Below are 56,948 nucleotides of genomic sequence, written 5' to 3' on the forward strand. Positions count from 1 at the left end.
AACCGTTGACGACCCTGACCGCCGGCCTCAGCTCCTGGAGCTTGTGCACGTGCGCCGCAGAGGCCGCCTCGCCGCCCGTGAAGGCGACCGTCACCGTCTCGAACGCCTCCGGGTGCTCGTCGACCAGGAAGTTGAACAGACTCGCCGACAGCTGCAGCATCGTCACCCCGTGCCGGCGGGACAACTCGGCGATCAACACCGGCTCCGGCCGCTGACCCGGCTGCAACACCGACACACCGCCGTGCAGCAGAGCACCCCAGAACTCCAGGCTGAACGCGTCCCACGACACCGGCGAGCACTGCAGGAACACCTCACCCGCACCGAACCCGCCGTACGACTGCCCCGACACCGTCGACACCAGATTCCGGTGCGACGACAGGATCGCCTTCGGCCGACCCGTCGAACCCGACGTGAACATCAGGCACGCCACGTCGTCGGCGCTCAGTTCCGTGCCGAGGTTCTCGCCGCCGAGGTCCGCCAACTGCTCGGAGGAGCAAGCGGCCGTGTCCCAGGGGCCGGAGAGGCGCTCGGCGAGACCGGGCTCCGCGACCAGGACGGCGATGCCGGCGTCAGTGGCGGCCGAGCGGAGCCGCTCGTCCGGGAAGTCCGGGTCGAGCAGCGTGTACCCCGCCCCCGTCTTGAGGACCCCGATCACCACCGACGCGAACTCCGCCCCGCGCCGCCGGAGCACGCCCGCCATGTCGCCGCGGCCGAGCCCCCGGGAGCGCAGGTGGCGGGCCCAGCGGTTGGCGGCGGCGTTGAGCTCGGCGTACGAGACCTCGCGGTCTCCGTCGATCAGGGCCGTCGCCTCCGGCCGCCGGGCCGCCTGCTCCTCGAACCGCTCCACCAGCGTCGTCTCCACGACGCCCGCCACCGGCTCGGCCCACCGCCCCGTCAACAGCTCGCGCTCCGCCCCCGACAGGACCTCCAGGTCCGACAGGCGCCGGTCCGGCTCGTCGAGGGCCTGGGTCAGCACCTCGCCCAGGACCGTCACCGTCCTTCGTACCGTGACCTCGTCGAACAGTTCCGTCGCGAAGAGCACGGTGGCCCGCAGCTCCTTCTCGTCGCCGGAGCGGAGGAAGAACTCCAGGTCGAACTTGGCGGAGCCGCTGGAGATCTTCTCCACCGGGCCCGTCCGGACTCCGCTCGGTTCGAAGGCCGAGCCCTCGCCGGTCTCCAGGCCGAGGCTGATCTGGAAGAGGGGGTGCCGCGAGAGGCTCCGGGTCGGGTTGACCGCTTCGAGGACCAGGTCGAACGGGGCCTCCTGGTGCGCGAACGCGTCCAGGTCCGCCGTACGCACCCGGCCCAGCAGCTCGCGGAAGCTCGGATCACCGGCACTGTCCGTCCGCAGGACCAGCATGTTCACGAAGAACCCGACCAGATCCTGCAGTTCCGGCTCTCCGCGGCCCGCCGCCGGTGAGCCGATCGCCAGGTCCGTCCCCGCGCCGAGCCTCGTCAGTGCCGCGACCAGGGCGGCGTGCACCACCATGAAGGGCGTGCACCCCTCGGCCCGGGCGAACGCGGCCACCCGCTCGAAGAGGTCCTCCCCGAAGCCGACCTCGACCTGTCCGCCCCGGTGGGAGGCCCTGGCCGGCCTCGGGCGGTCCAGGTTCAGCCCGTGCTCCTCCGGGAGACCCTCCAGCGCCCCGCGCCAGAACTCCAGCTCCCGGCCCAGCACGCTCCCCGGATCGTCCGCCGAACCCAACACCCGCCGCTGCCAGACCGCGTAATCCGCGTACTGGACGCTCAGCGGCTCAAGGACGGAGTCCTCCGTCCCCGCGACCCGGGCTTCGTAGGCCCGCTGGAGGTCCCCGAAGAAGACGGCGTTCGAGAGACCGTCCGTCGCGATGTGGTGCACCACCAGTGACAGCACCGCCGAACCGTCACCCGGCTCGAACACCACCGCCCGCAGCGGGAGATCCACGGCCAGGTCGAAGGCACGGCCCGCCGTCGCGGCCAGCTCCCCTTCCAGCGCTTCGGCTTCGACGCTCCGGCGTTCCACCGACACCCGGGACTGCTCCGGCGGCAGGACCCGCTGACGCGGCTCGCCCTCCACCGACTCGAACACCGTCCGCAGCGGAGCATGCCGCTCCACCACGTCGCTCAGCGCCCGCTCCAACGCCCCGACATCAAGCCCGCCCTCGCACCGCACCACCATCGGCACGTTGTAGGCCGCGCTGTCCCCCTCCAGCTCCGACAGCAGCCACAACCGCCGCTGGGCGAACGACACCGGAGCGGTCTCACCGGCCCCCTCCCCCGCCACCAGCGGGGGAACGGTCCGTACGCCGGTCTGCTCGCCCAGCAGTTCCGCGAGCCCCGCGACCGTGGGGTGCCCGAAGACGTCCCGGATCGTCAGCCTCACGCCGAACGCCTCGGCGATGTGGTTCGTCAGCCGGGCCGCGAGCAGCGAATGCCCGCCGAGGGTGAAGAAGCTGTCGTCGATGCCGATCGGGCCGGGCGTCTCCAGGGTCCTGCCGAACAGGGCGGACAGGATCTCCTCGGTCTCGTCGCGCGGGGCACGGGCCGTTCCCAGGACCGTCGTCGGGGCCGGGAGCGCCCGCTTGTCGATCTTCCCGTTGGGTGTGACGGGCAGGCGGTCGAGCACGGTCAGGTACGTGGGGACGAGGTGCTCGGGCAGCCGGCCGGCGACGTGCCGGCGGATCTCGTCGGGGTCCGTCTCCCCTGCCGTGTCCCCGTCCGCGAGGACGACGTAGGCGGCCAGCCTCTTCTCGTGGACGGTGACGACGGCCCGGGTGACGGCCGGGTGGGTCAGGAGGGCGGCCTCGGTCTCGCCGGGTTCGATGCGGAAGCCGCGGATCTTGATCTGGTCGTCCGCGCGGCCCTCGTACAGGAGGCGTCCGTCCCGGTCGAAGCGGGCCAGGTCTCCCGTCCGGTAGAGACGGCTGCCCGGCGGGCCGAAGGGGTTCGGGACGAACCGGGCGGCCGTCAGGTCGGGCCGGCCCAGGTAGCCGTGGGCGAGCCCCTCGCCCGCCACGTACAGCTCGCCCGTCACCCCCGGGGGGCACAGGCCGAGCCGGGCGTCCAGGACATAGGCCGGCTTGTTGACCAGCGGGGTGCCGATCGGGATCACCGGGTGGGGTTCGGGCCCGGTCTCGATGGTGTGGGTGGTCGCGTAGATCATGACCTCGGCGGGGCCGTAGCCGTTGAGGACGGTGATGCCGGGCCGGAGCCGCTGGAGCTTGTGGACGTGCGCCGGGGAGGCGGCCTCGCCCACCGTGAAGGCGGTGGTGACGGTCTCGAAGGCCTCGGGGTGCTCGTCCGTCAGGTAGTTGAAGAGGGTGGCGGACAGCAGGAGTGTCGTGACGCGGTGGCGGCGGGCCAGCTCGGTCACGAGGGCCGGTTCGGGCTTCTGTCCGGGCTGGAGGACCGCCGTGCCGCCGTGGAGGAGCGCGCCCCAGAACTCCAGGCTGAACGCGTCCCAGGACACCGGCGAGCACTGGAGGTAGACCTGCTCCGGGCCGGCGGGGAGGTAGGGCTGGCCGATCAGGGTCGACACCAGGTTGCGGTGGGAGGACAGGATGGCCTTCGGGCGGCCCGTCGAGCCGGAGGTGAACATCAGGCAGGCGGGGTCGTCCGGGCCGAGCGGCAGGCCGAGGTTGCCGGGGTGGTGGGACAGGAGTTCGCCGGGGGCCTCGGTGTGGGTCGCCCAGGGGCCTTCGACCCGGCCCGCGAGGGCCGGCGCGGTGACGAGGTGGCTGATGCCCGCGTCGGCGGCCGCCGAGCGGAGCCGCTCGTCGGGGAAGTCCGGGTCCAGGAGGACGTGGGCGGCGCCGGTCTTCAGGACGGCGAGCAGAGCGGTGGCGAAGCGGGTCCCGCGCTCGAAGAGGACTCCGGCCATGTCGCCGCGGCCGAGGCCCCGGGAGCGCAGGTGGCGGGCCCAGCGGTTGGCTGCGGCGTTGAGCTCGGCGTACGTGACCTCCCCCGCCCCGTCGACGAGCGCGACCCCGTCGGGGAACCGTGCCGCCTGCTCCTCGAACCGCTGCACCAGCGTCGTCTCCACGACGTCCGCCACCGGCCCGGCCCACCGCCCCGTCAACAGCTCGCGCTCCGTCCCCGACAGGACGTCGAGGTCGGCGACCCTGCGTTCGGCCGGGCGCTCCGTGGCGAGGAGGGCGGTGAGGAAGGCGGCGAAACGGTCCTGGTGGGCGGCGACGGCGGTGACGTCGACGCCGTCGACGGGGGTGTCGAAGTCGATGCGCAGGCCGTTGGCGGCGCCGAGGTCGAGCACGGCGACGCTGAGGTCGTCGACGGGGCCGTTGCTCACGTTGTGGTTGACCGTGGGGTGGCCGCAGACGGTGAGCTCCCCGTGGAAGCCCATGATGTTGAGGACGGGCGTGGCCAGTCTCCGGGAGCCGTCGACGACGCCGGCGTCGCGGCAGAGGTCCTCGTATCGGGTCAGCTGGTGGCGCAGTCCGTGCTTGACCTCGGCTCCCACCGAGCGGACCAGTGCGCCGAGCGAGTCCTCGGGGTCGATCCGGATCCTCAGCGGGACCACGTTCGACGACATGCCCGGGGTGCTGCGGGCGAGCCGGGACGTCCTGCCGGTGACCGGGAGGGCGACCATCAGCTCCGTGCGTCCGGTGACGCGGTGCAGGTAGACCGAGAACAGGGCCACGAGGAGGACGGACCAGGTGGCGCGCTCGCCGCGTGCGACCGAGCGGAGCCGGTCGGCGTCCGCCGGGGACACCCGTACGCTCCGCCGGGCGAAGGAGAGGCCGCCGTGCGCGGCCGTCGCCCGGCCGGTGCCCCGGACGAGGCCGGAGGGTGCGTCGGGGGCGCCGGCGAGGTGCTCCCGCCAGGCGGCGCGCTCGGCGGCGGCCTCGTCGGACCCTCGGTACTCGGCATCCTCGGCGAGCAGCTCCGGCAGGCTCCCGAACGGGGAGGGTCCCCAGGGTTCGCCCGCGACGGCCTGCTCGTACAGCTCGATCAGCCGGGCGAGTGCCATCGACACGCCCACGCCGTCGACGACCAGGTGGTGGAATCCGTAGAAGTAGAAGTACCTGTCCTCGGCGAGTCTGATCAGCGCGCAGCGGACCGGCGGCCGGCCGGTGAGGTCGAAGGGGGCGCAGATCAGTGCGTCGACGAGCCGCCAGGCCGCGCCCTCGGGGTCGTCCTCGGCGCTCACGTCGGTGAACGGCAGGGTGCGCGATCCGGCGTCGGTGTCGACCAGCTGCCACACCTGCTCGCCGTCGTCCTCGAAGCGGCTGATGCGGAGGAAGTCCGCCTCCTCGACGAGCCGGCGCCAGGCCGCGGCCATCAGCCGCGGGTCCACGGGGCCGTTGATCTCGCGGCACTCGGCGACGTTGTACTTCACGCCGGTGGGGTCGAGGGCGTGTGCCGTCCAGATGTCACGCTGGGCCACCGAGAGCGGCAACCGGACGGCAGCCGGAGCGGGTGCGACGGGCGTGTCGAACGGCATGAGGGGCTCCTGTGGAAGTCACGGCGGAGGAGGGGTGGGAGAGCGGCGCGGGCTCGGGCGGGGCAGTCGCCATACAACCCGTGGGCGGGGGCCGGGAGCGGCAGTTGGTCCGGCGGTACGCCAGCGGTTCGGCGGTGGAGCGGCAGTCAGGCGGCAGCGGTTCCGGCAGTCGTGCCGACGCGGTCCGGTACGGCGCCGCCGCTCATCGGACCGGTGTCCGCACCGTGGCGGCGGAAACGGCCGCGGTCGAAGGGGCCGTGTGCGGGGCCGTCGTCGTGGAAGCGATCGCCGTCGCCGTCGTGTCGGCCGCGAGGGCGCGTACCACGCTCAGCACGCGGAACGCGGAGCGGCCGCCGTCCGTGCCGGACCGGATCACCCCGCTGACCAGCAGGTCGCGGACCATGCGGCCGCAGTGCGGCAGGGGCATGCCGGTCAGCCGGACGACGTCCTCCAGGACGAACGCGTCCTCGCTCGCGGCGCACAGCGCGCCGATCAGCTGCCGGTGGCCGTCGGAGAGCGCGGCGAGCGTACGGGCGACGCGCTCGCGGAGGCGGGAGCCGGAACGCCCGTCGGCCAGGTGGTCGAGCAGGGACGCCGGGTCGGACTCGACGATGCCGCGCAGCGTGGTCAGGTCGCAGACGGTGAGCCAGGAGGCCGCCGCGGCGAGCGCGAGCGGATGGCCGTCGAGCCGGTGGCTGACCCAGGCGATGTCCGCGAGGACGCGCTCGTCGGGAACGATGTCGGGGCGGACGTGACGGAGCCGGCTGAGGAAGAAGCGGGCGGCGGGCGCGTCGGGGCGGACGCCGTCGGAGGGGTCCGGTGCCTCCAGGGGGGAGAGGAGGAAGAGGCGTTCGCCGGGGACGTCCCAGGGTTCGTCGGCGGTGACGAGGAGACGGAGGCCGGGCAGCTCGCGCAGCAGCCGGCTCAGGCGGTGGAAGTCGAGCAGTGCGGTGTCGACGCCGTCGAGGACGAGGAGCACCGCGCGGTCGCCGAGCGCGCCGGCCAGTTCGGGGGCCAGGTCGTCGGTCCGGCCTTCGCCGTGGAGGAAGGCGGCGCAGTCGGCCGTCAGGGCGGCGAGCCGGCCGTCGCAGGCCGGCAGGCAGTCGGCGACCGCCCCGGGGGCGGTGTGCCACAGCACCGGGAAGCCGGCGTCGTGCAGCCGGGCCGCGGTCTCCAGGGCCAGTCTCGTCTTGCCGACGCCGCTCAGTCCGACGACGGTGATCAGCCGCTCGGCTCCCGAGCGCAGCTCCTCGGTGAGGACGGTGGATTCGGCGGCTCTCTCGATCAGCGGGTGCAGCGGTACGGGCGGGGCCGGCCGCTCGGCGGTGAGGTCGCCCGGTCCGACGCCGCCCCGGTGTCCGTGTCCGCGCCGCACGGCGTCCTCGAGGGCGGTGCGGGCCCGGGGGCCCAGGCGCAGGCCGTCTGCGATCAGCCGGATCGTGTCGGCTCTCGGTCGCTGTGCCTTCCCCTTCTCCAGGTCGCGGATGGCGCGGACGCTGATGGTGGAGAGGTCCGCCAGCTCCTGCTGGGTCAGGCCGATGCGAAGCCGATGGCCGCGTATGAGGGTGCCGAGTGCGGCGGTGGCCGTCACGGTCTCCTCGGGGGAGAGACTGGTCGTCATGAGAAGCTCCCGCTCGTCGAGTTGGGGCGGGCCTTCCGTCGGCGCCCGGTCGGGCCGCCGGCCGGGGCTTCGCCTCGCCGTCTGCTGGGACCCATCGTCCGGACGCGACTATTCAGGGGGCATCCCGGCACTAACCCTCTGCCGCCCCCTCCGGGCGGCGGGGCCTCCGGGGCGGGATGGCGGGAGATAGCGGCCCGGAGGCCCGTGATAGCGGTGCGGGCGGGACGCCGTTCCGTGATAGCGGGGTGATAAGGCAGCGAGCGGTGCCGTGAATCCGGGTGTTCCTAACGTGGTGGTCACAAGGAAACGCCGCACACCACCGAGAGGCAGGATCCGATGTCCTACACCGCCACCGCCGCCCGCAACTCCGTCCGCGCCGCCGTCACCGCCGCGCTGATCGTGATCCTGACGGGGGCGGGCGTCCAGGCGAGCTGGGCCGACGGGACCACGGGCACCACCGACACCACCCCGGTCTGCACGACGACGGTCACCGCCACCGGCCCCGTCACCACGTGCAGCACCGACAACAACCCCTGGGACTGAATCCTCGTCCGGGAGGCCCGCGCTCAGCAGCCGGTCGCGAGCAGCCTCTCCGCCTCGGCGAGTTCCCGCCCCATCCGCCGCTCGCGGAACACCTCGACCGCAGGGACGAGCAGCTGCCGGGAACGTCCGGGCTCCGCGTCGAGGAGACGGGCGAGATCGAGGCGCGCCAGCGCGCCACCGCTAAAATCCATGACGCCCTCCCGCGCGGTCACCGCGCGGTCGAAGAAGTCCCTGGCCCGGTCGGGGCGGCCCATGACGACGAAGGCGTGCCCCAGGTCGCGGAGCAGATGGCCCTCCCCGATGACGTCGCCGGAATCCCGGCAGAGCTCCAGCACCTCCGTGAAGGTCAGGACCGCCAGGTCGCTCCGGCCCTGTTCGAGCAGCAGCTGTCCGACGCGCCGCAGTGTTCTCGCCCGGCCGCCCGTGTAACCGACCCCTTCGTAGATGTCCAGCGCCTCGTCCAGCTGGCGCTGTGCCTCCGTGATCTCGCCCTGCCGCATCCGGATGTGCGCGCTCTGGGTCAGGACGATCGCGCGGCCCACCACGTCGCCCGCCCGGTCGAAGTCGGCGAGGGAGCGGCGGTACAGCTCCAGGGCCGCGGAGTCGTCGCCGCTGGTGCGCGCGATGAGCGCCATGTCGCGCCGGCACAGTGCCTCGCCCATCGGCTCGTCCAGCGCCTGGAAGACGTCGAGCGCCGAGTTCAGCGACTGCCGGGCCGTGTCGAACTGGTTGCGGCTCATGTAGAGCGAGCCGAGGGACGCCCGGATCGCGGCGGTTCCCCGCAGGTTTCCCGCCTTGCGGACGGCGGCCAGCGCGCTCAGGTGGGTCTGCTCCCACAGGTCGTAGTGGCCGCGGACCTCGAAGAGCGTGACGAGCGAGGTCGCGAGGTCCCAGCTGAGGTCGTGGAGGCCGGCGTCCGCGGTGTGTTCGACCATTCCGCACAGGGAGGCCTGTTCGGCGTCGAGCCAGGCCAGCGGGTCGGCGAGCACCTCGTCCGTGTAGGAGGTCGGGGGTTCCCAGCGGGGCGCGTCGCCGTGCAGGACGGTGAAGTCCCCGCCGTACACCTTGCGGTGGGCCTGCTGGGCGAGGTGCATCCAGCCGCCCGCCATCCGGGCGAGCGCCTCCTGCCGTGCCTCGGGGGTGTGGTGTGCCGCCAGCTGTTCCCGCGCGTACACGCGGATGATCTCGTGGAAGCGGTACCGGAAGCCGCCGGTCCGCTCCACTCCGGCGACGTCCAGCATCTGCACGTCGACCAGTGGTTCCATCAGGTCCGAGGGGAAGGGACGGCGGTCGTCGAGCAGCGCGCCCGCCAGCCAGCTCGGCAGGGTCGGCGCCTGCGCCATGCTCAGGAGCCGCAGCAGCCTGCGGTCCTCCGGCGCCAGGCCCTCGTAGGTCAGCGACAGGCTGGCGCGCATCGTCATCTCGCCGTGGGCCAGTTCGTCGAGGCGGTGCCGCTCGTTGGCGAGCCGCTGCACCATCGACGCCAGGGTCCAGTGCGGGCGGGCCGCGAGCCGTGCGGCGACGATCCGGAGGGCCAGCGGGAGCCGTCCGACCGTGCGGACCAGGGCCTCCGCGGCCGCGGCCTCGCCCGCGACCCGTTCCCGCCCGACGATCCTGGACAGCAGTTCGAGCGCCCGGTCCTCGGCGAGCACGTCGAGTTCCACCCGGTGCGCGCCGGGCAGGGCGGTGAGGCGGGCCCGGCCGGTGACGAGGACGGCACAGCCCCGGCTGCCGGGCAGCAGCGGCAGCACCTGGCCCTCGCCGGCGGCGTCGTCGAGGACGACCAGGACGCGACGGGAGGCCAGCCGGGTGCGGTACATCTCGGCGCGCTCGTCCAGGGATTCCGGGATCAGCTGGCCGGGGATGCCGAGCGCGCGCAGGAACCGGCCCAGGACCTCCTCGGGGGTGGCCGGGGTGCCGGTCGTCCCGCGCAGGTCGCAGTAGAGCTGGCCGTCGGGGAAGCCGGTCTCGGAGAGCATGTGGGCGACGTGCACGGCGAGGGTCGACTTGCCGGTGCCGGGCTTGCCCGTGATCGCGGCGAGCCCCACCGTGGTGCGGCCCGGCCGTCCGGTCAGCGCTTCCTCCAGTACGGCCAGCTGGCCGGCGTCGGACACGAAGTCGGCGACGGCGGCGGGAAGCTGGTGCGGTACGGCGTCCTGGCGCAGGGACTCCGGGGACGGCGGGACGGGGGCCGGTTCGGAGTCCTCCTCGGGCTCCGCTCCCGCCGGCTCCTCCTCGGCCCTGTCTCCGGACACGCGTACGGGCGCGGGCGCGGCGGGCGCGGGGAGCCGGCCGGCGAGGATCGCCGACTCCAGCTCCCTGAGCTCCCGGCTGGGTTCGAGCCCGAGTTCCTCGGCGAGGAACCGCCGGGCGGTGCGGAAGGCCTCCAGGGCCTCGGCCTGCCGTCCCGACCAGTACAGGGCCTGGATCAGCTGGCCGCGCAGCTTCTCCCGCAGCGGGTGTTCATGGGTGAGCCTCTGCAGTTCGCCCACGAGGCCGTCGTACCGTCCGAGTTCGAGCTCCAGCTGGATGCGGAGTTCGACGGCGGTCAGACGTTCCTCGTTGAGCTGTCGCGCCTTGTTCGCCAGCGGGCCGCTGTCGAGGCCGGACAGGCAGTCGCCCTGCCACAGCGTCACCGCGTCCCTCAGCAGCCGTACGGCCTGGTCGGGTTCACCGCGCTCCCGCAGTCGGCGGGCCCGTAAGACGAGGCTGGTGAAGAGCGCGGCGTCCACGTTGCCCGCGTCGGTGTGCAGCACGTATCCCGGGGGCCGGGTCGTGATCGAGACCTCGCCGTCCGCGCCGGCGAGGAGTTTGCGCAGCCGCGACACACAGATCTGCACCTGGGTGCGGGCGGTCTCCGGGGGGTTGTCCTCCCAGATGAGGTCCACCAGGTGGTTGGTGCTGACCACCCGGTTCGTCTCCAGGAGCAGCGCCGCGAGGATCACCTCCTGGCGGCCGGGCGGGAGCCGCAGCGGCCCGTCGGGGCCGTGGACCTGCAGCGGTCCCAGGACCCGGAAGGCGAGGGGCGACATGTCCGGGAGTTCCTGGGATCTGTCCCCGATGTCGTCCGTCACCGATTCCCCCACCAAAGAAACGAGTTGACACGTCAGGTCCGAGTGAGGACAGTCTCCACAACCACCCCCGCCCTGTCCATGCCGTGAAGATCCCGGTCGGAGATAGAGGGGGGATAACGCGGAGTTGGCGGCTCCCCCCAGACTCCTGGCCGAGAGTGAAAGGGGCTCAGCCGTTGAACCGCCAAGATGACACGAGCACCTGGTCGCCGGGACCGGCCGACCTGGTCACGGCCGCGGGGATCGACCACGTCCGCCTGGTCTACGACTACCTGGACGCCGGTGACCTGGACTCGTGCGCCTCCCTGCTGCACGACGGCGTGGTCCTCGAACTGCCGGGACTGCCTCCGGCCCGGGGCCGGGCGGCGGTCCTGCACACCTGCTGCGGGCGCACGCCGCGGGCCCGTCACGAGATCGACCGGGTCGTGGGGCAGGACCGCGGCGTCGTCGCGACGGGGCGGCGGGTGGTGCCGGGCACCGGCGGACAGGACCTGCGCTTCGTCGACCTCTTCACGATCGCCGACGACGGGATGATCCTCGCCTGTACCCGGTACTACCACGTGGCGCCGTGAGCGGCGCCCGACGCCTCCTCAGCCGCCGTACGCGCCCGACGGAGCGTGTCCCGCCGGCCGGTTCACCGGGTCCAGGTCGCGCTGTCGAAGAGCGTCCCGGTGTCGCTGTACGCGCTGAGCACGAGTTGGGTCGGGGAGACCGAGCACTGCACGTACTCGTAGCGCGCGTCCCTGTACGCGCTCCAGAACGGCTGGCTCGCCTGGAACGTGTTGAGTCCGTTGCCGCCGCCGCCGGAGACGACGTACGTCACTCCCGTCGGGTCGATCGCGCCCCCGCGCAGCGGGTGGCTCCGTTCGTAGTTGTGGGAGTTGCCGGAGAGGCAGAGCGTGACCTGATACTGCTCCAGGAGCGGCACGAGATCGGCCAGGACCGTCGTGGAGCTGGAGGTGGTGGTCGTCGAGCTGTAGGGCGGGCGGTGCACGACGCAGATCTTCCACGCCGTGGTCGCGGCGGCGAGATCGGCGGTCACGAAGGCGCGCTGCGCGGAGCCGGCTCCCAGGGGCTGCTCGCTGTCGACGACGAGGACGTGGAGGTCGGCCCACTCGTAGCTGTACCAGCGCTGGTTGTTCGGGGACCACAGGTTCCGTGCCGTCGCGCCGTCGCCGTAGTAGTCCTTGTTCCCGTTCGCCGGATAGAGCGTCCGGGTGCGGATGGCCGGGCCGTACTGCTTGTAGAAGCGGTTGTCGAAGTCGGAGTAGAAGCGCTCCGGATCCGGGTCCTGGGCGTCCGGGTACACGTTGTCGCCGAGGGTCTGCACGAAACGGGCCGGTGACGCGGCGATCAGGTTCGCGATGCTCGCCTCCTGCGCCGATCCGCCCCCGTAGTCGCCGACCGCCGCGAAGGTGAAGGCCGTGCCCGGCGCGGCCGCGGTGGTGAAGCGGTTGCCCGCGAGCGTGGCGTTGCCGGACCGCACCTGGTAGACGTACTCGGTTCCCGGCTGCAGTCCGCCGAGCAGCATGGCGTGCTGGAGCCGCGGGGTGGGGTCGGAGACACTGGCGGTGAACGATCCGATCCCGTAGTCGACGGTGCTCGGGGTCGGAAGGTTGGTCCACCACAGCACGCGTGCGCTCGTCCGGTCGGTCTGGACGACGTAGGGGCCGCGGGTGACCAGGACGGTTCCGGCCGCCGGGGTGGACAGCGTCCTGCCGGTCGTGAGCGCCGAGACGTTGCCGGCGGAGTCGACCGCCGCGATCCGGTACGTGTACGAGGTCGACGGGGCGAGGCCGTTGTCGGAGTACGTCTTGCGCAGCGGCTCCTCCACCGTGGCGACGAGGACGTTGTTGCGGTAGACCTGGTAGCCGGCGACGTCGCTGGAGCTCGACGAGCCCCAGACGACGTCGAGCCGGCTGGAGGAGTACCGCCGCACCGTCACGCTGCCGCTCGACACCGCCGAGGGGGCGCTCGTGTCGCTGGAGGTGCCGGTCGTGACGGCGATGGAGGCGGCCGGCCCGACGTGCCCGGCGACGTCGACGGCGCGCACCGCGAACTGGTAGGCGCGGCGGGCGAAGAGCTTGCTCGCGGTGTAGGTGGTGCCGCCGTCGGTCGTCGCGATCTGGACCAGGTCCTGGAGCGGAGCCCCGGAAGGACCGCGGAGGATCCGGTAGCCGGTGATCTTGGCCACGCTCGTGGACTTGGTCCAGCTGAGCTTCACGCTCGACGACGTGATCGAACTCGCCCTGAGGTTGGTCGGCGCGGACGGCGGCGTCGCGGGGTCCGGTTGCTGGGTGACCACGACGACGGGGGCCGAGCGCGCCGACTCGACCCCGCCGACCACGGTGGTGACCTCGTAGCGATATGTCGTCGTCGCGGCCAGGCCGGTGTCCTCCAGCAGGGTGCCCGGCTGCTCGATGATCAGCTGGTCGTCCCGGTAGACCCGGTAGGAGTCGGCCTCCGCGACCGCGGTCCACAGCAGTCGCACCGTCGACGACGTCAGTGCCTGACCGGCGAGCAAGGTCGGGGGAACCTGCGCGGCGGCGGCGCTCGCCGAGGACGGCGAGACGACGACGTCACCGATGTCGAGCGCCACCCCCGAGGCGAGGGCGTAGGCGACGAACTGGCGGCGGCTCAGGGCCATGGTCTTTTCCTCTCCGGGCCACCGGGCCGGACTGCCGGCTGCCGCCCCGACAGCCCACGCTGGTCGACAGGCTCAGGGTGGCCGCCGAGCGACCCCCAACAGGCCGATTACGCCGAAAGCGGCATGTCGCAGACCGTCACGTACCGGGACACCTTCAGAGCCCCGGCCCGTTGTAGGCGCCGCGGTGCGGCTTCGCGGTCGCGCTCACCGGGTTCGCCCAGTAGTCGCGGCCTCCGTTTCCACCGATCACGGAGCCGTTGTCGAGGGCGGGGGACGTGGCGCGCAGCTTGTAGCCGTCGACGGAGTGGATCGTGTCGCCGCCGGTGCCGGGGTTCACGAACTGCGGGTCGCCGACGATGCCGTTGGCCGTGGGCCGGGGCACGCCCTGGAAGACGTTCCACAGCCAGGAGATCCCGGCCCCGGTGGGCAGCCGGGAGTCGCCGGTCCCGACCCAGATGTTGTTCTCGACGACGCTCTCGTCGGGGAGCGTGATGCTGAACTTCTTGTCGGTGCAGTAGAGGACGTTGTTGTAGAGGTGCAGCGCGGAGCGGCCGGCGCTGACGCTGCTCATGCGGCAGTCGTTCTCGGAGATGTTGTAGCGGATCACCTGCCGGGCGCCGCCGATGGTTCCGCAGCCGTCGCAGTCGAGGAAGAAGCCGCCGATGTTGTCGCGGCTGAAGTTGTACTGGATCGTGCAGGTGCCGGTGTTGCCCCAGTCGCAGTCGAAGGCCTGGCTGTCGGCCACGGACATCCGCGTGATGCCGTACACGGCGTTCTTCTGGATCGTCGGGTCGTGGTCGCCGAGCACCCAGATGCCGGCGAAGTTGCCTCCGGAGAAGGGGTAGACGCCGTTGCCGACGCCGGAGGCGTTGTTGTACTGGATCAGGGGGGCGTCGGCGTAGCTGGCGATGATGCCGTCGCCGCCGACGTCCTTGACGACGTTGTTCTCGATCAGCACGCCGGTGCCCTTGACGGCCATGGCGCCGACGCGGATCTTGAGGCCGCCGCCGCCGGTGTTGCTGATGTGGTTGTCGTGGACGTGGACGTCGTTGAGGGTCGAGTTCGTGCCGCTCGCGCCCGTGACGATGCCGGCGGACTGGACGAAGTCCTCGGTGGTGGGGCTGTTCTTGTTCGTCTGGCCGGCCACCCGGTCGATGACGAGGTCGCCGATGTCGAAGCCGCGGTGCGCCGTTCCGTCGGTGGCGGAGATCCGCAGACCGGTGCGACGGGCGAGGGTGGAGGCGGGGTTGGTGAGCTTGAGGTTGCTGATCCGCCAGTGGTCCTGGTTGGTGAGGGAGACCGTGTTCGGGGCGCCGCCGCCGTCGATCACGGGCAGGGCGCCGGTTCCGTAGCCGGTGAGGTCGATGGGTGCGGCGGCGGTGCCGCTGCCCCGGGGGGCGAGGGCGCCGGTGCACGTGGTGCCGGCGGCGAAGGCGAGCGTGTCGCCGGGGCCGTACGTCCTCGCGTTGGCCTGTTCGATGCTGTTGAACGGCGCCGCCTGGCTGCCGTCCCCGGCGGTCGCCCGGGAGCAGTCCACATGGGTGACGCTCCCCGCGGCCTCGGCGGGCGCGCCGGGGAGGACGGCGATTCCGCCGAGCGCGAGGACGGCGGCGACGAGCCCGCGGAGGGGCGACTGCCGTGCGGGCAGGGCTCTGGTGGTCATGGCGCAACAACCTTTCTGGCGGTCGGGTGCGGCCAGAAGCTAGGTGCGGCCGGTGATCGAGTCAATGCGTTCCCGTCGATTGATCGAATTTCGATCAGATGGCGGGCGATTGGTCGATCCGGTACGTGCGCTTGACCGTCCGGGCGGGCGAGAGCGCCGTCGACCGGATGCCGGGCGGCCGGAGGCCGTACTCAGGGCCGCGTCCGACAGGGCGATCCCCGAGGCCGCCGCGTCGGCGGCCTCGGAGGCCAGGGCTTCGGCGGCCCCGGGGACGGGGCTTCGGCGGCCCCGGGGACGGGGCTTCGGCGGCCCCGGGGACGGAACGTCCGAGCCCGTCGGCGCGCGGGCCGGTTCCCGGATCCCGCGCGCCCCGGTCAGAAGCCGACGGCGGTCGGCACGAGCCGGAGCCGGCAGGCTTCCAGCGCGCTGTCGAGATGAGCGCCGAGTCCCGGGTCGGGGGCCAGCGCGGAAAGGCGGTGCATGGTCAGCACCGCGTCCCAGGCCGATGCCCTGGCCAGGGCCGACGCACTCCAGGAGACGTCTTCGAGGTGGGTCCAGAGGTGGGCGCCGAAGCCCAGGTGAATCGTTCCTGCTCGGGATTCCTCCTCGTCGAGGGCGCGACGTGCCGCCGTCAGGAAGGCCATGGCGTCCTCGGGACCGAGCGCCGAGACGACGCCCCGGAGGAGGGAGGCGGTCAGGGACGTGACCTCGGCCCAGTCGGCCGCGTCACCGAAGCGCTCGCACAGGCGTACGTTCAACAGGTGTTCCATGTCGGTGGTCATGCATGCACAGATACGTTTCCGCTGCCCGTGCCGCCCGGCACGACACGCGGGACGTACCGCCCGCCCCCCGTACGGAGTGATCGCCCCCGGTCCCGCCCGGGGCCCACGACCCGAACGGCCCACGCCGCGGAACGCCCGGGGGCCGGGGCGCGGAAAGCGCTCCGGCCCCCGGGCGGGTCGGTGTCGGCGGGGTCAGCCCTGCTCGTCCTCCGGGATGCTGACCAGCCAGCGGGTGTCCTTGCGCGGCCGCAGGTACAGCGCCCAGTAGAGGGTGGCCGCGGCCGTGATACCGCCGGTCCACAGCAGGTACTCGACGTCCTGCATGTACAGGATGTACGCCATGACGCCGATGAGCACCACCGGGACGGCCGGCCACAGCGGCATGCGCCACGCCGCGACCTCGCGGTGCGCGCCCCGGCGGCTGAACAGCGCCGCCACGGCCACCAGCAGGTACATGCCGGTGACGGAGACGCCGGTGACGCCGTAGAGGGTGTCGAGGTTGACGAAGCACAGGGCCGCGCCCGGCACGCCCACGACCAGGGTGGCCACCCACGGGGAGCCGAAGCGGCCCAGGCGGGACAGCGCGTTGTTGACGGGCTCCGGCCAGGCCTTGTCGCGGGCGGAGGCGAACAGGACGCGGGAGTTCTGGATGACCATGACGATGCCGGCGTTGATGATGGCCAGCGCGACGCAGAGGCTGATGAAGGTGCCGACGGCGGAGTTGGACCAGGCCTCGATCATGCCGCTGATGTCGCCGCCGGTGAGGGTCTCCAGGTCGCCGGCGCCGAGGGTGATGGCGACGACGGGCACCAGGATGACGGCGGTCGAGATGGCGAGGGTGGCGAGCACGGTGCGGGCCACGTTCTTGCGCGGGTTCTCCAGCTCCTCGGAGAGGTAGACGGCCGTCGAGAAGCCCTGGGTGATGAAGAGGGCGATGGCGAGGCCGGAGACGACCATGGCGCCGGTGACGAGCGAGTGCGAGCCGCCCTCGGCGGCGACCTGGCCGTGGACCAGCGCGCCGACGCCCCGCTCGGAGTGGGCGAAGCCGAGGATCGCGACGATGCCGGCCGCGATCACCTCGAGGACGAGGAAGATGCCGGTGATCCAGGCGTTGGCGCGCAGGTCGAGGAGGCCCGCGAGGGTCGCGAGGAGCATGACGCCGGCGCCGGCGAGCGGGGCAGGGATGTGCACCAGGGGCGCGAGGTAGTCGGCGGTTCCCATGGCGATCACCGGTGGCACGATCATCACCACCAGCAGGGACAGGACGAACACCAGCCAGCCCGCCAGGCGGCCCGAGAGGGTGGAGACGATGGCGTACTCGCCGCCCGCGCTGGGGATCAGGGTGCCGAGCTCGGAGTAGCAGAACGCCACGCCGATACAGAGCAGCGAGCCGATGGCGATGGTCAGGGCGGCGTACGTGCCGACCCCGTCGAAGAGGTCCGGCACGACCACGAAGAGGGTGGAGGCGGGCGTCACGCACGACAGCGTGAGCAAGGTGCCGCCCACGACACCGATGGAGCGCTTGAGCTTCTGCGGCACGGGTTCGGTCTGGGGGGCCAACGCGTGCGGCGCGCTGAGGGTGTCGGTCATCAGGCGGTTCCGATCGATGGGAGCGGTGGTTCTGAGCGGGAGCGGTATCGCCTCCGAGGCGGCTGGTGATCAGGTGGTTCCGTGGGCTCCCGGCTGAATGGAAGCGCGAGCAGAACCGCAGGTCAATGGCCTTCCCGCTGCGGAATCCGTTGTTCCGACACGCCCGGGAGGGACCTCGGGGCGTCAAGGGCGCGTCAAGACGGCCGAAACGCTCCGTGCGGGAACCGCAGCGCGGCCGGGAGGACTTTTCCCGCGCTTTACCGCCGATCCACATTCCGGAATACGGGACGCATTCCCCGGAACCGGCGCATTCGACCCCGCGCCGGTCCGCGCCGTGTCACGTTTCCGGCCGCCGTGCCGTCGTACTGCCGAGAGGTCCCGATCCGGAACAGAAGGAGATCCCCGTGCCGACAGCCGAGACGACACGCAACATCGCCGCGCTCCACCGCTTCCACTCCGCCACGAACAGCGGCGACCCGGACCTCGTCGCGCGGGCCGTCGACGAGTTCACCGCGCCGGACGTGGTCTTCCACGCGCCCGTGCCGATGGGCGGGACCGGGGCGGAGGCCATGAAGCGGGTGTGGGAGGCGCTCCTGCACGCGTTCCCCGACATCCACGTCACCGTCGAGGAGACGGTCGCGGAGGGCGACAAGGTCGTCGCCCGGAACACGGTGACCGGAACCCACCTGGGCGAGTACCGGGGACTGCCGCCGACCGGGAGGCGCGTCACGTACGGCGAGATCTTCGTCCTCCGTTTCACGGACGGCCGGATCGCCGAGATCCGGGGCGTCGTGGACGTCCTCGCCCAGCTCCGCCAGCTCGGCGCCCTCCCGTCCTGACGAGGTCCGAGGGGGCGGCCGGAGCGCCTTCCAGGCGCCGGGCGACTCCTGAGCGCCGGGAGCGGCTCCGCGCCGGCCCCTACGCCCACCGCCCGCGCATCAGCTCCAGGTCGTCGCCCCACGCGTCGAGCACCGCGTCGAGGCCCCGGTGGCGCGCCTCCGCCTCGACCTGGGCGAAGAGCCGGCGCTGGGCGGTGACGTCGCCCGATTCCGAGATGCGGCCCAGGGCGTCGAGCAGCGTGCCGGTGTCCCAGCCGGGCAGCGGGTACCGGTCGAGCTCCCACTCCAGGTACTTGTTGTAGGGGCGGGGGCGGCGGTCGAGCGCGAAGAGGAGTTCGAGCAGGTGGCCGAGGCTGTCGGTGGCGTCGAGCCGGGCCGCGAGAGCGTGGCCGTCCCTGTCGTTCTTCAGCGAGCGGTAGAGGCAGTTGGCGTAGGCGTCGAGCCGGTCGGCGGCGGCGCGGGAGGCTTCGTCGGCGGTCAGGCGTGCCTTGGCCGCCAGGATCCGGGCGATGTCCCCGTCGAGCCGGTCGAGCACGACCCGGGCGCGGGCGAGGGCGTAGCGTTCGAAGCCCGGCATCCCGACGGACCGGAACCGGTCGAGGGTGAGCAGGACGAGGTCGAGTCCGCGGGTGCGGTGCCCCGCGAACCCCGCCAGCTCCGTCGGCACGCCTTCGGCGAGGACGACGTACAGGTCGTGGTCGGAGTGCTCGGTGGTCATGCCCTCGTGTGCCCGGGACCCTTTGAGTACCAGGCCGACGACGGCCGCGTCCGCGGAGGCGAGCGCGACGAACTCGTCGTAGGAGAGGGGCCGCCCCGCCGTCATCGGGAGGGCTCCGGGGTGATGCCGCAGGCTCCGAGGACCAGGTGCAGGCGTTCCTCGGTGGTGCGGGTCAGGGGTGGGAGGAGCAGGGTCGTCAGACCGGCCTCGACGCCTCCGCCGTCGTGGGCGGAGCGGTCGCCGACCATCAGGGCCGCCTCGGGGCGCACCCCGAGCTGGTCCAGGGCCACGCCGAAGAAGGCGGGGTCGGGCTTGCACAGGCCGTGTTCGAAGGACAGGGCGTAGCCGTCGACGTGGGCGTCCAGGCCCGCCCGCACGAACGCGGGCCGGATGTCGAAGTGGATGTCGCTGATGAGGGCCACCTTCAGGCCGGCGGCCTTCAGCGCCGCCAGGGTGGGCGCGACGTCCGTGGCGAAGGGGTTGCCGACGGGGTCGGAGAGGGTCGCGTAGAGCGCGTCGGCCAGGGCCGGGTCGATCCCCGCGGCCCGCACCCACCGGGTGTAGCCCTCGCGGTGGGCGTCGGCCGACGCGTCGGACCAGCCCCGTGCCACCTCCGGCAGCCGGCCCGCCTCGCTCAGGGCCGTGCTGAGTCGCCGTACCTCCGTCTCCGCGGCGTCGAGGCCGAGGTGGAGGAGGGTGCGTTCGATCCACCGGGCTCCTCTCGGCCTGCCGGGGACCGGACCCCACTTGGGGACGACCAGCGTTCCGACCCAGTCGAGCAGTACGGCTTCGAAGTAGGGCATGTCTCCCCCGAGAACGGCCGGTTCATGATCGCGGGCAGCCTCTCAGTCGCGGACGGAGGCGTCAACGGACTTCTCTCCGCCGTGCTCGCTCAGCCGTGGAGCAGTCGCCACGTGGTGAGGGCGAGTCGTGCGCGGGTCAGGCCCGTGGGGGCGGTGAGGTCCAGGGCGAGCGCCTTGCCGATGTGGTCGAGGCGGCGGGCGATGCTGCTGTGGTGGAGGTGGAGGAGGTCGGCCGCGCGGCGGACGGAGGCGGTGGCGCAGTAGGTGTCCAGGGTCTCCAGGTCCTCCGGGGACAGGCGGTCGATCGCGGTCACGTCGGGGTTGTCCCGTACGGCCTCCTCGGGGATGTCCGCCAGGAGGGCCAGGGCGCCCAGGTCGGCGTGGTCGACGACGGGTTCGCGCGGGGTGGTGAAGCGGAGGGCGGTGCGGGCCTGGCGCCAGGAGCGGTCGGGGCTCTCGGTGGCGCCGATGCCCGCCCGTACTCCCGCGGGGAAGCCCGTGCGGTCCAGGGCGGTGGCCAGGATGACGCCCGCGTCGGCGAGCGGGGCCGCCTTCACGGGGCGGGCCGGGCAGACCAGGGTGCCGACGCGGTCGAGCGGGAGGCTGGTGCGGACGGCGACGACGTGGACGGGGAGGCCGGGGGCGAAGCCCAGGAGGCGCAGCGCCCGGGCGCGGGCGGCGTCGTCGCTGTCGGAGCTGATGGCCAGTTCGACGAGGGCGGGGTCGGCCATGGTGGTGCGGGCGGGGCCGTAGCGTTCGGCGGCGGCCGCGGCGGCGATGGCGAAGCGGTCGAGGAGGACCTCGTCGAGCGGGTTGGGCGGGCCGGGGCGCTCCAGCCAGACCGTGCCGATCTCCTCCTCGTCGAGGGTGATCGGCACCTCGGTGGAGGCGGGCGCCGGCGGGGTGGGCGCCTGGGTGCCGTGGGGCGAGACGCGGGTGGAGCCGCCGGTGCCGTGGAGCCGTATCCCGGCGACGCACTCGGCCAGGCCCGCCGAGGCGCGGGCGAGCGCGGGGAGGTCGACCCGGCGGCGCATCAGGGTGTCGTAGAACGCGACGATGCGCATCGCGCCGTCGACGTACGGATCGAGTCCCGACAGACGTACGGCCAGTGCCTCCATGGCAGAAGGATGGCAGAAGGCCCGGGGGAGGACGTGCGCCGCTCGGTGCGTGATCGGGACGGGACGCGCGACGGATGGCGGGTGATCCCTCGGGAGCCCGACCGGAGGATGGTCGTCATGGATCCCGAACTCGAAGCGTTCATCCCGTTCTTCCCGCAAACCGACCTGTCCGATCCGGTCGCCGCCCGTACGTACTTCGCCGGTCTGGCGGCCGCCGTGCCGACGCCCGACACCCCGGAGATGGAGGTCGAGGACCGGGTCGTGCCGGCCGACCCGGACGTGGCGGTGCGGATCTACCGGCCGCGCGGGGCGCGGGGGGCCGTGGTCTGGCTGCACGGCGGCGGCTTCGTCATGGGGGACGTGGACACCGAGCACCCGTGGGCCACCCGCATCGCGGAGACCTCCGGCGCGGTGGTGATCTCGGTCGGCTACCGGCTGGCCCCCGAGCATCCGTTCCCCGCCGCCCTGGACGACGCCTACGCCGTCCTGACCTGGACGGCCGAGCACGCGACCGAACTCGGCGTCGACCCCGCGCGGATCGCGGTCGGGGGCCACAGCGCCGGCGGCGGGCTCGCGGCCGCGACGGCGCTGCGGGCACGTGACGAACAGGGGCCGCCGATCCGCTTCCAGCTGCTCAACCAGGCGGGGCTCGACGACCGGCTGGAGACCTGGTCGGCCCGGAACTTCACGGACACGCCCTGGTTCCACCGGGGCAAGGCGGTCGCCGCGTGGGGCCACTACCTGGGCTCCCGGCCCGCCACGCCGTACGCCGCTCCCTCGCGTGCCACCGACCTGTCCGGCCTTCCGCCGGCCTACGTCGCCTCCGCCGAGTTCTGCCCGAACCGCGACGAGGACATCGACTACGCCGTCCGTCTGCTCCGGGCGGGCGTGTCCGTCGAACTCCACCAGTGGCCCGGCACGTTCCACGGGTCGCAGGCGATCCTCTCCGCCGAGGTCTCGCAGCGGCAGAACGCCGAGCTCGGCGCCGTTCTGCGCCGCGCCCTCGCCGGCTGACCGCCGCCCTCTCCCCTTCCACGAACGAACCCGAAAGGACTGATCGTCATGAGGATGCGCATGGTGCTGTGCGGAAGTGTCGCCGCGCTCGGTGTCTGCGCGGGCATGGTCACCGCGGCCGCCGCTCCCGGCGGCACGGGGACCGTTCCCGCCGGGAGCGCGCGTACGGCCGCCGGCTTCGATCCGGCGGAGCTGGAGTCCGCCCTGGACGGTGTCCACCGGGCGGGCGTACCGGGCGTGTTCGCCGAGGTGCGGGGCGACGGCCGGACCTGGCGGGGCGCCTCCGGGGTCGCCGACGTCACGAACGGCCGTCCCGTCACGGTCGGCATGCGGCACCGCGTCGGCAGCGTCACGAAGACCTTCACCGCCGCCGCCGTGATGCAGCAGGTCGAGCAGGGCACGATCCGGCTCGACGCGCCGATCGGCGACTACCTGCCGCGGCTCGTGCCGGGCGAGCGGGGCAGGAGGATCACCGTGCGGATGCTGCTCAACAACACGAGCGGCATCCCCGACTACCTCACGTACGCCTTCCCCTCGCTGCACGGGTTCCCCTCCCGGCTCGACGTCTCGACCCGGAGCCTGGACGACAACCGGTTCCGCACGTTCCGTCCGGCCGAGCTGATCGAGTGGGGCCTCTCGGCGCCTCCCGTCGGCGAGCCCGGCGGGCCCACGGGCGTGTACTCCAACACCAACTGGCTGATCCTGGGCGAGCTCCTGGAGCACGTGACCGGCGTGCCGGCCGAGGAGTACATCACGCGGAACGTCATCGAGCGCGCGGGGCTCCGGCACACCGAATTCCCGACGGGGACGCGGGTGAGGGGACCGCACTCGCGGATGTACGAGGCGTTCTACGGTCTGATCGACCCCCCGCGCGACTACAGCGTCTACGACATGTCCTGGGTGGGGCCGGCCGCCGCCCTGGTGTCGACCATGGAGGACCTCAACCGCTTCTACGCCCTGTTGCTCGACGGCCGGATCGTCAGCCGGTCCTCGCTGGCGGAGATGCAGCGCACGGTCCCCACCCGCGCCCTGGACGGATCGCTGATCCAGTACGGTCTCGGGCTGCACAGGGTCGACACCCCCTGCGGCACCTTCTGGGGCCACGACGGCACCGTCTGGGGAGCCGGGACGATGTCCCTGACGCGCGCCGACGGCGGGCGGCAGATGTCCGTGGCGGTCAACCTCGTCAGGTGGAACAGGCCGGACGCCTCGGGGAAGCCGCAGCCCCACCCCATCGACGGCGCCCTGAAGACGCTGTACCAGCGGGCGATGTGCGGTGGGGCCCCCACGGCCCCGGAGGTCGTTCCGTAGGACGGGGTCAGGCCGCCGGTCCCGCCGGCGCCAGGGTGTACGTCCGGCCGGAGGTGTAGAACTCGAGGGCCGCCGCGCCCTGTTCGCGCGGCCCGTGGCTGGAGGCCTTCGACCCGCCGAAGGGCAGGTGGAAGTCGACGCCGGTGGAGGGGGCGTTGATCCGGATCATCCCGGTGTCGAGCAGGTCGAGACCGTGCAGGGCGGTGTTCAGGTCCGCCGTGTGGACCGAGGTCACCAGGCCGTACGGGACGGAGTTGGTGATCCGGATCGCGTGGGCGACGTCGTCGGCGGGGAGCAGGGAGGCGATCGGGCCGAAGACCTCCTCGCGCAGCAGCCGGTGTCCGGGGGAGACCTTCTCGACCAGGGTCGGGGCCGCGTACCAGCCGGCCCTGTCGGGGGCGGTGCCGCCGGCGAGCGTGGCGAGCCCCCGGCAGGCGTCGAGCACCCGGTCGCGGGCGCCCTCGTGGACGAGCGGTCCGCACACGGTGGCCGGGTCGGCCGGGTCGCCGACCGGGAGGGCCCGCAGCGCCTCGGAGAGGGCCTCGCGCAGCGGTTCGAGGGCGGCGCCGACCGCGATGACGCGGCTGGTGGCGGTGCACTTCTGGCCCGCGTATCCCGCGATGGAGGCGGCGATGTGGCCGGCGGCCTGCTCGATGTCCGCGTCGGGCAGCACGACGGCCGCGTTCAGGCCGCCCATCTCGGCCTGCGCCGGGATGCCCCGGACGGCCGCGGCCCCGGCCACGGCCTGGCCGACGGGGGTGGAGCCGGTGAAGGAGACGACGTCGGCGGCCGAGACGAGCGCGTTGCCCTCGGTCGCGCCGCCGGGGAGGACGGTGAACACCCCTTCCGGGACGGCCCGTCGCACGATCTCGCCGAGGCGCCGGGCGCAGGCGGTGGCCTCGGGCGCGGGCTTGAGGACGACCGTGTTCCCCGTGGCGAGCGCCGGGGCCGCCTTCCAGGTCGGGATGGCGAAGGGGAAGTTCCAGGGGGTGATGAGCGCTGCCACGCCGTGCGGCCGGCGCCGGGTCAGCAGCAGGCCGGCGCCCGCCGAGGTCTCGTGGACGGAGCCGGTGGGTTCGAAGGGGGCCTGGGCGTAGTAGCGCCAGATCGCGGCGGTACGGGCCACCTCGGCCCTGGCCTCGGAGAGCGGCTTGCCCACCTCGCGCACGGCGAGCCCGGCCAGTTCGTCGGCCGCCGCCTCGACGGCGGTGGCGACCGCGCCCAGGGCCGCCGAGCGTGCGGCGGCTCCGGCCAGCAGCCAGCCGGGCTGCGCGGCACGGGCCCGTTCGACGGTGTCGACGGCCGCGAAGGCACCCGGCGCGGGGATGCTCAGGAGCACGTCGGCCGGGTCGGCCGGGTTGCGCGAGGTGAGGAGGGGAAGTACGTCGGTCACGGGAGGAGGCCTCCGGGGAAGGGAACGTTCGGGTCACGGAAGTACTGCGTCGCTCCGGCGGCGCGCGACCGCCGGCGGCAGCCGCCGGCGGGGCGTCGGGACGGCGCGCGGCTCAGTGGTGGCCGGCCGCGACGGCCTTCTCCGTGGCGGTCCGCACCGCGGCCTCGGTCGCGCCGGTGAGCGGGTGGCGCGGCGGACGGGTGGGGCCGCCGGTGCGGCCGGCGAGGTCCATGGAGAGCTTGATGGACTGGACGAACTCGGTCTTGGAGTCCCAGCGCAGCAAGGAGTGCAGGGACTTGTAGAGCGGCAGGGCGGTCGTCAGGTCGCCCGCGACGGCGGCGCGGTACAGCGCGACGCAGCTCGTGGGGAAGGCGTTGGGGTAGCCGGCGATCCAGCCGACCGCGCCGGCCACGGCCAGCTCCAGGAGGACGTCGTCGGCCCCGATCAACAGGTCGAGCTCGGGGGCGAGTTCGGCGATCTCGTACGCCCGGCGGACGTCGCCGCTGAACTCCTTGACGGCGACGACGCTGCCGTCGGCGTGGAGCCGTGCGAGCAGGTCGGGGGTGAGGTCGACCTTGGTGTCGAAGGGGTTGTTGTACGCGACGACCGGGATCCCCACTCCGGCCACTTCGGTGTAGTGGGCGCGCACGGCCGTCGCGTCGGCGCGGTAGGTGTTGGGCGGCAGGAGCAGGACCGAGCCGCAGCCGGCCTCGGCGGCCTGTTCGGCCCAGCGGCGGGATTGTGCGCTGCCGTACGCGGCGACGCCGGGCATGACCCTGGCCCCGTCCCCGGCCGCCTCGACGGCGGTACGGACGACCTGGGCGCGCTCCGCGTCGGTGAGGGTCTGGTACTCGCCGAGGGAGCCGTTGGGGACGACGCCGTCGCAGCCGTTGGCGATCAGCCAGGCGACGTGCTCGGCGTAGGCGTCGTGATCGACGGAGAGGTCCTCGCGGAAGGGGAGGGTGGTGGCGACCATGATCCCGCGCCAGGGGCGGTCGGTGTTCCAGGTGGTGGTCATGAGGGTGACCTTTCTATAGTGTGTGACATTTTATAGATGTGTGCAGAAGAGAGGCCCGCGCGGGCCTCTCCCCTCAGGGGGTCCGGGGGTGCGGATCGGCCGGTTCCCCGTCGAGCTCGGCGAGCGTCGAGAGCCGGACCGGCACGGCGAACGGGCGGCGCTCGGCGGGCGGTTCGGGGGCGCCTCCGCGCGCGGCGAGGCAGGAGACGGCCGTCCCGCACATCCGCCCCTGGCACCAGCCCATGCCGGCCCGGGTGAGCAGCTTGGCGGTCCTCGCGTCCCGTGCCCCGAGCTCGGTCACCGCCTCGCGGATCCGTCCGGCGGTGACCTCCTCGCAGCGGCACACGTCCGTGTCGTCGGTGAGCCATTCCTGCCAGCCGGGACCCGGGGCGTGGGCGGCGGACATCACGTCCGCGAAGGCGCGCAGCCGGTCCCGACGGCGCCGCAGTCCGGCGGTCCGGTCCTCGTCGGGGCGGCGGCCGAGGAGTCGCGCGGCGACGGCACGAGCGGCCAGTTCGCCCTCCGTGCGGGCGAGTTCGGCGCCGCCGACTCCCCCGGTCTCACCGGCCGCCCACAGGCCGCGCTCCGAGGTCTCCTGGAGGTCGTCCAGGGCGAGGCCCAGGGTCCCGTCGGGGAGCCGTCGGGTGGCGCAGCCGAGGGTCGTGGCCAGTTCGATCTGCGGGACGAGGCCGTGGCCGACGGCCAGGGCGTCACAGGCGATCCGGCGGCCCGTCCCCGGCACGGGACGCCAGTCGGCGTCGAGGCGGGTGACGGTGACGGCCTCCACCCGGCCGGTGCCGTGCACTTCGGTGACGGCGCTGCGCGGCCGGACGCGGACGCGGTGCCGGAGCAGTGCGGCTCCGTGCGACAGCGCTTCGGCCGCCTTCGCCGGGTTGGCGAGGAGGGCCCGGGGGCTGCGGGCGTACCGGAGGTAGCCGGCGGCCTCGACCACGGCGGGCACCCGCGCGCCGGCGGCGGCGAGGGAGGAGGCGACGGCGAGGAGCAGGGGGCCGCTGCCGGCCACGACGACGCGGCGGCCCGGCAGCACGAGGCCGGACTTGAGCATGGCCTGCGCTCCGCCCGCGCCCACGACGCCGGGCAGGGTCCAGCCGGGGAAGGGGAGTTGGCGTTCGTACGCCCCGGTGGCGAGGAGCAGCGTCCGGGCCCGGATGCGCACGGGTCGCTCTGCGGTTCCGTCGGTTCCGGTGACGGCGTGCACGGTCCAGGTGCCGTCGTCCTCCCGCACCGTGGACCACACGTGGTGCCCGGCGAGGTGGGCGACGTCGCTTCCGGCGAGGCGTCGGCGGAGGTCGGCGAAGGAGGACCAGTCGTGGTGCAGGGCTTCGGGGCGCGCGGCTCCGAGGGTGGGCGCCGGGTGCCGGTGGAACTGTCCGCCGGTCTGGGCCGAGGCGTCCACCATGGCCACGGAGAGCCCGAGTTCGGAGGCCGTGACGGCGCCGGCGAGGCCCGCGGAGCCCGCTCCCACGACCGCGAGGTCGTACGGCTCGTGCCGCGCCTCCGGCTCAGACGGCGAGGCGGTCATGGCCGTGTCCCTCCTGGGTGGTGATCGCGTCGCCGGGGCGGGCCGGGACCAGGCAGGCGCGCCGGTTGGGTTCGCCGTTGACGGTGGCGAGGCAGTCGTAGCACTGGCCGATGCCGCAGAAGGCGCCGCGCGGCCGGCCGCCGTCCCGGGTGGTGCGCCAGGCCAGGATGCCGGCGCCCCAGAGGGCGGCGGCGACGGTCTGGCCCGGCAGGGCGGTGACGCGACGGCCGTCGAAGGTGATCTCGAACGGCGGATCGGGCTGTGCGCCGACGAGGTCGGCGGGGGTGCGGGCCACGGGCCCTCCTCTCGTGACGGTGGGAGCGCGCCTCAGGGGGCGGGGGGTGCGGTGTCGGCGAAGCGTTCGGGCCGGAACGGGTGGATGTCGAGGGGCGGTTCGTCGCCGGTCATGCAGGCGGTGACGATCCGACCCGTCACGGGGGCGAGCCCGATGCCCGCGCCTTCGTGGCCGCAGGCGTGGAGCAGGCCGGGGACGCGCGGGTCGGGTCCGATGGCGGGCAGGTGGTCCGGCAGGTACGGACGGAAGCCGAGGTAGGTGCGGACGGCCCGTACGGTGCCGAGGACGGGGAACAGCGTGGTGGCTCCGGCGGCGAGCCGGCGCAGGACCTCGGTGGAGAGCGTCCGGTCGAAGCCGACGCGTTCCCTGCTGGCGCCGATCAGGACCGGGCCCGCCGGGGTGCCCTCGACGACCGCGGAGGTCTGGAGGGCGGCGGAGCCGCTGGCGACGTCGGCCACGTAGTCGGCGGCGTACACCTTGTGGCGCACCACGCGCGGGAGCGGCTCGGTGACGAGGACGAAGCCCCTGCGGGGCAGTACGGGCAGGTGGACGCCCGCGAGTCCGGCGAGGGCGCCGCCCCAGGTTCCGGCGGCGTTGACCACCTGCGGGGCGTGGAGGTCGCCGGTGGCGGTCCGTACGCCGCGGACCTCCCCGGCGGGGCCGGTGAGGAGACCGGTGACCTCCTCCCCCAGGCGCAGCCGGATCCGTTCGCCTCCCGTGCGCAGCAGCCGGGCCGCCGCCTGGGCGGGCATCACCTGGGCGTCCTGGGGATAGAGGAAGCCGCCCGCCAGGGTGGGCGCGAGGTGGGGCTCCAGGTCGTGGAGCCGGTCCGCGGGGACCTCCCGGCTGGTGACGCCCGCCTTCTCCTGGCGGGCGGCGAACGCGCGCAGGGCGCTCATCCCGGGCTCGTCCGAGGCGACGACGAGCCCGCCCTTGGCCTCGTACTCGACCTGCGGCGGGAGAAGTTCGGCCAGCTCCCGCCACAAGGCGGTGGAGATCAGGGCGAGTTCGAGCTCGGGGCCCGGCTCCTTGTCGGAGACCAGGAGGTTTCCCTCACCGGCTCCCGTCGTGCCGCCGGCGACGGGACCGCGGTCGACGACGGTGACGGAGAGGCCGGCTCGGGCGGCGTAGTGGGCGCAGGCCGCGCCGACGACGCCGGCGCCGACGACGATGACATCCGAGGTGTTTCTCGTGGGCACGGCAGTAATATTTCACATGGCACTCGGGTTGCCAAGACCCGTGGCGGGCTTGATCCCTTGACAACCGCTCACGTTCATCGTCCTCATGTTCCTGACAGAAGTGGGACCACCACGAGGGGGACGAACAGCGCATGACCAAGCCCGAGAGCGCGGAACCCGAGTACGACGTCGTCATCAGCGGGGCGAGCCTCGCCGGCTGCGCCGCGGCGATCCTGCTCGCCCGGCGCGGCGCCCGCGTCGCACTCCTGGAGCGCCGCTCGCGCCCCGCGGCGTACAAGACGCTGTGCACCCACTCCCTCACCGCCAACGCCAACCCGGTTCTGGAGGAACTCGGCCTGATCCCCGCCCTGGAGAAGGCGGGGGCGGTGCGCAACGAGGCCCGTTGGTACACCCGTTGGGGATGGATCGAGCCGGGGGCCGCGCCCGGCCCCGAGCTGCCGTACGGCTACAACGTCCGGCGCAGCACCCTGGACCCGCTGATCCGGTCCCGTGCGGCCGAGACCCCCGGCGTCGACGTGCTCCTCGGCCACCGGGTGACCGGGCTGCTCCAGGAGGCCGGGCGGACGGTGGGGGTGCGCGCGTCGGCGCCCGAGGGGGAGCGCGGGATACGGGCCCGGCTCGTGGTCGGCGCCGACGGCAAGGACTCGGCCGTGGCCAAGTTCGCCGGAGTGGCCACCAGGCGCCACGAGAACGCGCGCTTCGGCTACTTCGCGCACTTCCGCGGCCTTCCGCTGCGCGACGGGATCAGCCACGCCTGGTTCCTGATGCCCGACATGGCCTACGCGTTCCCGAACGACGACGGCGTGACGGTCGTCGCGGTGCTCCCGGACAAGAAGCGGCTCCCGGACTTCCGGAGGGACCTGGAGGGCAGCTTCCTCGAATTCGTCCGCGCCCTGCCCGACGCACCGGCCATCGACTCCGCCGAGCGCGTCACGAAGATCACCGGCACGGTCGACTACCCCCTGCACACGCGCAGGCCCACGGCACCGGGGCTCGCTCTCGTCGGCGACGCCGCCCTGACCGGCGACCCCCTGTGGGGAGTGGGATGCGGGTGGGCCCTGCAGTCCGCGCGGTGGCTGGCGGAGGCGGTCGGCCCGGCCGTGACCGGCCGGGGCGGCCTCGACCGGTCCCTCGCGCTCTACGCGGCCAGGCACCGGCGCCGCCTGAGCGGCCACCAGTACCTGGCCGCCGACTTCGCCAAGGGCCGCCCGTTCAACCCCGTGGAGCGGCTGATGTTCTCGGCGGCGGCGCGCGACGCCTCCCTGGCACGGCACATGCATCTGTTCGCGTCCCGCCTGATCGGTCCGCCGCGTTTCCTGAACCCCGTGGCCGTGGCCAGGGCCGCGGCCGTCAACATCAGGCACCGGGGCGCGGCCGGCCGCCCCGCGCCCCTGTCGCACCCGGGGTCATGAGCCCCCGCGGGCCGTCCGGTACAGGGCGCTCGCGACGGCGAGGTCCTCCCAGGCCATGCCCACGCTCTTGAAGAACCGTGGACGCCCGGAGGGGGCACGGCCGTTCACCAGGTCGGCGAGGGTGCCCGCGACGTGGTCCTCGCCGATCGCCCCCTCCGCCATCGGGAGGAGCAGGTCCCCCGCCTCGCGGAGCGCCGCCGAGCGCGCCTCGACGTACACCTCGGCGCGGGTCACGAGTGCGGTGTCGGTCTCCCGGGCCGTCGGCTCGTGCGAGCCGACGGCGACGACCGTGGCGCCGGGGGGCACCAGGGCGCCGTCGAAGAGGGGTTCACGGGCCGTGGTGCAGCAGACGACGAGGTCGGCCCCGTCCACGTCGTCGGGCGTGCCGGCGCGGGCGGGCACGTCGAGCGTCCGCGCGTATCCGGCGAGGGCCCGCGCGCCGATCGGACCCCGTCCGACGACGACCACCTCGGCGAGCTCGCGCGCCGCGAGGACGGCCTCCAGGTGACCGTACGCCTGGGGTCCGGTGCCGAAGAGGACGAGGCGCAGCGGCCGGTCGTCCGGTGTCAGACGGCGCACGGCGAGCGCGGAGACGGCCGGGGTGCGCAGCTCGGTCAGGGCCGCGCCGTCGAGGAGGGCGAGGGGCCGGAGGTCCGCACCGTCGAGGAGCAGGTAGGAGCCGGTGACGCGGGGCAGGCCGAGGGCCGGGTTGCCGGGGGCCACGCCCGCGATCTTCACTCCGGCGTACGCGCCGGAGGCGGCGGGCATGAGCAGGAGCTCACCGGCCGGGACGGGGACGGCGGTGCGGGGCGGGGCGGTCTCGGGGTCGAATCCGGCGCGCAGGACCTCGGCGAGGACGTCGGCGGTCGCCGCCGGGGTCAGGAGGCGGGTCATGGCCGGGCCGTCGAGCAGGAGCAGGTCGGACATGGCGGACGCGGCGGTCGTGGCCGTCGGGGCGGGCACGGCGGTCGCAGAAGGCGTGGTGGTCGCAGAAGGCGTGGTGGTCACAGAAGGCGTGGTGGTCACAGGAGGAACCCCGTCCCCAGGGCGTCGTGCGGGTCGAGGACGAAGGTGTGGGTGCCGGTGCGGTGGGTGGCCCCCGTGACCTCGGTGACGCCGCCGGGCAGCAGCCGGCCGGTGAAGACGGTGCCGGCCACGGACTCGTGCGTGAGGACGTCGCCGGGTCCGAGGCGCCCGTCCTCGCCGAGCAGGGCAAGCCGGGCGGAGGTGCCCGATCCGCAGGGCGAGCGGTCGATCTGCCCGTCGGCGAAGACGGTGACGTTGCGCTGGTGGGGCCCGTCGGGGGTGTCGGGGAGTTCGTCGTACAGGATGACGCCGTACAGGTCGTGCTCGGGGAGCGCGGCGCGGATCTCCCGCCCGGCCCGGACGAGCGCGGGCAGGGAGGCACGGCCGGTGTCGAGGCCGAGGGCGCGCGCGGGGAGCGAGGCGTAGCGGGCGCCGGAGTCGGCGAGGTCGACCTCGGCGGTGCCGGACGCGGTGGCCACCGGGACCTTGCGGGCGAGGACGCACGTCGGGACGTTGCGGAAGGTGACGCCCGTGGTGCGGCCGCCCGCGCGGTGCACGGTCGCGGTGACGCGCCCGGAGGGCACGTCGACGCGTACGGGGACGTCGCCGTCGTCGGGCGCCGGGACGCGTCCGGTGTCGACGGCCCAGGCGCCGAGGGCCATCGTGCCGTGGCCGCAGGCGGTGGAGTAGCCGTCCTTGTGCCAGAACAGCACGCCGAAGTGGGCGCCGTCGTCGTCGGGCGGGACGACGAAGCCGCCGTACATGCCGGAGTGCCCGCGGGGCTCCCGGACCAGCAGGCGGCGCAGGTCGTCGAGCGGGCCGAGCCGGAGCGCGAGGGCGCGGCGCTCGGCGACGGTGTCGCCGGGGATCGGGGGCAGGTCCTCGTCGACGATCCTGAAGGGCTCGCCTGCGGTGTGGTAGTCGGTGGTGCGGACCGGGCGCGGGGTGGTGCTCACGGAGTACGGCCTCCAGGGGGAGAGTCGTGGTGCCGGGCCGGCCCTCCCCCGTGGAAGGGCCGGCCCGGACGGTGGGCGGGTCAGCTGCGCAGGGGGCCCTCACAGCTGTAGCTCGACGTGCCCGCGACCTTGGTGGACCAGATCTCGACGGGTCCGAAGCTGCAGTTCATGTCGGCCAGGTTGTTCGAGGCGGCGCCGGCCCGGTCGAGGATGAAGTAGTCGACCGTCTCGGACATGTCCTTGAAGTTCTGGTCCTCGCTGGCCCAGTTGGACAGGTTCGCCGTGATCCGGCCGGTGCAGAGGAAGCGGCGCTTGCCGGGCTCGCCGTTCTCCACGCAGTCGGGGGCGTTGTAGGTGGCGGTGGCGAAGGACGCCTTCACGGACGCGAGGTCCGCGTCGCGCAGCTGGGCGTTGGGCGTGTACGTGGTGTCGGGGACGTACAGCCGGTCGACCTCGGCGATCCGCGCGTCGAGGAAGCGGTCGTAGGCGCGCTGGAGGTTCGCGTCGGAGCTCAGCCGGTCGCGCCAGGCGTCGTACGCCGCCACGTCGTTCGCCCGCAGGTGGGTGTACATCTCGCGGAGCAGCGAGGGCCTCTCGGTCCAGAGGAACTCGAAGAACGTGCCCGCGTAGTTGTAGAAGCGGAAGCCGTCGCCGTCGTAGGTGGCGTGGAGGATCTGGCGCAGGTTCATCCGGGGGCCGCCGCCGGCGGTGTCGTTGATGATCCCGCGGACGAGGGACTTGCGGACGGCGATGCCGTTGTCGCGGGTGGCTCCGTCGAAGAACTCGGCCGTTCCCTCGTCCATGGCGGTGGTGCGGTCGCCCTGGTACCAGGGGCCCTCGCCGAAGGAGCCGGGAACGGCCCAGCGGCCGTTGAGGTAGTGGGTGTACTCGTGGCGGAAGAGCTCCTCCAGCGTCAGCGAGGAGTCCTGGGGGACCCGCCGCTGGTACGTGTAGAAGGTCGCGCCGCGCTCGATGTAGATGCCGCCGTTGTTGGTGCCCATGCCGGTGAGGATGGGGTGGTAGTTCTCGTAGTCCGCGCGGGAGGCGTAGAGGACGATGTTCAGGGTGGCGTTGGTGTCGCCGGCGAGCGGCCGGTCGGTGCCGAGGACGCGGTGGTACTGCGCCTTGACCTGCTTGCTCGCGTAGTAGAGCTGGTCGACGGTGGCCCGGTCGAGGGCGGTGCGGACCTTGATGGCGCCGTTGTCGTAGGTGTACGCGTACGGGAAGAGCTGCTTCTCGATGTCCTCCTTGCACACGCCGTACGGCTTGCAGGCCTCGTAGAAGTTGAGCCAGGAGACGACCTTGGCCCACTGCTCGCTGCCGCGGCCGAAGGTGCCGACGACGGTGGTGAGGGAGGCGCCGAGGTCGGCGACGACGCCGTCCCGGAGGGCCGCGATCTGGCCGAAGCGGCCGTACTCGCCGAGGGCGTCGCGGGCGACCCAGGCGTTGGCGGTCCCCTTCAGGTGGCCGTGGTCCGCGAAGGCCTTGAAGGCCGCGCGGTAGGCCGGGTCGGCGGTGACGGCCGCGTGGAAGGCGCTGTCCTGGTTGCCCGGGTAGACGCCGAGGTAGTTGACGGAGAGGGCGGCGAGGGCGGCGCCCGCCCAGGTCGGGTCGAGGTTCGTGGCGGGGTGCGCGGAGTCCATGGTGGCCAGGACCCGCTTGACGAGGCCGAGTTGGTGCTGGCGGAGACCGGGAGAGCTGGCCGCGTAGAGCGCCTCGCGGAGGGTGTTCGCGTTGCTCTTCGTGACGTCGAAGGTGTGCGCGGCGGCGCCGAAGTCGGCGACGGCCCGGCGGATCGCGTCGACCGTGGGCGCGTCGGTGGCGTCGATCTCGTCGCGCGAGAAGTCGTGGTAGGCGACGGCGTGCAGGTACGTGAACATCTCCTCCAGGTGGGAGGTGTTCCGTCCGTCGTGCGCGGCGGAGAGGCTCGATATGCGGCGGGCGACGGCCTGGACGTGGGCGTCGGACATCACGGGGGCGAGCCGGGCGTCCCAGGTCCATATGAGGCCCCGGAGACAGCCGTCGGCGGTGACGGCGGGGTCGGCGAGGAAGTCGGCGAACCGCTCCGGGGCGAGGCCGGTGATCCCGTCGAGGGTGCAGGGGACGCCGGCGGCGGTGGTGCCGGTGGCGGCGAACGACCGCGCGGTGGCGGCGGCCGGTGCCCGGCCGGGGACCCGGCCCGTGGCGTGGCCGCCGGGGGCGGGGGCGGGGCCGAAGGTGGTGCGCGGGGCCGAGGCCCGGTGATCGACCTCGTCGAAGGGGTGGGCCGCCGGCCGCGCCTGCGGGCCCGGTGCGCCGAGCGCGGGGGCCGGGGCGGGTCGGTCGTCCGTGCCCGCGACGGAGGCACCGGCCTGGCCGGCGGAGGCGAGGAGGGTGACCGTGACGGCGGAGGCGAGCAGGGAAGAGCGCACGCGTCGGTGGAGGGACAACAGGACTCCTGCTGGTGAGGGGGGTTGGTTCGGGGATGTATGGGCGAACTGGTCTGGTTCGCACGGCGTATGACGGACGTTCATCGAACCGTGTGCGCTGTAACATAGTAATGTGAAATTGCACTGACAAGACCTGTGACGGCATCAGTTCCCCACCGATGGGTGGAAGGGGTCGCCGCGGCGGTCTTCTTCGCCCGGGCCGGCTGACCAAGGCCCGCCTGGCCGGGCTCGACGACGAGAGCATCGAGGCGCTGTTCACGAACACGTTTCGCAACGACGCCGGAGAGGACGTGACATGAGCGCTGCCCTGCGAGCCCGGGGCCTGGGCAAGAGGTAGAAGCAGCGCTGGGCGCTGCGGAACTGCGACCTGGACGTCCCCGACGGCCGGCACCGTCGAGGTGTGCGGCGGCCCTCCCGCCGAGGGTGTGGAGCAACTGGCCAAGGTCGGCTTCGTCGCCCAGGGCACCCCGACCTACGCCACGTTGAGCGTCGCCGACCACCTCGACCTCGGCAAGCGCCTCAACCCGAACGGGGACGACGCCGTGGCGCGCGACCGGATCCGTCGCCTCGGCCGGGACCCGAAGCAGCGGGCCGGCAAGCTGTCCGGCGGCCAGCGCGCGCAGCTCGCCCTCACCCTGGGCATCGCCAAGCGCCCGGAACTGCTGATCCTGGACGAGCCGGTCGCGGCCCTGGACCCGCTCGCCCGACGGGAGTTCAGGCAGGATCTGATGGAGGCCGTCGCCGAGCGCGAATCGTGGCGCACCTCGAAGAGGTGCACGGGGCCTGGGTCACCTCCCAGCAGACGCTGAACGCCGCCGGGCGACCTGACGGCCGCCAGTCCCACCACGGCGGTGACCGTGAGGGGCGGCCGGGTCCGGCCGCCACCACGGCGTCGGGGCCACCTGAGGGACCCCGGGGCCGACGAAGCCGCGCACGGGGCTGTTCATCCGCCCCCTCAGCCCCCACCATGCTCCTGACTACTCGTGCGTAACTCGTAGGGGGAGAGAGCGTGCTGAGACTCCGTGGCCGGATCGCCGTTCCGCTGCTCGCCGCCGTCGCGTCCCTGCTCCTGCCGGCGGCGCCCGCCCGGGCCGGGATACCCGCGCCCGGCTCCTCCGCACGCGTTCCCGTCGTGTTCGTCCACGGGTACAACGCCGACCCGGGCGTGTGGGGCGGACTGCGCGCGGACTTCAGGGCCGACGGGTACACCGACGCCGAGCTGTTCTCCTTCGGCTACGACACGCACCGGTCCGTGAACGAGGTCCTTTCCGGCGAACTCGCCGCGTACGTCGAGGGCGTCAAGCGGCGGACCGGGGCCGCCCGGGTCGACCTCGTCGCCCACTCCTTCGGCAGCCTCGTCACCCGCTGGTACGTGAAGTTCGACGCCGCCGGACAGTCCTCCGTCGCCCACTGGGTCTCCCTCGCAGGTCCCAACCACGGCACCTCCACGGCATGGGCGTGCGCGCTGTGGGACCAGGCCTGCCGTGACATGACCCCGGGCTCCTACGTCCAGAAGAGGCTCGCGGAGGGCGACGAGACGCCCGGGGCCGTGCGCTACGCCACCTGGTGGTCGAACTGCGACGAGGTCATCGACCCCGACGGCAGCGTGCCGCTGGCCGGCGCCGTCAACGAAGGCGCCGGCTGTCTCGACCACAACGCGCTGCCGGGAGACGACGCGGTCTCCCGGGGCGTCCGCGCGTTCCTCCGCTCGTAGGGGATGCCTTGTCGGTCAGGCCCGGCGGAAGCGCGCCGTCGGGCGTCCCGGTGCGGAGCGTGCGGTGGCGAGCAGTCGCTCCCTGTCGACGAGCTTCACGCGGGGGCGTCCCTGGTGCCGGCCCGCCGCGCGCTCGCTCTCGTCGATCGCCCGCCAGCCGTCGAGGCCGACGGCCTCGGGGTGCCCGCCGGACGCCGGGGCCCCGCCGGCGGGCGCGGTGAGCAGACCGGCTTCGAGGTCGTCGAGGAGCGCGGAGACGGTCTCCCGGGCACAGGACTTGTTGGTGCCGATGAACCCGTTGGCGCCGCGCTTGATCCAGCCGGCCACGTACACGCCGGGCCGGACCCTGCCCCTCTCGTGGGGCACCGTGCCGGTCGCCCCGTCGAACGGGAGGCCGGGGACGGGACGGGCCCGGTAGCCGATCGCGCGCAGGACGAGCGAGGCCTCGACGTTCTCCACGGCCCCGGCCGTCTCGACGGTCAGACCGGTCACCCGGCCGTCGCCGAGGATCCGGGTGGGGCGGGTCCGGAAGCGCAGGACGATGCGGCGGCGTCCCGGCACGGGGGTCCTGGCGGCCAGCTCGGCGAGCACCGCGGTCTTGGGCGTGGCGTCCGGCGGCACGTCGGCCGGCCAGCCCCGGACCAGGACGTCGACGCCGTCGAGCGCGGCGAGGGCGAGCAGTTCCGGCAGGGTGAACGCCGCCTCGGCCGGTCCGCGGCGCCCGAGCACGAGCACCTCGCGGACGCGGCTCGTCCGCAGCGCGGCGAGCGCCCGGTCGGAGATGTCGGTGCGGGCCAGGGCGTCGGGGTCGGCGGTGAGGACGCGGGCCACGTCCAGGGCCACGTTGCCGTTGCCGATGACGACGGCCCGCTCGCCGTCCAGGGCGTAGGGGGCGGCGCTGTGGTCGGGGTGGCCGTTGTACCAGGCCACGAAGTCGGTGGCGGAGGCGCTGCCGGGCAGGTCCTCGCCGTCGATGCCGAGCCGGCGGTCGGTGGCCGCGCCGACGGCGTAGATCACGGCGTGGTGGTCGCGGACCAGGTCCTCGTGGTGCAGGTCGCGGCCGATCTCGGTGTTGAGCCGGTACGAGAAGCCGGGCTGGCTCTCGACGGCGCGGAACAGCCGGGCGACCCGTTTGGTGTCCTGGTGGTCGGGGGCCACTCCCGCGCGGGCGAGTCCGTACGGGGTGGGCAGCCGGTCGTGGACGGTGACGGTGACGCCGGGGTGCCGGAGCAGCTCGTCGGCGGCGAACAGCCCCGCCGGTCCGGCGCCGACGACGGCGACCCGCAACTCGGCTGCGGAGGTGCGGCGTTGGACGGGCACGAGGGCCATGGGTGCCCGGTCCTCGTGCGGATGGGCGTCGTAGTAGGCGCGGTTGAGTTCGAGGAACGGCAGCTCCGCCTCGGTGAGCCCGGTGTGCGGCTTGAGCGCGTCCACCGGGCAGGCCGTCGTACAGGCGCCGCAGTCGACGCAGGTGCGGGGGTCGACGTACAGCATCTCGGTCTGCCCGAAGCCCGGTTCGCCGGGGGCGGGGTGGATGCAGTTGACCGGGCAGGCCAGGACGCAGGAGGCGTCCGCGCAGCACGACCGGGTGACGACGTAGGGCATGGTTCTCCGTTCCAGGGACCTGCGGGCCGTGTCAGGCGGCGTGCGGGGCGGGCTCGCCGCGGTGGCGGGACGGGCGGCCGTCGATGCGCAGCGCCTTCCACACGCGCCGGGAGGCCCTGTTCATCAGGCCGATGTCCTCGGCGAGCATCCGCACGTCGGAGAAGAGGTCGCGGAGCATCTTCTCGCCGTCGGGCGACTTCCAGAAGATCTCCTTGATCACCCAGTGGGGCACGCCTATCGTCTCGGCGGTCTTCCGGTCGGGGACCATGATGACGTCGCCGAGCACCCGCATGATCACGGGGAAGGCCACCGAGAGCGCGCCCCGGCGCGCCCTGCCGTAGCCGGGGACCTTGACGCGCAGGAACTCGTGGGCGAAGGAGATGTGCCGGGCCTCCTCGGCGACGTGGATCTGCATGAGCCGGCGCATCAGCGGGTGGATGTCCCCGCCGCCGCGCAGGATCGCCTTCTGGAGGTGGTCGATGGGCTCCTCCCCGGCGAGGACGCCGGTGAAGAACGACTCGGGGACCAGCGAGCCGGCCAGGGGCAGGAAGCGGCTGAGCACCCGGAAGGAGCGGCGCCCGCCGGGCACGTCGGCGCCCGCGCGGTTCACGAACTCCTGGAACATCTGGGTGTGGTGGCACTCCTCCGTGACCTCGTGGGTGAGGTAGCGGAACTCCGGGTTCTGGTTGCGCAGGGCGAAGAGGTAGTCCATCACGCCGCGGATGAGGACGTTCTCGAACTGCATGCCGACCTTGACGATGTTGGCGTACCGCCACAGTCCGATGCGCGTGCGGACCTCCAGGGGCTGCTCCTGGTACCAGGGGTGGCCGCCCAGGGGGTCGGCCGCGGGGAGCACCCAGCGGGGGTCCGACGGGTCGATGGCGAAGTCGGGGTGGTCCCAGTCGATGTCGGTGAACGCGTCGAAGTGGATGTGCACCGAGGCCTCGGACAGGGTCCGGAGCCTCTCGTGGTAGCTCTGCACGCTGGTCATGGTCGTCCTCGCTCTCTCGCGGCCGGCTGTCCGGAGGCGCTTTTCTGAGGGGTTCTTCGAGGGCTTTTCGAGGAGCTTTTCCGAGGGCTTCCCAGAGGGGCGTCAGACCGCGGGGGTCCGGTCCTCCCGCTCGGCGGGGCGTCCGTCGGGGGCCGCGCGGTCGAAGCGGAGCGCGGGGTCCTCGATCGGGGACCGCCGCAGCGCGCGGCGGTCTCGGTAGTAGTCGTTCCAGATCCGCCACGGGTCGCGGGTGCCCTGACGGGGCATGATCGCGTCGCCGCGGGCGATGTAGCCGGAGGTCAGCGACTCGCCCATGACGGAGACGGAGGAGCGGTCGGCCTCGGTGGCGACGGGGGTGACGGCGGTGAGGCCGTGGCGGTCCATGTGGGCGACGAGCCGGCTGACGTAGGCGGAGGCGAGGTCGGCCTTGAGCGTCCAGGAGGCGTTGGTGTAGCCGATGATCATCGCCAGGTTGGGGACGCCGTCCAGCATCACGCCCTTGTAGAGGAGGTGCTCGCGGGTGACGACGGGCTTTCCGTCGACCGCGAGCTCCATGCCGCCGGCGAGCTGCATGCGCAGGCCGGTGGCCGTGACGACGATGTCGGCGGGGATCTCCTCGCCCGACCTGACCTTGACGCCGGTCTCGGTGAACGTCTCGACGTGGTCGGTGACGACGGACGCCCGGCCGCTCCTGAGCGCCGTGAAGAGGTCCCCGCCGGGCACGACGCACAGCCGCTGGTCCCAGGGCTTGTACGCGGGGGTGAAGTGGCGCATGTCGACGCTCTTGCCGAGCCGCGCCCGCACGGCGCCGAGGAGCACCTTGCGCATGAGGCGGGGGGCCTTGCGGCACAGGGCGTACAGGGCGCGCTGCATCGCGATGTTGCGGGTGCGCCCGACCCGGTGGACGAGCGCGGCGGGGACGCGCAGCCGGCGCAGGAGGACGGAGAGGGGGTCGTCCGCGGGGAGCGCCAGGACGTACGTGGGCGAGCGCTGGACCATGGTGACGTGGGCGGCTTCGGGGGCCATCGCGGGGACGAGGGTGATGGCGGTGGCGCCGCTGCCGATGACCACGACGCGCTTGCCGGTGTGGTCGAGGTCCTCGGGCCAGTGCTGCGGGTGCACGAGGGTGCCGCGGAAGCGTTCCTCGCCGGGGAACTCGGGGCGGTGGCCCGCGTCGTAGTCGTAGTAGCCGGTGGCGCCGACGAGGAAGCGGGCGGTGAGGAGGCGGGTCTCGCCGGTGGCCTCGTCGAGGGTCTCGACGGTCCAGCGGCCCTCGGCGCTCGACCAGTCCGCCCGGACGGCCCGGTGGCCGAAGCGGATGCGGTCGGCGACGCCGTGCTCCTCGGCGGTGGCCCGGATGTAGCGGCGGATGTCCGGTCCGGCGGCGAGGACCTTGGTGCCGTGCCAGGCGCGGAAGCCGTAGCCGAAGGTGTACATGTCCGAGTCCGAGCGGATGCCGGGGTAGCGGAACAGGTCCCAGGTGCCGCCGATCCCCGCGCGCCGCTCGACGATCGCGTACGTGGCTCCGGGATTGCCGGCGAGCAGGTGGCAGGCGGCACTGATGCCGGACAGTCCCGCTCCGACGATCAGCACGTCGACGTGCCGGTTCTCCATGTCCGTCCCCTCCGCTGCCGGTCGTACCGGCGGGCATTCTTCCTCAGGCCCCGGAATTTACCTGTGTCACCGCGTCCAGGATACCGGCGGTAACGTGACCTGCGCCACCCTCCGCGCCCGGTCTCCTCCCCGCCGCCGGGTACGATCCACGCCGTGGCCGAGGACAGACACACACGCAACGACGGGCGCCCCGACGGCCGTGACACCCGCTGGACCGGCCACCGCGCCGAACGCCGGGACCAGGTCCTCGCCGCGGCCCTCGCCGTCATCGGCCGCGAGGGGACGACGGTCAGCGTGGCGGCGATCGCCGCCGAGGCCGGCATGCCCCGCTCCGTCGTCTACCGGATCTTCCGCAGCCGCGAGGACCTCGACGAGCAGATCCGCGCGCGGATCACCGACGACCTGATGACCGCCCTGTCCCCCGCCCTCGACCCCAAGGGCACCATCCGGGAGGCGATCGAGCTCGCCGCGGCCACCTACGTGGGCTGGGTGGCGCTCCACCCCCACCTCCACCGCTTCCTCGGCACCGGCTCGCCCGGGCAGCCCGCCGCCGGCTCGCGCGCGGTCGCGGGGACCCGCACCGCCGTCGCCCTCCACCTCGCCCGGCTCCTGGACACGTACGCCGAGCGGTTCCTCGACGGCGAGGCGGCGCCCCGGGGGTTCAACCTCAACCTGGCGTTCGGCATGGTCGGCCTGGTGGACGGCGTGGTGAACCAGTGGGCCGCCCACCCCGAGTCGCGGAGCTCCCTCGACGACCTGACCCACTTCCTGAGCGACGCCCTCTGGGGTCTGCTGGCGGGCGCCACCCCGCGCCTGGGCGTCAAGCTCGACCCCGACCAGCCGATCGGGCCGGCCCCGGAACCGCCGCAGCCGGACGCCCCGTACGGCACGGCGGACGACCGCCGCTGACCGCGGCCCCTCCCCCGGCTCCCGGCCCTTGGCCGGCCGTCCGGTGCGCCTCTACGATGCCGGTGATCAGCGCCGCCGTACCACTCGGCCGCATCGGGGGGATGAGACATGGACCAGTACAACGTGCCCGTCGGGCCCGCGGCGGTGCGCGGACCGCGCTACCGCTTCCGCAACCCCGCGGGGCCCGCCCTCGTCGTCCAGTGCCTGATAGCCACGTCGGCCCTCGCCGAGGCGTACATCATCCACACCGGCCCCGACGCCCCCTGGCTCGAGGACGGGAAGGCCGCGCTCGGCTTCCTCCAGATCCTCTGCTGGATCTCGTTCCTGGTCTGGTTCCACCGTGCCCGCTGCAACGCCGAGGTGCTCGCGCCGGGCACCCACAAGTACGCCCCGGGCTTCGCCCTCGGCGCCTGGATCGTCCCGCTCGCCATGTGGTGGCTGCCCCGGCGCATCACCCTGGACATCCGGCGCGCCGGCGGCCCGCCCCGCGACACCTGGCTGATCAACGCCTGGTGGTTCGTCTGGCTCGCCGACGGTCCGCTCTCGGTCGCGGTCCACCTGCTGGTGCTCCATCAGACCCAGTACGACAACCCGGTGGACCACGCCATCGGCATCCTGGACTCGATCCTGGCGATCGCCGTGATCCGCCGCGTGACCGCCGGCCAGCCGGCCGGCCCCCTCCCGTACTTCAACATGACCTGAGCACCGCCCTCCCGCCGCCGCGCGGACGCCCCGAGTGGCGGGCACCACACGGGAGGAGCGTTGTGGACGGCCCCGGTGCGGGGTCCCGGAGCGCGGCAGCGGAGCGTTAGCGAGACGTGAGTAGCGCGCGGGAAGCTGGACGGGACATCGTGACCGGTGCGCCGGTCGCGGACCAGCAGACCACGGGGAGCCTCACCGTGCGTGGCGACCGACGGCCGGAGGGCCGCCGTCGCCGCGCCGGCCGGTCCCGGGCACCCGACCACGCCCGGACGGTCGAGGCGCGTGAGAAGGAGCAGGCAGCGGAAGTGCTCACCACACGGGTGACGGTGACCGTCCACGCATCCGATCCACTCAGCAGGGCCGGACTCATCAGCCACTTGAGGCACCAGCCGACCATCGACTTCGTGCCCGAGCACGACGACGGGGAGCGGGACGCCCCCGCGGTGGCGGTGATGCTCGCGGACCGGATCGACGAACCCACCACCGCGGAACTCCGGCGCCTGCTGCGCGGCCGCGACCAGCGCGTCGTGCTGATCGCCCGCGAGCTGCGCGAGCCCGACCTCCTGACCGTGGTCGAGCACGGGGTACGGGCCATCATCTGGCGCCACCAGGCCACCGAGCAAAGGCTGTTGAGCGCCGTGCACAGCGCGGCACGGGGCGAGGGCGAACTGCCGCCCGACCTGGTCAGCCGCCTCCTGAACCAGGTGGGCCGGCTCCAGCGGGCGACGGCGGCGGGAGCGGGCACCGGCGGATCGGTGCCGCTCTTCGGGATGGCGCCCCGTGAGGTGGACGTGCTGCGGCTGCTCGCCGAGGGTCTGGACACCCGGCAGATCAGCGAGAAGCTCGCCTACTCCGAGCGCACCGTGAAGAACGTCCTGCACTCGCTCATGACCCGTCTCCAGCTCACCAACCGGGCGCATGCCGTCGCGTACGCGCTCCGCGAAGGCTACATCTGATGATCCACGAGATGGACGAGGCCCTGCGCCGACTGCTCGCACCCGCCGTCACGGGCGACGTCGCCTTCGACGCCCCCACCCGCGACTGGGCCGCCCGCCGCAACACCCCCACGCTCAACGCCTACCTGTACGACATCCGGGAGGACGTGTCCCGGCGCGAGCGCGGCGCGCGGGCCGAGCGGGACGCCGACGGGATCGTGACGCGCAGGCGCCTGCCGCCGCGCTGGTTCCGGCTCTCGTACCTGGTGACCGCCTGGACCTCGCGGCCCGAGGACGAACACCGGCTCCTGTCGAACGCGCTGGCGCTGCTCCTCCCGCACGAGGCGCTCTCCGGGGACGCGGTGCCGGAGTCCGTGCGGCCGATCGCCACGTCCCTGCCGCTCTCCGTCGCGGTGCCGCCCGCCGAGTCGCGCTCGCTGGCGGACATCTGGTCCGCGCTCGGCGGGGAGCTCAAGCCCTCGCTCGACGTCGTGGTCACCACACCGTTCCCGGTCGCCCCGGTGTACGGGGCGGCGCCGCCGGTCACCGAGGGCGCGGAGGTCCTCGTGCGCGGGATCGACGGCGTACCGGGCGACTCCGCTCCCCGGACGCGGCGGCGCATCGGCGTCAGGACGGACCCGCGACGGGAGGGCGGCGCATGAGCGCGGACGGCCTGCGGGACACCGACGGCGTGCTCGGCCTGGTCTCCGCGCTCCGGACCAGGGTCGCCGCGCTCGTGGACGCCCGGAGCGCCGGGGACCCCACGGCGGGCGATCCGCTGCGCGGCCTGTACGTCACGGGGGAGACGGCCCGCCGGATCGCGGCGGAGCCGGGACCGACGGCGGAGCGGCACGACGGCTCCCTCCCGCCGGGCGGCGGCGCCCCTCTTCCGGACACCGGCGGAACGGACCGACTGGCCCGAACGGCAAGGGACTTCGGGCTCACCGCGCTCGACGCCCACGTCCTCCTCGCGGCGCTCGCGCCCGACGTGGACCGGGACTTCGAGACGCTGTACGGATACCTCAACGACGACGTGGGCCGACGGCGCGCCACCGTGGCCCTGACCCTGGACCTGGCGGGCACCGGCCCCTCCGACCCGGCCGCCCGGGACCGTTTCCATCCGGCCGCCCCGCTGCGGTCCGGCGGTCTCCTGGAGGTCGAGGACGAGGACCGGCCGCTGCCCGGGCGGGCCCTGCGCGTGCCGGAGCGGGTGGTGGCGCACCTCCTCGGCGACGACGGGCGGCTCGACGCCGGACTTCCGTCCGCCGAGGTGGAGTTGCTGCCGGCGGGGGTGGCGGACGCGTCCGCCGCGGCCACGCCGCTCGGGGCGCGGGTCGTCGCCGCCGGGCCCGTCACCGTCCATCTGCGTCAGCGCGTCCCCGGCGCCGCCACGGACGGGGTGGTGGCCGCGCTGCGCGCCTCCGGACGGCCCGTGCTGCGGTACCGGCCGGAGGGCGTGGACGAGCGGGCGGCGCGGCTGCTGCTGCGTGAGGCCCGGCTGCGCGGCGCCGCCGTGGTCGTCGACCCGTTGCCTCCGCGGCCCGGGCCGCTGGTGCGCGCCCTCGCCTCGTCCGGTGCGACGGTGGTCCTCGCCGGCACCGAGGCGCCCGATCTCCGGTGGGCGCCGGACGCGGAGCTGATCGCGCTCGACGCGCCGGAGGACGCGGCGGGCCCCGAGGGCCTCTGGCACCGCGAACTCGGTTCGCCGGACGTCGACTTCGACCTGGACGCGGCCACCGCAGCGTACCGCCTCAGCGGCGATCAGGTGCGCCGGGCGGCGCGTTCCGCCCGGGCGCTCGCCGCGTTCGAGGGCACGGCGCTGACGCTCGCGCAGCTGCGGCGCGGTGCCCGGCTGGTGTCGGCGCCGCTCCTCGACAGCCGTGCGCGGCGGATCCGGCCGGCCGTCGGGTTCGCCGACCTCGTGCTCCCCGAGGAGCCGCTGGGGCTGTTGCGCGAGCTGACCGGCCGGGCCCGGGACCGGGACCGGGTGCTCGGCGAGTGGCGGCTGCGCACGGGCGGCGGGCGGGGGCGCGGTGTCGTCGCGCTGTTCGCCGGGGAGTCGGGCACCGGGAAGACGCTCGGCGCCGAGGTCGTCGCGGGCGAACTGGGGCTCGACCTCTATGTGGTGGACCTCTCGTCGGTGGTCGACAAGTACGTCGGCGAGACCGAGAAGAACCTGGAGCGGATCTTCGCCGAGGTGGACCGCACGGACTGCGTCCTCCTCTTCGACGAGGCCGACGCGGTCTTCGGCAAGCGGTCGGAGGTGAAGAGCTCGCACGACCGGTACGCCAACCTGGAGAGCGCCTATCTGCTCCAGCGGCTGGAGGCCTTCGACGGGATCGCGGTCCTCACGACCAACCTCAGGGCCAACATCGACGAGGCGTTCACCCGCCGGCTCGACCTGGTCGTGGACTTCCCCTTCCCCGATCCCGGGCAGCGCCTCTCGCTCTGGCGCTCCTGCCTGGCGGCCACGCCGAAGGCCGAGGGGGTGGACGAGGAGATCGCGCGGTGCGCCGCGGAGTTCGAGCTCGCCGGCGGCGCGATCCGCTCGGCGGCGGTGACGGCCGGCTATCTGGCGGCGGCCCGCGGCTCGGCCGTGACCGGCGAGGACGTCCGGGCCGGGGCGCGGCGCGAGTACCGGAAGGCGGGAAGGCTGGTCGTGGACGCGGACGCGCCCTGGGCGCCGTGATCGCCGTGATCGCCGTGATCGCCGTGAAGGGCCGAGGGGGCCACCCGTGTGGGTGGACCCCTCGGCCCTTCGTCCGACGTCCGCCGTCGGCTCACATGACGCTGCCGCCGAGCATCTTGCGGAGGGTCGGCCAGTCGACGGTGCCGGTGGCCGGGAGCCCGACGGCCGTCTGGTACTGGCGGATGTGGTCCTGGACGTTGCTGCCGTTCCGGGTGGCCGTCACCTTCCCGGTCCGGAGGTTGTCGATGCCGTACTGGGCGCGGGCGCGCGCCTTGGAGAGGTCGTCGTCGGAGAAGCTGCGGTTGTACGCCCACCAGAAGGCCGCCACCAGCTGTGTGTTCTCCATGCCGCTGCTCCCCGGCTCCACCTCGTCGGGCGTGATCCCCTGGACCCAGAGGGAGGTGAGGGTGGCGCGCCCGAGGGTGCCCTCCGCGTCGACGCTCAGGATCTCGCCGGAGTTCTTGCCGTTCGCGGCGTCCTCGACGACCGCGCGCTGGTAGCAGGCGATCGCGTCACGGGTCGCCCTGTCGATGACCCCTCGGCTCCAGCTCCCCGTGAGCCTGCACGGGTTGGTGCCGCTCATGGCGGCGAGGCGCTCCTGGGCGTACTCGACGACGAGGTCCTTCGGGTCGCCCTGGACCCAGGGGGGAAGGGTCTTCGTGGAGGCGGGCGGGGGCGGCGGCTGGTTCCCGCCGTCGCCGGTGCCCGGCCCGGGGTCGGTCGGCTCGGCGCCTCCGCCGGATCCCCCGCCGGTCGCCCCGCCGCCCGAGCCGTCACCGGCACCCCCGTCCGTGCCGCCGTCTCCCCCGGCCGGCGGGGGTCCCCCGTCCACCGGCGGAGGCGCGTCGCCGGGCGGCTGCCCGCCGGGCGCGGGTCCGCCGGGCGCGCTGGGCGGGGGCGCTTCGGGCAGCTCGTCCCCGTCGCCCTGCGCCGCGGGCCTGGGCGCGCCGGTGGCCTGGATCTCCTTGGCGGCGCTGACGATCTTCGGGGAGAAGCCGAACCAGAGCACGGCGAAGGCGATGGCGGCGGTCACCAGGAGTCCGCCCACCACGACCAGCCAGTTCCCGAAGACGGGTCGCTGGTCGTACGTGGCCTCCAGGTCGAGAGCGGTGTCGTCGCCCGCGCGGCGGACGGCCACGGTGAACCGGTGCGACTCCTCGGCGCCGGTCCAGCGCACGGCCTGCGGCCGTACGACGAGTTCACCGAAGGCGGCGCGGCCGGGGGCGATCTGCACGGCGTTCGGCCGTACGTCGAAGGTGAGCCGGCCGGTCTCGTCGCGGGCGATCAGGGACGCGGTCAGCGGGGTGTTCCCGAGGTTGTCGACGGCGATGCGGGCCCGGCCCCGGAAGCGGCCCACGAGCGCGGGCGGCAGCAGCTCGGCGCGGGTCTCGGCGAAGGGCGTGACGGTCAGCCGGCCCTCCACCACGTCGCGGGCGCCCGCGTTCTCCCGGGGGTCGACGCGGACGCCGTACGCGTGGGGTCCGGCCTCCACGTCCGAGGAGCGCGGCGGGGCGAAGGTGATCTCGGCGGTCCCCTCGCTGCCCGGGTAGAGGCGCAGGACGTCCGGCTCGACCCGGGACCAGCCCGAGGGTTTGCCGACGAGGGAGAGCCGGTACTCCTCGACGGTGTCCCCGGTGTTGCGCACCCGCAGCCGGGCGGAGGTCCGGGTCCCCGGCTCGACGGTGACATCGGCCGGGTCCAGAGAGGTCCAGATGGTCATGACCGCAGGCTAGGGGGGCGGGGGCCGGTTCCGGCTGCCCGAAAGTGCCGGTGCGGGGGCAACACGGCCTGCCCCGGAGCCCCTCGGGACGGTGTCGGGCACGCACCCGGGGCACGGGGCCGGTCTCGGCCGGGGGTGCCGCGCTCCGGCCCCACCCTCGCACGCCGGGGCGCCTTGTCAAGGGGTGCGGGCGACCTCCCGTCGGTGTGCGGCTCCGCACGGCGTGACCGTGCCGGCGCCGGACCCGCGGTCCCGGGGGCGTGACCGTCGGGGCAGCCCCGGCTGCCCTCGTGACCGCCCCTTCCTCCCTGGTCGGGCGGCCGGGGCCTCGGCGAGAGTCGGAAGCGTTCGGACGCCGTCCACGAGCCGAGGAGAGGGGAAGCACGATGGAATCGACACACCGCGACAAGCCGGGACCGGACCGGGGCGACCGCCCGGCGCATCGCCCTGCCCGGGAGCCCCTGCCGGAGGACGCGGCGCGCCTCGCCGCGACCGGCGGGACGGCACGCCTGACCCCGGGAGCGGCGGCCGCGCTGCAACGGGCCGCGGGGAACGCCGCGTTCACGGCCGCGGTGCAGCGGGACGCACACGTCCACGGCGCGGGCTGCGGCCATGCCCCGGGGGACGGGCGGACCGTGCAGCGGTCCTCGGTCCCCGACGTGCTGCGCTCGGCAGGCCGGCCGCTGGAGGACTCGGTCCGCGCGGACATGGAGTCCCGTCTCGGCGCGGACTTCTCCGACGTGCGCGTCCACACGGACGCGGCGGCGAAGGCCTCGGCGGCCGAGGTGGGTGCCCGTGCGTACACCTCGGGTTCCCACGTGGTCATCGGCGAGGGCGGTGGCGACCCGCACACGCTCGCGCACGAGCTGACGCACGTGATCCAGCAGCGTCGGGGCCCGGTGGCCGGCACGGACGACGGCTCCGGCCTGAAGGTCTCGGACCCCTCGGACCGCTTCGAGCGCGAGGCCGAGGCGAACGCGACGCGCGCGATGAGCGGGACGCCTCCGGTGCGGGCCTCGTCGGACACCGCGGCCGCACCGGGCACGGCGCCGGCCGCCCGCACGCCCGACGCGCCGGTCCAGCGGCTGACCGAGGACGAGAAGGTGGAGTGCGTCCGGCTCGAAGCGGAGCTGGAAGCCGTCCTCGCCCGGATTCCGCAGACCATCACGCGCCACGCGCCCGGCGACCATCCGGGGATCACCGCGGTGCAGCAGGTGATCGAGGGCGCCCAGCCCGGCCTGGGGACGCCGGCGGAACGCATCGCGTCGATACGCGCCCAGGTGGCCTACCTGCGGGACGCCGTCACCGACGCGAAGCCCCATCTCGACCAGATCGCCCGGGTGTACACCACGTTCGGCGACGAACGGCTCGCCGTCCACGACAAGACGCTCAGGAAACTGGCCAGGCAGGCCTGGGCCGACAGCACCGACACGGCACGGAAGTTCTTCCTCGCCCTGGAGAACTTCCGGCGCGCCGTCCAGGCGACGGTGGTCAACACGAGCGCGGAGATGCAGAAGCTGCGGGCGCTGAGCGGCGGCCAGTCGGCGGAGGAGGTGGGGAGGCTCTTCACGGCGTCCCTGGTGAGGATCAAGTCCTCCGGAGCGGCCTCCTACTACGCCTCGGACTACGACAGCGCGACCGACGACTTCGGCGGGGCGTGGGGCCTCGAACCGACCGCCGACACCGGCAAGCTGCAGTGGATCAACACCTGGGAGCTCCACATCCACGGGCACGCCACGCGGGGGGCGAACGGCGAGGTCGACGGATTCACCACGAAGCGCGCCCACATCAAGCCCTCGAAGCAGCAGCACGCCCTGGGGGTCTCCATCCAGGTGACCGACCCGCAGGCGCTCAAGGCGTTCGAAGCCGAAGCCGGCGACCGGTTCGTGCGCTGGGCGGCCACCGACGTCGGGAGGGCGACGCTGCGCAAGTCGAACCGCTAGGCCCCGTCCTTCGGATCGGGCCCCGGCCGCCCGCACGGCCCCGCACGGCCCCACCCGGTCACGGAGGACCGGCGCCAGGTCGCCGGCCGACCGGAACAGTCCCCCACTTCCGTCCACACCGTCCTGTCCAAGGAGAGCACGCGTCATGCCCACCTACCTGTCCCCCGGCGTCTACGTCGAGGAAGTCGCCGGCGGCTCCCGGCCCATCGAGGGCGTCGGGACCTCCGTCGCGGCCTTCGTCGGCCTGTCGCCGACCGGGCCGCTGAACGAGCCGGTGCTCGTCACCAACTGGTCGCAGTACGTCGCTTCCTTCGGTGACTTCACGGACGGGTACTACCTCGCCCACTCCGTGTACGGCTTCTTCAACAACGGCGGCACCGCCGCGTACGTGGTGCGCGTGGGCGGCGGGGACGCCCAGGGCGCCGTGGAACCCGTCGGGACGGCCGCCGCCGCCCCGCGCGAGCTCGTCGCCGGCGAGGCCGTCGCGCTCGGCGCCTTCCGGGTCGCGGCCGTCGCCGCCGGGTCCGAGGCCGGCGGGGCGCTCACCGTCGAGGTGCAGGACGTCGAGGGCGAGGCCGAGCGGTTCAGGCTGGTCGTCAAGGACGGCGAGAAGGTCGTCGAGAGCTTCGACGCCTCCGCGAAGAAGAGCGCCCGCAACTACGTCGTCGCGCAGGTCAAGCAGCGCTCCAAGGCCATCGTCCTGGAGGAGGCCGCGGCCGGCGGACAGCTCGCCAGGCCCGACGCCCAGACCGTCATCCTCCCCCCGCCCGCGCAGCTCCCGGCCCCGGTCGCGGTGCGTGCCGACGCGCCCGCCGCCATGGAGTCGGGACAGTTCATCGGCGACTCCGCCGACCGCACCGGCTTCGGCGGTCTGGAGGCCCTCGACGAGATCAACATGGTCGCCGTGCCGGACCTGATGGCGGCCTACCAGCAGGGGCTCATCGACCTGGAGCAGGTCAAGGCCGTCCAGCTCGGCCTGGTCGCGCACTGCGAGCTGATGGGCGACCGGATGGCGATCCTCGACCCGCCGCCGGGGCTGAACGCCCGGGACGTCCGCAAGTGGCGCCAGGAGGTGGCCGGTTACGACTCCCGGTACGCCGCGCTCTACTACCCGTGGATCAAGTCCTTCGACCCGGCCGGCGGCCAGACCCGCACGGTGCCGCCGTCCGGTCACATGGCCGGCGTCTGGGCCCGCAACGACTCGGAGCGCGGTGTCCACAAGGCGCCCGCCAACGAGATCGTGCGCGGCGCGGTCGACCTGGAGCTCCAGATCACGCGCGGCGAGCAGGACCTGCTCAACCCGGTCGGCGTCAACTGCATCCGTGCCTTCCCGGGCCGGGGCATCCGGGTGTGGGGCGCGCGGACCCTCGCCTCCGACCCGGCCTGGCGCTACCTGAACGTCCGCCGCTACTTCAACTACCTCGAGGAGTCGATCCTCGTCGGGACGCAGTGGGTGGTCTTCGAGCCCAACGACCCGTCGCTGTGGGCCCGTATCCGCCGCAACATCTCGGCGTTCCTGGTCAACGAATGGCGCCAGGGCGCCCTGTTCGGCCAGCGCGCCGAGGACGCCTTCTACGTGAAGTGCGACGCGGAGACCAACCCCCCGGAGTCGGTCGACCTCGGCCGGGTGGTCTGCGAGATCGGCATCGCGCCCGTGAAGCCCGCGGAGTTCGTGGTCTTCCGCCTCGCGCAGTTCCAGGGGGGCGGCGGCGAGCTGGAGGAGTGATCCCCCGCCCCGCCCCTCCCCCACACATCCCGACCCCCTCATGAACAGGAGTGAACCGCATGTCCCTCGACACCGGTGACGCCCTCACCACCCACAATTTCGGCCTGCAGATCGACGGCGTCATGGTCGAGACGCTGCAGGAGATCAGCGGCCTCACGATGGAGCAGGACGTCATCGAGTTCCAGCAGGTCTCGGCCGACGGCAAGCCCATCATCAAGAAGCTCCCCGGCGTGAAGAAGGCCGGCGAGTGCACGGTGACCCGCGGCGCCACGCAGTCCGCCGCCTTCACCGAGTGGATCTCCGCGTCCATCGCCGGCGACATGGGCTCCGCCCGCAAGGACGCGTCCATCATCTTCCTGGACTACCAGCTGACCGAGGTGAAGCGGTACAACCTCCGCAACGCCTGGTGCACGAAGGTCGAGCTGAGCTCCACCAAGGCCGGTGACGCGGCCGCCCTGACCGAGCAGGTCACCATCACCTTCGAAGAGCTGACGCTCGGCTGATGCGACGCGAGGGATCGACGGGGCCGCAGCCCGACCGCCGGCAGGAGCCCCTGCGCACCGAGTTCGAGTTCGAGCTGCCCCGCGGGTTCGTCGACGAGGCGGGCACCGTGCACCGTCACGGGGCGATGCGGCTGGCCACGGCCCGGGACGAGCTGCTGCCGCTGCGGGACATCCGGGTCCGGGAGAACCCGGCGTACCTGTCCGTGGTGCTGCTCGGCCGGGTCATCACCCGGCTGGGCACGCTCCCGTCGGTCCACGACGGGACGGTGGAGAACATGTTCGCCTCCGACCTGGCGTTCCTCCAGGACTTCTACCGGCAGATCAACGCGGAGGGCCACACGCGGGCCGCCGTCGCCTGCCCCCACTGCGAGGAGTCCTTCGAGGTCGAGCTGGCCGGGAGCCGCCTGGGGGAATCGTGACGTACGCGGCCGACCGGATCGAGGAGGAGACCGCGTACCTCGCCTTCCACCTCCACTGGGGCATGGACGACATCCTCGACCTGGAGCACGCGGACCGGCGCGGGTACGTGGCACAGGTGGCCTCGCTGGTGGAGCGGTCGCAGGCGTAAGCGGATCACTGGGAAAGGAGGCTGGAGAAGGTGGGCATGTTCGAGAGGTGGCGGGCGCGGAAGCCGTCCGGAGCGGAGCCCGTCGCGCCCGCGACGGCTCCGGGGGACGCGTGGCTCGGGCTGCCGCCCGTGCGGCGCGTCCTCGACGGGGCTCCCCGCACCGTCACGGAGCACGGCTTCGCCTCGTCGCTCGCCACCCACTGGAACCCCTCCTTCCAGACCGGCCTCGGCCACGGCGCGGTGCCGGACGCGCCCGGAGGCGTACTCCTCGACGCCGTGCGTCCCGTGCGGCAGCCGGCGGGCGCCCCCGCCGCGGAACTGCCGGGCCTGCGGCTGCCGGTGGCGGTGACGACCTCGCCGAGCCCCGAGGCCGCGGGCGGCTCCGAGGGAGCCGCGCCGCCGCGCGTCCAGCGCGCGACCGGGACACCGGGCGCCCGGCCGACGCGGCCGTCCGGGCCGGGACGGACGGAGACGGCCGCTCGGGCGGGGGGACGGGCCGCTGCCCCCGCGCGGGTACGAGCCGAGGCGACGGCTCCGCCGGAGGACGCGGCGACCAGGCCGGCACGGGGCCGTACGCCTGCTCCGGAAGGGGGGGAAGCGCCTCTGCCGGTACGAGGAGAAACGGCTTCTTCCGTACGCGCTGACGCACCCGCCCAGGTGCGGGACGAAGCGACCGCCCCGGTGCGGGGGGAGGCGACCGGCCCGGTGGGACGGGCCACGGCTTCCCCGGCACGAGCGGACGCTCCCGCGCCGGTACGGAACGACGCACCCGCCCCGGCACGAGGCGGGGCCACCGCCCCGGTGCAGCGGACCACGGCTTCCCCGGTGCAGCGGACCACGGCTTCCCCGGTACGGACCGACGCACCCGCCCCCGTACGGAACGACGCACCCGCACCGGCACAACGGGCCACGCCTTCCCCGGTACGAACGGACGGACCCGCCCCCGCACGGAACGACGCACCCACCCCGGTACAACGGGCCACGACTTTCCCGGTACGAGCGGACGGATCCACCCCCGCACGGACCGACGCGCCCACCCCCGTACGGAACGACGCACCCGCCCCCGTACAAGGCAGGGCCACCGCCCCGGTGCAACGACCCCTGGCTTCCCCCGCCCGGACCGACGTGCCCACGCCGGTGCGAGGTGCCGCGTCCGCTCCCGTGCGGGGAGACGCGGCAGCCCCGGCGAGGGCCGACGTGCCCGTTCCGGTACGCCCTGCATCGCCCGCTCCGGCACACGGCGGCCGCACCCGGCCCGCGCCCCCTTCCCCTCCTCGCGCGGTTCGGCGTGCCGTCGCGGGTGCCCCGGGTCCGTCGCCCGAACCCGTCGGGCGCGAGGTCGTCGGCGCACCGCGCGTGGAGACGACGGCCGCGGGTGCCCCGTCGCCCGGGCCGGTCCGGGCCGTGCCCGCCCGGCGCTCGCCCCTGGTCTCCGCCCGGCCCGTGCAGCCGCCGCGCCGGCTGGCCCCGGCCGGTGCCGCGGGGGCGGTCGGCGCGCCCGCGTCCGGCGCCCCCGCCGTCCAGCGCGCGGCGGCTCCCCCTCGTACGGACGCGGTCGTGGGCGCGTCCGACGACGCCGCTCCGGAGCCCTCGCGCGCCGGGCGGCCCCAGAACGTCCCGGGCCCCGACTCCCCCGTTGGGCCCGGGACTCCCGTCGGCGCGCCGGACGCGCCGGTGCAACGCCGCCCCTCCGTACGGCGTTCCCGGCGCGCCCCGGGCGCCGACTGGAGCACGACGGCGGCCACGTCCCCGCCGGCCGGGACGGCCCCGGTCGCCCCCGCACCCGGAACGCGTCCGGGGCCCGGCGTCCCCGCGTCTCCGGCTGCCCGGGCGTCCGAGCCGTCCCGAGCCGCGGCGACGCCCCCCGCCAGGCCGGGCCTCGGCGCGCCCGTCCAGCGCTCCTCCGCCGCCTCGCCCGCGCCGCATGCCGAGCCCGCACCGCGCCGGTCCCCGATCGGGGCGCCGATCACCCGTACCTCCGCTGCCGCACCCCGGCCGGCGGCCCCGGCGTCGTCGGCGACCCCGGCGTCACCGACGGCCTCCCGCCCTCCGGTCACCGCCACGGCACCGCACACGGCCGGACCGGTCGGACCGCCGTCGACGCCCGTACGGACCGAGCCGCGCCCCGAGGGTCCCGAGGCTCCCGCGGCGCCCGCCGCAGGTGTCCCCGCCGGACCGGCCGTCCCCGCGTCCCTCCCCGTGGTCACCGTCACCGATCTCCCCCGTGCCACCGCGCCCACCGTCCAGCGCCGTTCCGGCCGGCCGCTCGCCACCGGCCGGCCGCTCACCCCGGGCCTCCCCGGTGCCGCGAGCGCGCCCCCCGGTCCGCGCACGGCTCCCGCGGCTCCCCCGGCGGCCGTACCCGTCGCCACGCCCGGCACGCCCGGCGTCCCCACCGTCCAGAGCTCCGTCGCCGCGCCGTCCACCGGAGCCGTCCGTCCCGTCGTCGTCCCGCTCGCTCCGCCGTCCGTCGCGCGGCCCGTCGCCCGACCGGTGGCGGTACAGCGCCGGAGCAGCCCCGCTCCCACGCCCGTCCCGACGCCCGCGGCCCCCTCCCCTCCCCCTCCGGTGCTCCCCGTACCGGTCCGGCCGACCGCCGCCGTCCCCGCCCCCCTCCCACCCCGCGCCCCCGCGGCCCCCGTGCAGCGCAGTACCGGCACGGCGGCCTCCCCACCCGCCGCTCCCGCTCCCGCCCCCGGGCCCGGACCCGAATCGCCCACCCAGCTCGACGAGTTGGCCCGCCGGCTCGTCACCCCGCTCTCGCGCCTCCTGCGCGCCGAGCTCCGTGCCGACCGCGAGCGGGTGGGCCGGCTCCGCGATCACGGCCACTGACCAGAGCCCGCCCGCCCCGACAACCGCCCCGACCCCGCCTACCGAGAGACCGCCTCATGCCCACGCAGTCGGACCCCGCTTCCACCGTCTTCTTCAAGCTCACGATCGACGGCCAGGACCTCGGCCTGTTCAACGGCTGCGACGGCCTGGCCTCCGAGGTGGAGGTGGAGCAGCGCCGGGAGGGCGGCAACAACGGTTTCGTCTGGCAGCTCCCCACCCGCGTCACCTTCTCCACCATCCGCCTCACCCGCCCCCTCACCCCGGACACGGCCAAGGTCGCCGCCTGGATCTCGTCCCTCGCGACGGGCATCACGCGCCCCACGGCGCAGATCGCGGCGTTGCGCGCGGACGGTTCGACGGTCGCGCAGTGGGGTCTCGTCGAGGTGCTGCCGGTGCGGTGGACGGGGCCGACGCTGGACCCGGCCAGTCCGGCCGTCGCCACCGAGACGCTGGAGATCGCGCACCACGGCTTCACCGACGCGGGAGGCGCCTGAGATGGCCGGCGTCATGGGCGCCCTGGCGGCCCGCGGTCTCTCCCGCGCCTCGCTCTCCATCCACCAGCCGCCGACGGACCTGGGCGGCTCGATGGGCGGCCGGATCGGCGAGGTGAAGTTCCAGTTCAACCCGGACCAGCTGCAGCTCAGCCGGTCCGCGAACTGGCACACCGAGCGGGCGGTGGCGTACACCCGTGGTGCGCCGCCGAAGTTCACCGGCAGCGAGCCCGCCCGGCTCCAGCTGGAGGTGTTCCTGGACCGGTCCGACGACCCGTCCTCGAACGACGTGCAGCAGCAGGTGGAGCTCCTGCTCTCCTGCTGCGAGGTGACCCAGCAGAGCATCGGCGCGAAGGCGCCGTCGCCGCCGTGGGTGGAGTTCTCGTGGGGGTCCTTCTCGACGGTGCGGTTCGTCGCGTACGTGACGTCCGTCTCCGCGACGTACACCCTGTTCAGTCCGAGCGGCATACCGATCCGCGCGACCTGCTCGCTCTCGCTCACCGAGGTCGCCACCGCGACGAAGAAGCAGAACCCGACGTCGGGCGCCTTGTCGGCCCGCAAGGCGCACCGCACGGTCGCCGGGGACTCCCTCGCGTCGCTCGCCTGGCGGGAGTACGGCGACGCGACGCGCTGGCGGGTCATCGCGGAGGCGAACGGCATCGACGATCCGATGCGGCTGCGTCCGGGCACGGAACTGCTGCTCCCGTCCACCACCGACATGCCGGAGAACGAGAGCGCCTCATGAGCGAGAAGACCTTCACCACCGTGCTCCACGTGCAGCTCGACGGCACGCCGCTCCCGGATCCGCTGGCGGTCCGGCTCACGGAGGGCTGGGTGGACGCCAGCGTCAACGTCCCGTCCGCGTTCCAGCTGACCTTCGGCGACAAGGACGGGACGCTCACCGAGAAGTTCCCCTATCTGAAGGTGGGGGCCATGGCGGTGCTGTCCCCGTTCACCGACGGGCGACTCGGGGAGCCCATGCTGACGGGCGAGGTGACCGCCGTGGAGGTGGACGCGGCTCCCGGGCACGGGCGGTACCTGATCCTCCGCGGTTACGATCCCGGCCACCGCCTGCTGCGCAACCGGCGGGTCGAGGGCTATCCGAACATGACGGCCTCCGACATCGTCCGGAAGCTCGCCGCGCTCAACCGCATCCCCCTCGGCAAGGTCGAGGCGACGCCCACCGTCTACGAGCTGGCCACCCAGCCCAACATCACGGACTGGGACTTCCTGTCCCGGCTCGCCCGGGAGAACGACGTCCGGCTGTCCGTCGACCCGGCGGGCCGGCTCGTCTTCGCGGCGCTGCCGCCGGCCTCCTCGGCGCCCGCCGACACCACGCCGGCCGCGGCCAGCCCGTACGTCCTGGACTTCGGCGCGAACACGCTGCACAGCCGGGTGTCGGTGACGGCCGCCGGGCAGGTGGGGAGGGTCGACGTGCGGGGCTGGGATCCCCGTACCAAGCAGGCGCTGTCCTCGCCGACGCCCGCCGTGGCGAGCCGGGACATCGTCTCCGACATCACCCCGGCGCAGCTGTCGGCGCCCTTCGGCGAGGCCGAACTCGCCGCGACGGGAACG

General features: G+C 73.8%; 45 protein-coding genes (1 of these 45 running past the window's edge). 22 read left to right on the forward strand and 23 right to left on the reverse strand.

All coding sequences use genetic code 11. From position 1 onward, the window contains the following. Positions 1-5,440, reverse strand: a 5,440-nt coding sequence (locus tag ACFYUZ_RS27780) for an amino acid adenylation domain-containing protein (RefSeq protein WP_389313686.1), incomplete at its 3' end; no start/stop codon positions are given. Between the two features lie 202 nt (positions 5,441-5,642). Then, positions 5,643-7,061 (reverse strand): helix-turn-helix domain-containing protein, encoded by a 1,419-nt coding sequence (locus tag ACFYUZ_RS27785; protein WP_389313688.1) that lies wholly within the window; start codon positions 7,059-7,061, stop codon positions 5,643-5,645. Positions 7,062-7,397: 336 nt separating this feature from the next. On the opposite strand from ACFYUZ_RS27785, the gene ACFYUZ_RS27790 reads away from it, so the two are divergent. Further along, positions 7,398-7,604: a hypothetical protein gene (locus ACFYUZ_RS27790; RefSeq protein ID WP_389313689.1), complete on the forward strand. Its 207-nt coding sequence runs from the start codon at positions 7,398-7,400 to the stop codon at positions 7,602-7,604. 23 nt (positions 7,605-7,627) lie between these two features. Here the strand turns inward: ACFYUZ_RS27790 and ACFYUZ_RS27795 are convergent, their stop codons facing one another. Next, positions 7,628-10,636, reverse strand: a complete 3,009-nt coding sequence (locus tag ACFYUZ_RS27795) for a BTAD domain-containing putative transcriptional regulator (RefSeq protein ID WP_389313691.1) — start codon at positions 10,634-10,636, stop codon at positions 7,628-7,630. A gap of 215 nt (positions 10,637-10,851) precedes the next feature. Between ACFYUZ_RS27795 and ACFYUZ_RS27800 the strand changes: the two genes are divergently transcribed. Beyond that, the gene (locus ACFYUZ_RS27800) at positions 10,852-11,247 is read left to right on the forward strand and encodes a nuclear transport factor 2 family protein (protein WP_389313692.1); all 396 of its coding nucleotides are present in this window, start codon (positions 10,852-10,854) and stop codon (positions 11,245-11,247) included. A 62-nt stretch (positions 11,248-11,309) separates the two neighbouring features. On the opposite strand, the gene ACFYUZ_RS27805 is transcribed toward ACFYUZ_RS27800, so the two are convergent. From ACFYUZ_RS27805 to ACFYUZ_RS27820, 4 genes are all read right to left on the reverse strand, one after another. Next, positions 11,310-13,322 (reverse strand): fibronectin type III domain-containing protein, encoded by a 2,013-nt coding sequence (locus tag ACFYUZ_RS27805; RefSeq protein ID WP_389313694.1) that lies wholly within the window; start codon positions 13,320-13,322, stop codon positions 11,310-11,312. A 154-nt stretch (positions 13,323-13,476) separates the two neighbouring features. Then, positions 13,477-14,985: a right-handed parallel beta-helix repeat-containing protein gene (locus ACFYUZ_RS27810; protein WP_389313696.1), complete on the reverse strand. Its 1,509-nt coding sequence runs from the start codon at positions 14,983-14,985 to the stop codon at positions 13,477-13,479. Positions 14,986-15,359: 374 nt separating this feature from the next. Next, the gene (locus ACFYUZ_RS27815; RefSeq protein ID WP_389313698.1) at positions 15,360-15,767 is read right to left on the reverse strand and encodes a hypothetical protein; all 408 of its coding nucleotides are present in this window, start codon (positions 15,765-15,767) and stop codon (positions 15,360-15,362) included. 192 nt (positions 15,768-15,959) lie between these two features. Beyond that, positions 15,960-17,357, reverse strand: coding sequence for an APC family permease (locus ACFYUZ_RS27820; protein WP_389313700.1), 1,398 nt, complete (start codon positions 17,355-17,357; stop codon positions 15,960-15,962). A 404-nt stretch (positions 17,358-17,761) separates the two neighbouring features. Between ACFYUZ_RS27820 and ACFYUZ_RS27825 the strand changes: the two genes are divergently transcribed. Further along, positions 17,762-18,196, forward strand: a complete 435-nt coding sequence (locus ACFYUZ_RS27825; protein WP_389313702.1) for an ester cyclase — start codon at positions 17,762-17,764, stop codon at positions 18,194-18,196. A 79-nt stretch (positions 18,197-18,275) separates the two neighbouring features. Here the strand turns inward: ACFYUZ_RS27825 and ACFYUZ_RS27830 are convergent, their stop codons facing one another. From ACFYUZ_RS27830 to ACFYUZ_RS27840, 3 genes are all read right to left on the reverse strand, one after another. Continuing rightward, complete coding sequence (locus ACFYUZ_RS27830) at positions 18,276-19,019, reverse strand: hypothetical protein (protein WP_389313703.1); 744 nt, start codon at positions 19,017-19,019, stop codon at positions 18,276-18,278. Next, the gene (locus ACFYUZ_RS27835) at positions 19,016-19,717 is read right to left on the reverse strand and encodes an HAD family hydrolase (RefSeq protein WP_389313705.1); all 702 of its coding nucleotides are present in this window, start codon (positions 19,715-19,717) and stop codon (positions 19,016-19,018) included. The genes ACFYUZ_RS27830 and ACFYUZ_RS27835 overlap by 4 nt, the downstream gene beginning before the upstream one ends. 89 nt (positions 19,718-19,806) lie before the next feature. Then, the gene (locus tag ACFYUZ_RS27840) at positions 19,807-20,835 is read right to left on the reverse strand and encodes a helix-turn-helix domain-containing protein (RefSeq protein WP_389313707.1); all 1,029 of its coding nucleotides are present in this window, start codon (positions 20,833-20,835) and stop codon (positions 19,807-19,809) included. Positions 20,836-20,952: 117 nt separating this feature from the next. Here ACFYUZ_RS27840 and ACFYUZ_RS27845 point away from each other — a divergent pair, with 117 nt between their 5' ends. Together ACFYUZ_RS27845 and ACFYUZ_RS27850 are read left to right on the forward strand one after the other, a co-directional pair. Continuing rightward, complete coding sequence (locus ACFYUZ_RS27845; protein WP_389313709.1) at positions 20,953-21,849, forward strand: alpha/beta hydrolase; 897 nt, start codon at positions 20,953-20,955, stop codon at positions 21,847-21,849. 48 nt (positions 21,850-21,897) lie between these two features. Beyond that, the gene (locus ACFYUZ_RS27850; RefSeq protein WP_389313710.1) at positions 21,898-23,160 is read left to right on the forward strand and encodes a serine hydrolase domain-containing protein; all 1,263 of its coding nucleotides are present in this window, start codon (positions 21,898-21,900) and stop codon (positions 23,158-23,160) included. Between the two features lie 7 nt (positions 23,161-23,167). On the opposite strand, the gene ACFYUZ_RS27855 is transcribed toward ACFYUZ_RS27850, so the two are convergent. The 5 genes from ACFYUZ_RS27855 to ACFYUZ_RS27875 form a co-directional block, all read right to left on the reverse strand. Further along, positions 23,168-24,553, reverse strand: coding sequence for an aldehyde dehydrogenase family protein (locus ACFYUZ_RS27855; RefSeq protein WP_389313712.1), 1,386 nt, complete (start codon positions 24,551-24,553; stop codon positions 23,168-23,170). 112 nt (positions 24,554-24,665) lie between these two features. Beyond that, positions 24,666-25,571, reverse strand: coding sequence for a dihydrodipicolinate synthase family protein (locus tag ACFYUZ_RS27860; protein WP_389313713.1), 906 nt, complete (start codon positions 25,569-25,571; stop codon positions 24,666-24,668). Positions 25,572-25,644: 73 nt separating this feature from the next. Further along, the gene (locus ACFYUZ_RS27865; RefSeq protein ID WP_389313715.1) at positions 25,645-27,114 is read right to left on the reverse strand and encodes an NAD(P)/FAD-dependent oxidoreductase; all 1,470 of its coding nucleotides are present in this window, start codon (positions 27,112-27,114) and stop codon (positions 25,645-25,647) included. Continuing rightward, complete coding sequence (locus ACFYUZ_RS27870) at positions 27,095-27,409, reverse strand: (2Fe-2S)-binding protein (RefSeq protein ID WP_367826841.1); 315 nt, start codon at positions 27,407-27,409, stop codon at positions 27,095-27,097. Before ACFYUZ_RS27870 ends, ACFYUZ_RS27865 begins: the two co-directional genes overlap by 20 nt. 32 nt (positions 27,410-27,441) lie before the next feature. Further along, positions 27,442-28,608, reverse strand: a complete 1,167-nt coding sequence (locus ACFYUZ_RS27875; RefSeq protein ID WP_389313717.1) for an NAD(P)/FAD-dependent oxidoreductase — start codon at positions 28,606-28,608, stop codon at positions 27,442-27,444. A gap of 131 nt (positions 28,609-28,739) precedes the next feature. Here ACFYUZ_RS27875 and ACFYUZ_RS27880 point away from each other — a divergent pair, with 131 nt between their 5' ends. Continuing rightward, complete coding sequence (locus ACFYUZ_RS27880; protein WP_389313719.1) at positions 28,740-30,020, forward strand: NAD(P)/FAD-dependent oxidoreductase; 1,281 nt, start codon at positions 28,740-28,742, stop codon at positions 30,018-30,020. On the opposite strand, the gene ACFYUZ_RS27885 is transcribed toward ACFYUZ_RS27880, so the two are convergent. From ACFYUZ_RS27885 to ACFYUZ_RS27895, 3 genes are all read right to left on the reverse strand, one after another. Beyond that, complete coding sequence (locus ACFYUZ_RS27885) at positions 30,015-30,947, reverse strand: ornithine cyclodeaminase family protein (protein WP_389314113.1); 933 nt, start codon at positions 30,945-30,947, stop codon at positions 30,015-30,017. The two genes, ACFYUZ_RS27880 and ACFYUZ_RS27885, sit on opposite strands and share 6 nt — an antisense overlap. Before the next feature lie 95 nt (positions 30,948-31,042). Next, complete coding sequence (locus ACFYUZ_RS27890; protein WP_389313721.1) at positions 31,043-32,002, reverse strand: proline racemase family protein; 960 nt, start codon at positions 32,000-32,002, stop codon at positions 31,043-31,045. An 80-nt stretch (positions 32,003-32,082) separates the two neighbouring features. Further along, a complete protein-coding gene (locus ACFYUZ_RS27895; protein ID WP_389313723.1) occupies positions 32,083-34,431 on the reverse strand; it encodes a collagenase in 2,349 nt (782 codons plus the stop codon). A gap of 425 nt (positions 34,432-34,856) precedes the next feature. On the opposite strand from ACFYUZ_RS27895, the gene ACFYUZ_RS27900 reads away from it, so the two are divergent. Both ACFYUZ_RS27900 and ACFYUZ_RS27905 read left to right on the forward strand, forming a co-directional pair. Beyond that, the gene (locus tag ACFYUZ_RS27900; protein ID WP_389313724.1) at positions 34,857-35,240 is read left to right on the forward strand and encodes an ATP-binding cassette domain-containing protein; all 384 of its coding nucleotides are present in this window, start codon (positions 34,857-34,859) and stop codon (positions 35,238-35,240) included. A gap of 200 nt (positions 35,241-35,440) precedes the next feature. After that, positions 35,441-36,145, forward strand: a complete 705-nt coding sequence (locus tag ACFYUZ_RS27905) for an esterase/lipase family protein (RefSeq protein ID WP_389313726.1) — start codon at positions 35,441-35,443, stop codon at positions 36,143-36,145. 15 nt (positions 36,146-36,160) lie between these two features. Here ACFYUZ_RS27905 and ACFYUZ_RS27910 read toward each other — a convergent pair whose 3' ends face one another. The 3 genes from ACFYUZ_RS27910 to ACFYUZ_RS27920 form a co-directional block, all read right to left on the reverse strand. Continuing rightward, positions 36,161-37,750 carry an FAD-dependent oxidoreductase gene (locus ACFYUZ_RS27910; RefSeq protein WP_389313728.1) on the reverse strand — a complete coding sequence of 530 codons (1,590 nt, stop codon included), beginning with the start codon at positions 37,748-37,750 and terminating at the stop codon, positions 36,161-36,163. Positions 37,751-37,781: 31 nt separating this feature from the next. Beyond that, a complete protein-coding gene (locus ACFYUZ_RS27915) occupies positions 37,782-38,741 on the reverse strand; it encodes a diiron oxygenase (protein ID WP_389313730.1) in 960 nt (319 codons plus the stop codon). A gap of 102 nt (positions 38,742-38,843) precedes the next feature. After that, entirely contained in the window at positions 38,844-40,355 is a 1,512-nt protein-coding gene (locus ACFYUZ_RS27920) for a flavin-containing monooxygenase (protein ID WP_389313732.1), read from the reverse strand. Positions 40,356-40,508: 153 nt separating this feature from the next. Here ACFYUZ_RS27920 and ACFYUZ_RS27925 point away from each other — a divergent pair, with 153 nt between their 5' ends. From ACFYUZ_RS27925 to ACFYUZ_RS27945, 5 genes are all read left to right on the forward strand, one after another. Then, a complete protein-coding gene (locus tag ACFYUZ_RS27925) occupies positions 40,509-41,264 on the forward strand; it encodes a TetR/AcrR family transcriptional regulator (protein ID WP_389313734.1) in 756 nt (251 codons plus the stop codon). A gap of 108 nt (positions 41,265-41,372) precedes the next feature. After that, positions 41,373-41,966, forward strand: a complete 594-nt coding sequence (locus tag ACFYUZ_RS27930; RefSeq protein WP_389313736.1) for a DUF4328 domain-containing protein — start codon at positions 41,373-41,375, stop codon at positions 41,964-41,966. Between the two features lie 305 nt (positions 41,967-42,271). Continuing rightward, positions 42,272-42,922, forward strand: a complete 651-nt coding sequence (locus tag ACFYUZ_RS27935; protein ID WP_389314115.1) for a LuxR C-terminal-related transcriptional regulator — start codon at positions 42,272-42,274, stop codon at positions 42,920-42,922. Continuing rightward, positions 42,922-43,563: a DUF4255 domain-containing protein gene (locus tag ACFYUZ_RS27940; protein WP_389313739.1), complete on the forward strand. Its 642-nt coding sequence runs from the start codon at positions 42,922-42,924 to the stop codon at positions 43,561-43,563. Before ACFYUZ_RS27935 ends, ACFYUZ_RS27940 begins: the two co-directional genes overlap by 1 nt. Next, the gene (locus tag ACFYUZ_RS27945) at positions 43,560-45,590 is read left to right on the forward strand and encodes an ATP-binding protein (protein ID WP_389313741.1); all 2,031 of its coding nucleotides are present in this window, start codon (positions 43,560-43,562) and stop codon (positions 45,588-45,590) included. The genes ACFYUZ_RS27940 and ACFYUZ_RS27945 overlap by 4 nt, the downstream gene beginning before the upstream one ends. Before the next feature lie 91 nt (positions 45,591-45,681). Here ACFYUZ_RS27945 and ACFYUZ_RS27950 read toward each other — a convergent pair whose 3' ends face one another. Then, a complete protein-coding gene (locus ACFYUZ_RS27950) occupies positions 45,682-47,310 on the reverse strand; it encodes a hydrolase (protein WP_389313742.1) in 1,629 nt (542 codons plus the stop codon). Between the two features lie 386 nt (positions 47,311-47,696). Here ACFYUZ_RS27950 and ACFYUZ_RS27955 point away from each other — a divergent pair, with 386 nt between their 5' ends. The 5 genes from ACFYUZ_RS27955 (at position 47,697) to ACFYUZ_RS27975 (ending at position 52,050) form a co-directional block, all read left to right on the forward strand. Continuing rightward, complete coding sequence (locus tag ACFYUZ_RS27955) at positions 47,697-49,253, forward strand: DUF4157 domain-containing protein (RefSeq protein ID WP_389313744.1); 1,557 nt, start codon at positions 47,697-47,699, stop codon at positions 49,251-49,253. A gap of 145 nt (positions 49,254-49,398) precedes the next feature. Continuing rightward, positions 49,399-50,979, forward strand: coding sequence for a phage tail sheath family protein (locus ACFYUZ_RS27960; RefSeq protein WP_389313746.1), 1,581 nt, complete (start codon positions 49,399-49,401; stop codon positions 50,977-50,979). 59 nt (positions 50,980-51,038) lie between these two features. Beyond that, positions 51,039-51,482 (forward strand): phage tail protein, encoded by a 444-nt coding sequence (locus ACFYUZ_RS27965; protein WP_030693830.1) that lies wholly within the window; start codon positions 51,039-51,041, stop codon positions 51,480-51,482. Then, the gene (locus ACFYUZ_RS27970; protein ID WP_389313748.1) at positions 51,482-51,901 is read left to right on the forward strand and encodes a hypothetical protein; all 420 of its coding nucleotides are present in this window, start codon (positions 51,482-51,484) and stop codon (positions 51,899-51,901) included. The genes ACFYUZ_RS27965 and ACFYUZ_RS27970 overlap by 1 nt, the downstream gene beginning before the upstream one ends. After that, complete coding sequence (locus ACFYUZ_RS27975) at positions 51,898-52,050, forward strand: hypothetical protein (RefSeq protein ID WP_093877718.1); 153 nt, start codon at positions 51,898-51,900, stop codon at positions 52,048-52,050. Before ACFYUZ_RS27970 ends, ACFYUZ_RS27975 begins: the two co-directional genes overlap by 4 nt. 5 nt (positions 52,051-52,055) lie before the next feature. Here ACFYUZ_RS27975 and ACFYUZ_RS27980 read toward each other — a convergent pair whose 3' ends face one another. Beyond that, positions 52,056-52,247: a hypothetical protein gene (locus ACFYUZ_RS27980; protein ID WP_389313750.1), complete on the reverse strand. Its 192-nt coding sequence runs from the start codon at positions 52,245-52,247 to the stop codon at positions 52,056-52,058. 1,159 nt (positions 52,248-53,406) lie between these two features. Here ACFYUZ_RS27980 and ACFYUZ_RS27985 point away from each other — a divergent pair. The 4 genes in view from ACFYUZ_RS27985 to ACFYUZ_RS28000 are tightly spaced (at most 56 nt apart) and all read left to right on the forward strand, a layout consistent with a single transcriptional unit that may run on beyond the window. Continuing rightward, the gene (locus ACFYUZ_RS27985; protein ID WP_389313752.1) at positions 53,407-54,882 is read left to right on the forward strand and encodes a hypothetical protein; all 1,476 of its coding nucleotides are present in this window, start codon (positions 53,407-53,409) and stop codon (positions 54,880-54,882) included. A gap of 56 nt (positions 54,883-54,938) precedes the next feature. Further along, on the forward strand, positions 54,939-55,376 hold the full coding sequence (locus ACFYUZ_RS27990; RefSeq protein WP_030689162.1) for a phage tail protein: 438 nt from the start codon (positions 54,939-54,941) through the stop codon (positions 55,374-55,376). A 1-nt stretch (position 55,377) separates the two neighbouring features. Then, positions 55,378-56,118 (forward strand): LysM peptidoglycan-binding domain-containing protein, encoded by a 741-nt coding sequence (locus ACFYUZ_RS27995; protein ID WP_389313754.1) that lies wholly within the window; start codon positions 55,378-55,380, stop codon positions 56,116-56,118. Beyond that, on the forward strand, positions 56,115-56,948 hold the start of the coding sequence (locus tag ACFYUZ_RS28000; RefSeq protein ID WP_389313756.1) for a VgrG-related protein. It continues 981 nt past the right edge of the window; the window shows 834 of its 1,815 coding nt (coding positions 1-834); its start codon is at positions 56,115-56,117; the stop codon falls past the right edge of the window. Before ACFYUZ_RS27995 ends, ACFYUZ_RS28000 begins: the two co-directional genes overlap by 4 nt.

The sequence above is a fragment of the Streptomyces sp. NPDC004266 genome (assembly GCF_042874095.1).
Lineage (GTDB): Bacteria > Actinomycetota > Actinomycetes > Streptomycetales > Streptomycetaceae > Streptomyces.

What these genes read in the sequence shown, in the direction of transcription:
- ACFYUZ_RS27915 (WP_389313730.1), bottom strand. Translation starts at nt 38,741, where the DNA reads ATGACCAGCGTGCAGAGCTACCACGAGAGGCTCCGGACCCTGTCCGAG.
- ACFYUZ_RS27970 (WP_389313748.1), top strand. Translation starts at nt 51,482, where the DNA reads ATGCGACGCGAGGGATCGACGGGGCCGCAGCCCGACCGCCGGCAGGAG.
- ACFYUZ_RS27790 (WP_389313689.1), top strand. Translation starts at nt 7,398, where the DNA reads ATGTCCTACACCGCCACCGCCGCCCGCAACTCCGTCCGCGCCGCCGTC.
- ACFYUZ_RS27820 (WP_389313700.1), bottom strand. Translation starts at nt 17,357, where the DNA reads ATGACCGACACCCTCAGCGCGCCGCACGCGTTGGCCCCCCAGACCGAA.
- ACFYUZ_RS27940 (WP_389313739.1), top strand. Translation starts at nt 42,922, where the DNA reads ATGATCCACGAGATGGACGAGGCCCTGCGCCGACTGCTCGCACCCGCC.
- ACFYUZ_RS27830 (WP_389313703.1), bottom strand. Translation starts at nt 19,019, where the DNA reads ATGACGGCGGGGCGGCCCCTCTCCTACGACGAGTTCGTCGCGCTCGCC.
- ACFYUZ_RS27910 (WP_389313728.1), bottom strand. Translation starts at nt 37,750, where the DNA reads ATGCCCTACGTCGTCACCCGGTCGTGCTGCGCGGACGCCTCCTGCGTC.
- ACFYUZ_RS27850 (WP_389313710.1), top strand. Translation starts at nt 21,898, where the DNA reads ATGAGGATGCGCATGGTGCTGTGCGGAAGTGTCGCCGCGCTCGGTGTC.
- ACFYUZ_RS27885 (WP_389314113.1), bottom strand. Translation starts at nt 30,947, where the DNA reads ATGTCCGACCTGCTCCTGCTCGACGGCCCGGCCATGACCCGCCTCCTG.
- ACFYUZ_RS27965 (WP_030693830.1), top strand. Translation starts at nt 51,039, where the DNA reads ATGTCCCTCGACACCGGTGACGCCCTCACCACCCACAATTTCGGCCTG.
- ACFYUZ_RS27955 (WP_389313744.1), top strand. Translation starts at nt 47,697, where the DNA reads ATGGAATCGACACACCGCGACAAGCCGGGACCGGACCGGGGCGACCGC.
- ACFYUZ_RS27960 (WP_389313746.1), top strand. Translation starts at nt 49,399, where the DNA reads ATGCCCACCTACCTGTCCCCCGGCGTCTACGTCGAGGAAGTCGCCGGC.
- ACFYUZ_RS27865 (WP_389313715.1), bottom strand. Translation starts at nt 27,114, where the DNA reads ATGACCGCCTCGCCGTCTGAGCCGGAGGCGCGGCACGAGCCGTACGAC.
- ACFYUZ_RS27840 (WP_389313707.1), bottom strand. Translation starts at nt 20,835, where the DNA reads ATGGAGGCACTGGCCGTACGTCTGTCGGGACTCGATCCGTACGTCGAC.
- ACFYUZ_RS27795 (WP_389313691.1), bottom strand. Translation starts at nt 10,636, where the DNA reads ATGTCGCCCCTCGCCTTCCGGGTCCTGGGACCGCTGCAGGTCCACGGC.
- ACFYUZ_RS27860 (WP_389313713.1), bottom strand. Translation starts at nt 25,571, where the DNA reads ATGACCACCACCTGGAACACCGACCGCCCCTGGCGCGGGATCATGGTC.
- ACFYUZ_RS27845 (WP_389313709.1), top strand. Translation starts at nt 20,953, where the DNA reads ATGGATCCCGAACTCGAAGCGTTCATCCCGTTCTTCCCGCAAACCGAC.
- ACFYUZ_RS27920 (WP_389313732.1), bottom strand. Translation starts at nt 40,355, where the DNA reads ATGGAGAACCGGCACGTCGACGTGCTGATCGTCGGAGCGGGACTGTCC.
- ACFYUZ_RS27785 (WP_389313688.1), bottom strand. Translation starts at nt 7,061, where the DNA reads ATGACGACCAGTCTCTCCCCCGAGGAGACCGTGACGGCCACCGCCGCA.
- ACFYUZ_RS27945 (WP_389313741.1), top strand. Translation starts at nt 43,560, where the DNA reads ATGAGCGCGGACGGCCTGCGGGACACCGACGGCGTGCTCGGCCTGGTC.
- ACFYUZ_RS27805 (WP_389313694.1), bottom strand. Translation starts at nt 13,322, where the DNA reads ATGGCCCTGAGCCGCCGCCAGTTCGTCGCCTACGCCCTCGCCTCGGGG.
- ACFYUZ_RS27880 (WP_389313719.1), top strand. Translation starts at nt 28,740, where the DNA reads ATGACCAAGCCCGAGAGCGCGGAACCCGAGTACGACGTCGTCATCAGC.
- ACFYUZ_RS27995 (WP_389313754.1), top strand. Translation starts at nt 55,378, where the DNA reads ATGGCCGGCGTCATGGGCGCCCTGGCGGCCCGCGGTCTCTCCCGCGCC.
- ACFYUZ_RS27815 (WP_389313698.1), bottom strand. Translation starts at nt 15,767, where the DNA reads ATGACCACCGACATGGAACACCTGTTGAACGTACGCCTGTGCGAGCGC.
- ACFYUZ_RS27950 (WP_389313742.1), bottom strand. Translation starts at nt 47,310, where the DNA reads ATGACCATCTGGACCTCTCTGGACCCGGCCGATGTCACCGTCGAGCCG.
- ACFYUZ_RS27990 (WP_030689162.1), top strand. Translation starts at nt 54,939, where the DNA reads ATGCCCACGCAGTCGGACCCCGCTTCCACCGTCTTCTTCAAGCTCACG.
- ACFYUZ_RS27835 (WP_389313705.1), bottom strand. Translation starts at nt 19,717, where the DNA reads ATGCCCTACTTCGAAGCCGTACTGCTCGACTGGGTCGGAACGCTGGTC.
- ACFYUZ_RS27930 (WP_389313736.1), top strand. Translation starts at nt 41,373, where the DNA reads ATGGACCAGTACAACGTGCCCGTCGGGCCCGCGGCGGTGCGCGGACCG.
- ACFYUZ_RS27810 (WP_389313696.1), bottom strand. Translation starts at nt 14,985, where the DNA reads ATGACCACCAGAGCCCTGCCCGCACGGCAGTCGCCCCTCCGCGGGCTC.